Origin of the sequence: Rathayibacter sp. VKM Ac-2856 (assembly GCF_013205055.1) — a bacterium.
Taxonomy (GTDB): Bacteria; Actinomycetota; Actinomycetes; order Actinomycetales; family Microbacteriaceae; genus Rathayibacter.
This window is the reverse complement of the sequence record NZ_JABMLF010000002.1, coordinates 533,025-588,865: the sequence shown is the minus strand read 5'-3', so window position 1 is coordinate 588,865 and position 55,841 is coordinate 533,025. Positions and strand designations below refer to the sequence as shown.

Here is a 55,841-nt window from a genome sequence, read left to right as displayed (position 1 = left end):
GCTGCTCGATGTGGCCCTCGAGTACCGGGCGGCGGGGATGGCGGACGACGCCCTGCGAGTGCTCGCCCTCGCGCTCGCGGTCGACGCCGCGGATCTGGACGCGCCGAGCGGGACGCGGATCGTCCCGCTGGTGCACTACCACGCCGCGCTCCTGCACGAGCAGGAGGGGCGGCCCGACCGGGCGGAGGACGCGCGGTGGGCGGCGCAGCTGGCTCCGCCCGAGGACTGCAGGCCCCTCCGCCTCGCGGACGCCGAGGCGCTCGAGGCCGCCGACACCGACGACACCACCGCGCGCTTCCTCCTCGGCGGCTGGTACGCCGCCCACGACCGGATCGAGGACGCCTTCGCGGCCTTCTGGTCCGCCGCCGCCCACGACCCGCGGGAGGGGGTGCGCGTGAGGGCGCTGCGCGAGCTGGGGATCGCGTCCTGCACCGCGTACGGCGATCCCGAGGCGGCGCTCGCCTACTACGAGCGGGCGCGGGCGCTCGCGCCGCGCGACGCGGGGCTGCTGCGGGAGTGCGACCGCCTCCGCGAGCGCCTCGGCCTCCCGGGACGGCTCGCGCTGCTCGAGGAGAACGAGGCGCTGGTGCTCGAGCGCGACGATCTGACCCTGGAGTACGCCGCCCTCCTCGTCGAGTCCGGTCGGGCCGGCGCGGCCCAGCGCCTGCTGCTGGGGCGCGTGTTCGCGCCCGGCGCGGGTGGAGAGGGGCGCGTGCTCGAGGTCTGGGACGCGACGATGATCGCCCTGGCCGAGGTCTCGACGCCGGCCGACGCCGCCACCTTCCTCTGCGCGGCCCTCGCCCCGCCCGCCTGCCTCGGCGCAGTGCGCTCCACGCTCGCCGACACCGCCGAGCTCCATCTCCGCCGCGGCTGCGCCCGCTCGCGCCTCGGCGACCAGGCCGGCGCCTGCGACGACTGGGAGACCGCGGCGGGGCTGACCGCCGAGCCCCTCGAGGTGACGGCCCCGCGCTTCAGCGGCCAGACGGTCTCCTCGATCCGCGCGCTCCTGGCGCTCGGCCGCGTCGCCGAGGCGGACCGCCTCGCCGCGGCCTTCGCCGTCTGGATCGACGAGGAGTCGCGGATCCCGGCGCACCCGGGCTCCGGCTCGACCCGGCTCTTCCCCCTCGAGCCGCAGCAGGAGAAGGACGAGCTGCTCGCCGGCTTCCGCGCGCAGCTCGCGGCGCTGGCCGCCGAGCGGGAGGAAGCTGCGACGGAGCGGGACCGAGCGGCGAAGGCCGGTTGATAACCTTATCAAAAGGCCAGATTTCGATAACATTATCAACGCCTTCTCGTCGCTGCGGAGCCTCGGGCGCCCTCCTCACCCCGCGTTCGGCAGCAGCACCTCCACGACGCCGTCGGTGATGCGGGTCTCGAAGCGGGGCTGCGGCGAGGTGGCGGGGCCGCGCACGACCTCGCCGGTCTCGAGGGAGAAGGCGCTGGCGTGCCAGGGGCAGGAGACGCAGGCGTCGGCGCCGGTGCCGCGGAGCTCGCCCTCGTCGAGGGGGCCGGAGAGGTGGCTGCAGACGTTCGACAGGACGTCGACGCGCTCGCCGCGGCGGACGGCGAGCAGCGGGGTCTCGGCGACCGTCTTCTTCACGGGGGTGCTCTCGGGCAGCTCGGCGAGCGGGCCGAGCGTCTGCCAGCCGGCGGGGAAGCGGTGCGGGACGTCCTCGGTGTGGTTCGCGCCCGCGGCCTGGCGGTAGCTGAGGTGGCCGCCCAGGTAGCCGCCGCCGGAGACGACGGCGAGACCGAGCATGCCGAGCGCCTTGCCGCTCGCTCGCCGACCGCGGACGCGCTGGATGTAGGACGCGGTGTAGAGGACGGTGCCGACCACGTTGGCGGCCGCGTGCACGAGGCCGACCCGCAGCTGCTGCTCGTGCTGCTCGGACCAGTCGGTGTAGCCGGCGGCGGCGGTCGGCAGCACGCTGAGCACGCCCAGGCCGACGAGGGTGCGGGCGGCGCGCTCGTTGCCGGGCAGCAGGTCGAGGACCGCGGCCGAGACCCACGCGCCGGTGGGCACGAGCACGAGCAGCGGGTGCACCGGATGCCCGATCGGGACGCCGTGCAGGACGTCCCGCACGGGCTGCGGGCGGATGACGGCGTCGACCACCTTCTTGACCCGCCCGACGAGCGGATCCAGGGCGGACACGTTCTCGAGGCGGCTGACGAGTCGGACGAGCTTCACTTCGCGCATGCCCCAGGGCACCGCGCGCCGGGCCCCCGCGACAAGGGGGTTGCGATCCGGGGGTGGGGCGCGGGCGCCCCCCCGCCGGACGTGGAGCCCGCTGCGCGGGCGTATCGAGATCCACCGTCTGCAAGCGTGAGGTCTCGATACGCCGCTTCGCGGCTACTCGACCAGCATGCGGCGGCCGCTCCGCGGGCCGTGCCGCGCGGAGCAGGCCGCAGCCTGCGCGGGCCGCGCCTCCATGCTGATCGAGTAGCCCGCTCCGCGGGCGTATCGAGATCCCCCGTCTGCAGGCGTGAGGTCTCGATACCCCGCCGCGGCTACTCGACCAGCATGCGGCGACCGCTCCGCGGGCGCCGGGCCGCACCCTCCCACGGGCACACCGCTCGCGCGCCGGCATCGCCCGGCCCGAGTGGACTCGGAACGGGGTCCGCCGACGCCCCGGAGCCCCGTTCGCGTCCAGTCGCCGGCGGGCTCGGCCGCGACTGGACGGGCGATGGGGTCTGCGGCGCGGCCGGAGCCCGGTTCGCGTCCGCTCGCGAGGGCGGCCGCAGGCGCGCGTCAGGCGGCGGACGTGAAGAAGGCCTCGATCGCGCGGGTCAGCGCGACCAGGTCGTCGACGTGGGCGAGCTCGCGCGCGGAGTGCATCGAGAGCAGCGGCACGCCGATGTCGACGGTGCTGATCCCGAGGCGGGTCGCGGTGAGCGGACCGATCGTGGAGCCGCACGGCACCGTGTTGTTCGAGACGAACTCCTGGAACTCCACACCGGCCCGCGCGCACACTCCTGCCCACAGCGCCGCACCCCGCGCGTCCGTCGCGTAGCGCTGCGACGCGTTGATCTTGAGCAGCGGCCCCTTGCCGGCGACCGGCTGGTTCACCGGGTCGTGCTTCTCCGGGTAGTTCGGATGCACGGAGTGGCCGGCGTCGGCGGAGAGGCACCAGGACCTGGCCATCGCGCGCGCCCGCTCGTCGACGCCCGCGCCGAGCGCGGCGCCGATCCGGGTCAGCACGTCCTCGAGGAAGGGCCCGCTCGCGCCGGAGCGGCTGGCCGAGCCGAGCTCCTCGTGGTCGAAGGCGGCGAGCATGCTGATGTGCGCGGGCTCACCGCCGCCCGCGGCGTCCTCGGCGCTCGCGAGCAGCGCGACCAGCCCCGCGTGCACCGAGCTGAGGTCGTCCATCCGCCCGGCCGCGAACAGCGCGTCGTCGAGGCCGAAGCGCGCGGGCGGCTGGGTGTCCGCGGTGATGAGGTCGTAGCCGACGATGTCGGCGGCGCCGTCGAGCCCGGCCTTCGCCGAGAGGATCTCGAGCAGGTCGTTGCCCTCCGCATCGCCCAGCCCGTAGACCGGGACGGTGTGCTTCTGCCGGTCAAGCTTCAGCCCGTCGTTCGCGTCGCGGTCGAGGTGGATCGCGAGCTGCGGGATGCGCAGGAACGGCCCCGTCCGCACGAGCACCTCGGCGCCGTCGCGCGTGACGATCCGACCGGCCAGCTCGAGCTCGCGGTCGAGCCACGAGTTCAGCAGCGGCCCGCCGTAGACCTCGACGCCCGCCTGCAGCCAGCCCTTCGACTCCACCGTGGGCCGGGGCTTGAGCTTGAAGCCGGGGGAGTCCGTGTGCGCACCGAGGATGCGGAACGGCGTCACCGCGGTGGCCCCGGCCGGGACGTGCCAGGCGATGACCGCGCCGTCGCGCAGCACGTAGTAGCGCCCGGGCTCCGTGGGCCACGCCGCCGCCTCGTCGACGGAGCCGAACCCCGCCGCGTCGAGCCGCCGGGCGGTCTCGGCCGCGGCGTGGAAGGAGGACGGCGAGGCGGTGAGGAACTCGGCGAAGTCGGCGAGGTGGTCGGCGCGGGAGGTCATCGACTCATTGAAGCACCGTGGAACGGGCGCTGCCGCTCTCCGGCGGAAGGGCCCTCCCCGAGCGGATCACGGGAGCCGCGGCACCGCCGCAGGCCGCGCCCGACGCCGCGGCGCCTCACGGCACGATCGCGTCGATGTACCCGCCGTCCACCCGCACCGCGGCACCGGTCGTCGCCGAGGCGAGCGGCGACGCGAGGTAGACGACCATGTTCGCGATCTCCTCCGGCTCGATCAGGCGCTGGAGCAGCGACTGCGGCCGGTGCAGGCGCATGAACTCGCGCTGCGCCTCCTCCCACGGGAGGGAGTGGTCGACGAGCTCGTAGACGAAGTCCTCGACGCCGCCGGTGTGGGTCGGCCCGGCGAGGACGCTGTTGACCGTGACGCCGGTGCCGGCGGCGGCTTTCGCGAAGCCGCGGGAGACGCCGAGCAGCGCGGTCTTCGAGACGCCGTAGTGGATCATCTCGGCCGGCGTGACGACGGCGGAGTCGCTGCCGATGTAGAGGACGCGGCCCCAGCCCTCCTCCGTCATCCCGGGCAGGTAGGCGCGGGTGAGCCGGACGCCCGTGAGCACGTTGACCTCGAAGTAGCGCCGCCACTCGTCGTCGGTGATGTCGAGCGGCTCGGTGCTGCCGAAGATGCCGAGGTTGTTGACGAGGACGTCCACGCGCGGGACCGACTCGAGCAGCTTCGCCGTCCCGGCCTCGCTCGAGACGTCGGCGGCCACGCCGCGCACGGAGGCGTCGGGCACCGCCGCGCGCACGTCCTTGATCGCCCGCCGGACCGACCGCTCGGACCTCGCGTTGACGACCACCTCGGCGCCGGCGTGCGCCAGCCCGATGGCGATCGCGAGTCCGATGCCCTGCCCCGACCCCGTCACCAGGGCCGTCCGTCCGCTCAGGTCCAGCTCGATCATGCCGCTCCGCTCCGTCCGCCGCCTGCGGACTCCTCGGAGGAGGGTGCCACACGCCTCCGACACCGGCCCCAGGAAGAGCCGTTCTCAGCTCGGGACGACCGGGAGGAGGAAGCCGCCGGGCGTCCCGGACCGCGGCGACTCCGGCTCCTGCGGCAGCGTGTGCGCGGCGGTGCCCACCTCGGTGACGGCGAAGACGTCGTCGGCGACGCTCCCGACGAGGAACACCGTGTAGATCCGCGTGCCGTCCGCCGCGGTGCGGGCGAGGCCGCCGGCCTGCGCCACGGAGCGCTGTCCCGCGCCGTCCGCGAGGGCCGAGCCGCTGGGCTCCTCGACCGCGTCGAGCGGCACCCCGGTCGTCTCGATGCCGTCGGCGCACGGCTCGGCCGGGCCCGAGAACCCCGGATCGATGTCGAACGCGCAGAAGACCGCCCGCCCGTCGTCCGCGACGTGCAGATCCCCCTGCGCCCCGACCAGCTCCGGCCCGGCCGCGCACCCGGCCGTCCCGAGCGCCAGCCCGAGTCCCAGGACCCCCGCGACCATCCCGCGCACCCTCATGCTCCGCAGGCTACCGAGCCCCTCCCGCCGCCGCCACCGCCGCCGCCTGATGCTGGTCGAGCAGCCCCGACGGGGCGTATCGAGACCCACCGTCGCCGACACGGCGGTTCTGCAGACCACCCGTCGGCCCGGGTGGATCTCGATACGCCCGCTGCGCGGGCTACTCGATCAGCATGGACGGCCGCGCGCCGGCGCGAGCAGCACACCGTCGAGGCGTCCTCCAACCGTCGAGGCGTCCAGCTGCACCGGGACGCCTCGACCGTCCGCGGACGCCTCGCCGCCTCGTGCTGGTCGAGTAGCCGCCGCCCTCACCCCGAGTGGTGCCGCCCGATCGGCAGCACGAGCGGCGTCCCCGACACCGGGTCCGCGATCACGCGCGACTCCATCCCGAAGACCGCGCGCACCGTCTCCGCCGTCACCACCTCCGTCGGCGTGCCCGACGCGTACAGCGCGCCGGCCCGCACCGCGAAGAGGTGGTCGGCGTAGCGCGCCGCGAGGTTGAGGTCGTGCAGGACGATCACGATCGTCGTTCCGCGCTCGCGGTTGAGGTCGGTCAGCAGGTCGAGCACCTCGATCTGGTGCGAGACGTCGAGGTAGGTCGTCGGCTCGTCGAGCAGCAGCACGTCCGTCCGCTGCGCCAGCGCCAACGCGATCCACACCCGCTGCCGCTGCCCGCCGGACAGCTCGTCGACCGGCCGGTCCGCGATCTCGAGGGTCCCGGTGGCGCGCAGCGCGTCCTCCACGATCGCGTCGTCGTCCGCGGAGGCGCCCCGCCCGAACCAGCCGCGGTGCGGGTACCGGCCGCGCGCCACCAGATCCGCGACGGCGATCCCCTCGGGCGCGATCGGCGTCTGCGGCAGCAGCCCCACCCGCTGCGCCACCTGGCGCGTGGGGAGGCGGTGGATCGCCTCGCCGTCCAGCAGCACGGCGCCCTCGCGCGGCGTGATCAGCCGCGCCATCGCGCGCAGCAGCGTCGACTTGCCGCAGGCGTTCGCGCCGACGATCACGCTGATCTCCCCGGTCGGCACGCTCAGCGACAGCCCGTCGACGACCACGCGCTCGTCGTAGGCGAGCGTCACGCCGTCGACCGCCAGCGTGGAGTGGCCCGGCGCGGCGGCGGTGGACGGGACGGGAGACGGGGAAGCGGTCACAGCGACCCTCCGGTGCGGTTGCGGCGGGCGAGGAGCCAGAGCAGGAACGGCGCGCCGAGCGCACCGGTCACCACCCCGACGGGGAAGCGGGCGCCGGAGAAGGCGAGCCCGGCGACGTGCTGCGCGATCAGGTCCGCCGCGAGCACGACGACGATCCCGACGAGCGCGGACGGGATCAGCGGCACGCGCGCGTCCGGCACGAGCCGCCGCGCGATCGGCCCGGAGACGAAGGCGACGAACGCGATCGGACCGGTCGCGGCGGTCGCGACGGCCACCAGGCACACCGCCACCGCGAGCAGCCCCAGCCTGCTGCGCCGGATGTCGACGCCGAGCGCGGTCGCCGACTCGTCGCCGAGCTGGAGCATCGACAGCCGCCCGGCCAGCAGCAGCGCGAGCGGCACGAGCACCAGCATCGACAGCGCGAGCGCCGGCACCGCCGACCACGACGCGGAGTTGAGGCTGCCGGTCAGCCAGCGCAGCGACTCCTGCACGTCCTCGAACTGCGCGCGGGTCTGCACGTAGGCGATGACGCTCTGCAGCATCGCGGCGATCCCGATGCCGATCAGGATCAGCCGGGCCCCCATCACGCCGCGGCCGTCCGCGAGCCACGCGATCAGCAGCGCCGTGACGAGGGCCGCCGCGACCGCGATCACCGAGACCGCGCCGCCGGACAGCCCGAAGAACGCGATCGCGACGACCGCCGCCGCGCTCGCGCCCGAGGTGATGCCGATGATGTCGGGGCTGGCGAGCGCGTTCCGCAGCATCGTCTGGAAGATCACGCCGCCCATCCCGAAGCCCAGGCCCACCAGCACCGCGGTCAGGGTGCGCGGCAGGCGCAGGGTGCCGACGGTGAAGGAGGCGCCGGGCACCGTCTCGCCGAGCAGCACCCGCAGCACGTCGAGCGGGGAGTACACGGTGCTGCCGACGGACAGCGACACGACGACGAGCGCGAGGGCGAGCAGCGCGAGCACCGTGCAGCCCAGCGCGGTCCGGCGTGCGCGGCGCCGTCGGCCGGCGGCGATGCCGAGCGCAGCGGTGCCCACGGGAGGACGGATCGCCCTGGCCGCCCGGCCGACGTCGGCGCTCACAGCGCCCGCACCTTCGAGCGGCGCACGATCGCGATCAGCACCGGCGCTCCGATCAGCGCGGTCACGATGCCGACCTCGACGTCGCTCGGGCGCGCGACCACACGGCCGATCACGTCGGCGACGAGCAGCAGCAGCGCGCCGAGCAGCGCGGAGGAGGGGAGGAGCCAGGCGTGCGAGGGCCCGGTGATGCGGCGCGCGACGTGCGGGACGGTGAGCCCGATGAAGCCGATCGGCCCCGCGATCGCGGTCGCCGCTCCGCAGAGCAGCACCGCGGCGAGACCGGCGACGAGACGGGTGCGGCCGACGCGGCGGCCGAGACCCGTGGCGAGGTCATCGCCGAGGGCGAGGGCGTCGAGTCCGCGGGCGCTGCCGATCGCGAGCGCGCCGCCGACGACGAGGAAGGGGAGGACCTGGAGGATGCCCGCGGACTCCGCGCCGCCGACTCCGCCGACCTGCCAGAAGCGGAATCGGTTGAGCGTTGCGTCCTGGGTCAGCAGCACGGCGCTGATCAGCGAGGCGAGCGCCGCGGCGGTGGCGGCGCCGGCCAGTGCCAGCTTGAGCGGGGTCGCGCCCTCGCGGCCGAGCGAGGCGACCGCGTAGACGAACGCGCCGGCCGCCGCCGCGCCGAGGAAGGCGAGCCAGATGAACTGGGGGAGGGTCGTCGCGCCGACCGTCGAGATGCCGAGCACGACGGCGAGGGAGGCGCCCGCGTTGAGCCCGAGGATCCCCGGGTCGGCGAGCGGGTTGCGCGTCATCCCCTGCATCACCGCGCCGGCGAGGCCGAGCGCGGCGCCGACGAGCAGTGCTAGGACCGTGCGCGGGATGCGCCCCTGCACCGCCGCGTCGACGATCGAGTCCGGGTCGGGCGCGGTGAGCGCCGGCCAGATCTCGCCGAGCGGGATCTCGCGGGAGCCGTAGACGAGCGAGAGCACCGACGCGACGACGAGCGCCGCGACCACCGCGATCAGCGCCGGGATCCGCACGCGCGCGGCAGCGCCCCGGAGGCGGGTGTCGCCGTCTCCGGGGCGCCGGTGGGGTGCCGTGTCCTGAGCGGTCACGACACCTTGTCGGCGGCGGTCGCGAGCCCGGTGGTGTACTCGTCGAGCACCCACGGGATGCTCAGCAGGTTCGGCGACGAGGTCGCCATCGCCTCGGAGGAGTCGTCGGTGAGGACGTAGACCGAGCCGCGGGCGACCGCGGGGATCTTCGAGAGCAGCGGGTCGGCCTGGAGCGCCGGGAGGGTGGTCTCGTCGCCGTAGACGATGAGGACGTCGGCGTCGAGCTGGTCGGCGTTCTCGGCGCTGACGGTGCCGCTGAACAGCTCGGAGTCGCCGGTGAGCGAGACGACGCTCGGGGCGAGCTCGAGGCCGAGGTCCTCGACGAACTTCACCCGCGCGTCGTTGCCGGTGTAGTAGGTGAAGGTGCTGGCGTCGGTCGGGTCGTACCAGCCGTAGGTGAAGGTCTTGCCGGCGAGCGAGGGCTTCGCGGCGACCGCGGCGTCGATCTCGTCCTCGACCTCGGCGACCTTCGCCTCGGCCTCGTCGCCCAGTCCGAGCGCCTCGCCGTCGAGCTTCGCGGAGTCCTGCCAGGTGGTCGCCCAGGGCAGGCCGGGGTACGCGACGGTCGGCGCGATCTGGGTGAGGGTGTCGTAGTCCTGCTGCGTGATGCCGGAGTAGGCCGAGAGGATCACGTCGGGCGCGAGGTCCGAGATCGCCTCGAACGGCACGCCGTCGGTCTCGTCGAAGAGGGTCGGGGTCTCGGCGCCGCTCGCGTCGAGCGCCTCCTTCGTCCAGGCGAGGAGGCCGTCGCCGTCCTCGTCGCCGTAGGACGCCTTCGCGAAGCCGACCGGGGTCACACCGAGCGCGAGCGCGACGTCCTGATTGGTCCAGCTGGTCGCGACGACGCGGTCGGCCGACTCGACGGTGGTCTCGCCGAACGCGTGCTCGACGGTGACGGGGAAGCCCGCGCCGGTCGAGGCGGCGTCGGAATCGCTGCCGGTGCCCGCGGCGTCGGCTCCCGCGGAGCAGGCCGTGAGCAGCAGGGCGGAGAGGCCGAGCGCGGCGACGGCGGTGACGCGCAGGGGCGTGCGGCGGGCGGGGCTGCGGCGGAGGGGGCTGCGGGAGGAGAGCACGGCGATCCTTCGGAGGGGGTGACGGGGTTGCGAAGGTTAACCTAACCTAACTTCCTGCCAGGTCGCCAGCGGGGTGAGCGGGATGCGCTCCTCCACGGCCCGGCGGCCCGGTGCGCCGCGCCGTCCTGCGTCCGCCGCGCCTTTGTGCGTCCGCCGCGCCGTACTGCGTCCGCCTCGATCCTCTGCCTGCACCTCCGGCTCGCATTTCCGCCCTCGGCTCGTCAGATCGCCCGATCCCCGCGTGCCGGAGCCGTTTCCGCGTGCCCGACGTCGCCGCGGCGACCTCCGGCTCGTGAATCCGCCTCCGGCTCGCGGGATCGACCTGTTTCCGCGTGCCGAAGCTCGTTTCGCGTACCCGAGGTGGCTGTGCGGGATCCCCGGCTCGTAAATCCGCCTTCGGCTCGTGGGATCGACCTGTTTCCGCGTGCCGAAGCTCGTTTCACGTGCCGGAGGTGGCTGTGCGGGATCTCCGGCTCGTGAATTCGCCTCCGGCCGCTTTCCGCGTGCCGAAGCTCGTTCCGCGTGCCGAAGCCGGCTGTGCGGATCTCCGGCTCGTGAATCCGGCTCCGGCTCGCGGGATCGGCCGCTTTCCGCGTGCCGAAGCTCGTTTCACGTGCCGGAGGTGGCCGTGCGGGATCCCCGGCTCGTGAATCCGGCTCCGGCCGCTTTCCGCGTGCCGAAGCTCGTTCCGCGTGCCGAAGCCGGCTGTGCGGATCTCCGGCTCGTGAATTCGGCTCCGGCTCGCAGATCCGGCTGGTTTCCGCGTTCCGGAGCTCGTTTCGCGTGCCAAGGGTGGCTGTGCGGGATGTTCGGCTCGTGGCTTCGGCTTCGGCTCGTGGGATCGGCTGGATTCCGCGTGCCGGAGGTGGTTCCGCGTGCCGGAGGTCCGCCTGGATCAGCCGGTCGACCCCGAGGAGACCACGCCGTCTCGTGCTGGCGGATCCTCGCCCTCGGCCGCGGTCGTCCCGCCACCCGCGCCCGCGCCCTCCGCCACCCGCGCGCCGCGCGGCCGCAGCTCGCTCACGAGCGTGCCCGCGACGATCAGCGCCGCCCCCACCAGCGCGAGCGCCGGCAGCCGGTCGCCCGCGAGCCGCCCGATCACCCCGCCCCAGACCGGCTCGGCCGAGTAGATGATCGTCGCGCGCGTCGGCGAGACCGAGCGCTGCGCCCAGTTCATCGTCAGCTGGATCAGGCAGCTGCTGGCGCCGAGGGCGAGGGCGGCGACGAGCCAGACCCACGAGAACGCGGGGACCGCCTCGCCGGCGAGCGGCATGCAGGCGAAGGAGAGGACACCGGCGACCAGGAGCTGCACCACCGTCACTCGCCCGAGGTCGACCCGGCCGGCGAACGCGCTGATCAGGATGATCTCGGCGGCGATCGGCAGGGTGCTGATCAGCGTGGCGATCTCGCCCGCGCCCAGCCCCACCCCCGTCTGCGGCCCCGCGATCAGCAGCAGTCCGGCGAACGCGAGCCCGACGCCCACGAGCGTCGGCACGCCGGGCCTGCGCCGCAGGACGACCCACTGCAGCAGCGGCACGATCGGCACGTACAGTGCGGTGAGGAAGGCCGAGGTGCTGCTCGAGACCGTCTGCAGTCCGTAGGTCTGCAGCCCGTAGCCGAGGAAGATCATCGCGCCGATCGCCGCTCCCGCGCCCAGGTCGATCCGCCGCATCCCGCGCAGCGACCGGTGGAAGACCAGCGCGCTGATCACCCCCGCCGCCACGAATCGCACGCCGACGAAGAAGAGCGGACCGCTGTGCTGCATCGCGACGTGCACCGCCAGGAAGGTCCCGCCCCAGAGCGCCGTGATCCCGATCAGCGCCCACTCGGGTCGCGAGAACCGGACGGCCGAGAGGAGTCGAGTGCGCAGCATTCTGCACACTATAGAGTGCAGAATGATGCGCACGCCAGAGCCCTCCGCCGTCCTCGCCCACGTCGGCAGCAACCTCCGCCGCGCCCGCACGGACGCCGGCCTGAGTCAGGCGGCGCTCGCCGAGCTCTCCGGCATCAGCCGGCGCACCATCGTCAATCTCGAGGCGGGCGAGGCGAACATCAGCCTCACCGGCGTCGACCGCCTCGCCGCCGCGCTGGGCTCGAGCTTCACCGCCCTCGTCTCGGCACCCGGATCCGCCCCCACGGCGATCGACGAGGTGGCGTGGCGCGGCGCCGATGCGGCGAGCGTCGCCGTCCTGCTCGCCTCCGTCCCGTCCCGCGCCGAGGCGCAGCTCTGGACCTGGACCCTCGGCCCCGGCGACCGCTACCGCGCGCAGCCCGATCCCGAGGGCTGGCACGAGATCCTCCTGGTCACTTCCGGCGTGCTCCTGCTCGAGCGCGACGGCGAGGCGGACGTCCGGCTCGCCGTCGGGCAGCACGTCGCCTTCTCGACCGCCCGCGCCTACGCCTACGCGAACCCCGCCGACGACGCGCCCGCGGTCTTCACCCGCATCGTCGTCAGCTGATCCGGCCCGGGACGCCGGTCGACCGGGTCCCGCCATCGCACCGCTCTGCGCCACCTCGCCCGTTCTCCGCCGCAGATGAGGTTCTTCCGGCGCGACGTCAGCAGAATGACCACCTCACGGTCTGCGAGCGGTGACCCGACGGCTCGGGTCCTCCGCCACTGGTCGCAGCGAAGGAAAGGGATCACCATGACGCTCCGGAAGACCTTGGCCATCTGCTCGGCGACGATCGCACTCCTCGGTCTGGCGGCCGCGCCGGCGGCGACGGCGGACGAGAGCACCGCCCCCGCGGTCGCGGCAGCCGTCGAGCAGGCCTCCGTCCTGGGGTCCGCCGCACAGGGCGCGCACGGGGCCGCCCCGGGCACCGCTCCCTGGTACACGGCCGTCAGCATCGCGGAGGCGATCGCCCGGAGCAGCGCAGGCGGGTCCTCGACGCCGGTGTCGGAGCGCATCCTCGGGTTCTCGAACTCGGGCGCGCCGGAGCCCGTCACCGTCGAGCTGAGCTATCGGCAGAGCGACGGCGGCTCCCACACGCAGGTGTCGCCCCTCCTGCCGACGAGCGGTGGCCCCTGGACGGCGTCGCTCCCCGGGGACGCGTGGGACGTCGACATCACGGTGCGGAGCGCCTCCGGAGCCGTCCTCGCCGAGCGGAGCTACCCCGGGGAGATGCCCGACGGGAACCCCACGATCTACTGGGAGTACCGGAGCTACTTCAACCTCCCCGGCTACACCTTCGGCTGGTGAGCCGCCGGTAGGGCCTCGGCCGACCGCGCCGCGGGGTGATCACCTCGCGGCGCGGTCCTGCGTCGGCGGCGTCCACGCGCCGTCCGGGTGGAGGGCGCCGGCGATGGTCGCGGCGATCGCCTGCAGCTCCCGCCGCTGCCGGGCGGTGAGCGGATCGAGCACCGCCGCGCGGACGAGGGCCTCGTGCCCCGGTGCGGCCTGCGCCTGCTGGGCCGCCCCCGCCTCGGTCAGCGTCGCGAGCGTCGTGCGGCCGTCCTCCGGATCGGGGCGCCGCTCGACCCAGTCGCGCGCCTCCAGCCGCGCGACCGCGCGCGAGAGCCGCGACAGCGAGCAGTTCGCGAAGCCCGCGAGGGTGCTCATCCGCAGGGTCCGCTCCGGCGCCGCGGCGAGGGCGTAGAGCAGTCCGTACTCGAAGTGGCTGAGCCCGGAGTCGCGCAGCAGCTGCGCGTCCAGCGCCGCGGGGAGCCGCTCGAGCACGGTCGCGAGCGCGCTCCAGGCGGCGAGGTCGTCCCCGCTCAGCGGGGCGTCGGCGGGGTCGGTCACGTCGACAGCGTAGTGCGACTTCACTTGACGAGGAAAGTGATCCCGCTACAGTTTCCCAGGCAAGCAAACGGCTCGCACGAGGAACGAGGGTGGATCACGATGGATCTGGAACTGACGGGCAAGCGCGCTTTCGTGAGCGGATCGACGCAGGGCATCGGCCGGGCGATCGCGCTCGCCCTGCTGCGGGAGGGCGTCGAGGTCGTCGTCCACGGACGCGGTGAGGCGGGCGTCCGAGCCGCGGTCGAGGGCCTCCGGACGCAGGTCCCCGGCGCCGCCGTCTCCGGTCTCGCGGCCGACGTCGCCGATGCGGAGGCGATGGACCGGCTGCTGGCGCGCCTCGGCCGGGTGGACGTCCTGGTCAACAACGTCGGACTGTTCGAGGTCGCACCCTTCACCGCGATCACCGACGAGCAGTGGCTGCGCTACTTCACCGTGAACGTGCTGAGCGGCGTCCGCCTCTCCCGGCACGTCCTCGACGCCATGCTCGAGGCGGGCTGGGGGCGCATCGTCTTCGTCAGCAGCGAGTCCGGCGTGAGCGTCCCCGGCGACATGACGCACTACGGAGTCACGAAGGCGGGCGTGCTCGCGCTCGGCAACGGCCTGGCCAAGCTGACCCGCGGCACCGGGGTCACGGTGAACACGGTCCTCGGCGGGCCGACCTGGTCCGACGGGGTCGCGAGCAGCGTCCAGGGCATCGCCGACGCCCGCGGCGTGCCGGTCGACGCCCTCCGCGCGGCGATCATCGGCGGAAACGCGACCTCGCTCGTCGAGCGCTTCCTCGAGCCGGACGAGATCGCCTCGCTGGTGGCATATCTCGCCAGCCCGCGCGCCTCCGCCACGAACGGCGCGGCCCTGCGCGCGGACGGCGGCGTGCTCACCGGCCTGCTCTAGATCGCGGCCGCTCGAGGGCTCATCCGCCCTGGGACGCGTCCGCTGAGCCGCCCGCCGCGCCCTTCGCAGCACGGCCGCCCTTCGCCGCCCGCCGCCTCGCCGACCTCGGCGGCGCCTCCCGGAGCCGCTGGGCGACCCGGCCGAGGATGCGCGCGAGCTCGTCGGCGTCGGCGTCGGTGAGCGGTGCGAACAGCAGTCCGTGCACGGTCGCGATGTGGCCGGGGAAGACCGCGGCGAGGACCTCGCGGCCGGCCGCGGTGAGGGCGACGACCGTGCTGCGCTCGTCGTCCGGCGAGGGGGAGCGCGTGACGAGCCCGCGCTGCTCGAGCAGCTGCGCCTGGTAGGTGAGACCGCTGCGGCTGTGGACGACGCCGTCGGCGAGGTCGGTCATCCGCTGCCGGCCACCCGGGGCGTCGCCGAGCCGCGCCAGGAGCTGGAACTGCAGATAGCTGAGATCGCCCGCCTCCCGCAGCTGCTCCTCGACCGCGGGCCGCAGCAGGCTGCCCACTTCGGTGAAGGCCAGGTATGCCGTGAGCTGAGTCGCCGTGAGCTCCGAGGCCGCGGTCTCCGTGGCCGCGGTCTGTCCGCCCGCGGGTGCTGGTTCCGTCATGCCGTCGATCCTACTCTTGCTTCGAATTCGAACCAGTGTTACCGTCGCCCAAGTGCTTCGAATTGGAAGCACCGTTGAGAAGGAGACGATCATGCAGGCAGTGCGATTCCACGAGGTCGGCGGACCCGAGGTCCTCGTCCAGGAGGAGGTCCCGGTTCCGGTTCCGGGTGCGGGTCAGGTGCGGCTGCGCGTCTCGGGCTCGGCGTTCAACGCCGCGGATGCGGGGATGCGGGGTGGCTTCCTGCCGATCCCGGTCGAGCTCCCGCACGTCCCCGGCTACGACGTGTCCGGGACGATCGACGCACTCGGCGACGGCGTCGAGGGAGTGGCGGTGGGCGATCCGGTGATCGCGTTCCTCCCGATGGAGAGGGACGGCGGCGCCGCCGAGTACGTGCTCGCGCCGGCCGAGGCCGTGGTCGCTGCGCCGACGAGCATCGCGCTGGCCGATGCGGCCGCGCTGCCCTCGGTGGCGCTCACCGCGTGGCAGGCCCTCTTCGACCAGGGGCGACTCGTCGCCGGTCAGCGGCTGCTCGTCGTCGGCGCCGGCGGGGTGGTCGGGAAGTACGCCGTGCGGCTCGCCGACCGCGCCGGTGTGCACGTGGTCGCCACCGCGAGTCCGCGCAGCATCGCGGCCGTCCGCGCCGCGGGAGCCGACGAGATCGTGGACCACACGGCGACCGACGTCCTCGAGGCGCTCGGTGAGCGGGTCGACGTGCTGCTCAACCTGGCGCCGCTCGAGCCGGAGCACTTCGCCGCGATGGTCGCCGCCGTGCGCGACGGCGGGGTCGTCGTCAGCGCCACGGCCTTCCTCGCGACGCCCGGTGACGAGAGCCGCGGCGTGCGGGCGGAGACGGTGTTCGTGCTCCCGAACCGCGAGCGGCTCGCCGCGCTGGTGGCGCTCGTCGATGCGGGCGAGCTCACCGTCGAGGTCACGCGTCGGGTGCCCCTGGCCGAGCTGCCGGCGATCCACGCGGAGGCGGCCGCGGGGCGGATCGCCGGCAAGGTGGTCGTCGTCGCGTGAGCGCGTGTCGTCGAGCAGTGCGTCGAGTGAGGGAGGCCGGCCGGGGCGCGGCCTCCCTCACCGGTCACGTCGTGGTCGACGCCACCCGGGCTCACGGCGAGGGCGACTGCCTCAGAAGGCGAAGCCGAGGCACACGACGTGGAGGAGGAACCAGGCCATGACGCTCCTTTCTTCGGATCGGAGGGACGCGCGATCGCGTCGTCCCGGACGTCGGGGCCGGCGGTCCGCTAGAGCGAGCCGAAGAAGGCGATGAAGATCGCGACGAGGGCGTTGGGGATCATGGCGTGTCCTTTCGTGGTGTCGGAGAGTGGCTGGTCGCTGGGACCGCCGTTACTGTCGCCGACGGCGGGAGCGGGTTCAACTCCGTGGCGCTCACGGTGCGAGGTGGCGCGATCGGTCTCCTCCGGCGCGGCCCGGGGTGCGACTCCGTGCCATTCGTGCTCATCCGCGACAGTGATGGCGCCCTGCTCGGTCCGCTCCGGCATGCTCGAGCGAACACCCCTCTCGGCGATGCGGACGCGCGCAGGACTCCCTCCTGTGCGCCCGATCCGAGGGGCCCGACGGAGAAGGTTCCCGATGATGCTCCTGCGCACCGCGACGATCGGCGTGATCACCGCGGCCCTCCTCGGCCTCGCGTCCGGGCCGCCGGCCACTGCCGCTGCGGGCGTCCTCGGTGCGACGGCCTCCGCTTCCGAGTCGGAGGGCGGCTCCGTCTCGCACGTCGACGACTCGATCCACGCGCGCCTGGAGGGCGACGACGTGGTGATCGACATGTCCGCCGGCCTCCTGCAGTCGAGGACGCGGATCGTCGTGCTGGTGAACGACCGGTACATCGGCGAGACCTACTCGGGCTCGGCGTACTACGCGAGCCGGAGGTCGATCGGTGACCGCGTGCTCCTCACGATGAAGCCGGCGAGGGCGGGCGACCACCTCGAGGTCTCCGTGATCAGCGGTCGTCCCGGCGACCCGCTCGGCTCGCGGTACGGGCGGTACCCGCTGCTCGAGGAGGACCTGCGTCCGGCCTGACCCGACTCGACCCGGCGGTCGCCGTCGGTGGCCTGCGGTGGTCGACGCCGCGCTGGTCGACGGTTCGCCACTGCGGCGACGACCCCGTGGACCTCGTCCGCGCGCAGCTCCACACATCGGCGCAGTCCGACGACGTGGCGCGAACCGGGCCGCCGGGGCGCGCCTCAGATCAGGCGCGAGCGCGAGAAGAGCGCGTGCAGCAGCGGCAGCACCGAGGCCGCCATCAGCACCGTGCCGAAGACCGTGTCGTCCGCGCGGACCACCGCGCCGGCGATCAGCAGACCGGCGAAGAGCACCGCCGAGACGATCCGCCGCACGGTCCCCTCGAGCCGGTTGAGGCGTCGCTCCACCGTGGGCACGGTGACCGCGAGGGTCCCGTCCTCGAGGGTCGTCGCGAGCTCGTCCAGGCGGCGTGGCAGCCGCACGAGGAGCCCGAGGGTGTCGAGCGCCTGCCGGCCGACGTCCTGCGCGACGTTGCCGCGCTCCTCCCGGATCAGCTGCTGCGCGTACGGCTCGACCGAGTCCCAGAGGTTGAACGCGGGATCGAGCGCGCTGCAGACCCCGGAGGTCAGCGACATGGCCCGGATGATGAGCAGGAAGTTCTCGGGCAGCTGGAACGGCAGCGAGCGCACGACGTCGCCGAACTGGATCGCGAAGTCGCGGAACTCGCGCGGGTCGACCTCGCGCAGCTCGGCGAAGCCCATGCCGCCGAAGCGCGCGAACAGCTGCGTCATCGCCCGCTCGAGCTCACGCGAGTCGGCGGACGGGAGCAGCACGCCGACGTTGCGCGCCGCGTCGACGAGGCCCTTGCCGTCGCGCGACGCCGCGGCGATGAGCATGGCGCGCAGGCCCGCCCGCGTGGACGGGGGCACCTCGCCCATCATCCCGAAGTCGATGAAGGTCAGGCGCCAGGGCAGCTCGCCGTCGGGGGTCGGCGTGACGAAGACGTTGCCCGGGTGCGGATCGGCGTGGAACCAGCCGTTGGTGAAGAGCTGGTCGAACATGACCGCCGCGAAGACCGGGGCCACGTCGCGGGGGTCGATGCCGGCCGCGGCGAGGGCGTCCGCGTCGGTGATCTTGATCGCGGTGACGTCCTGGAGCGTCAGCACCTTGCGGGTCGAGCGCTCCCAGATGACGTCGGGGACGCCGACGCGGGGGTCGCCGGCGAAGTCGGCCGCGAAACGCACCGAATTGGCCGCCTCGCGCAGGTAGTCGATCTCCTCGAGGCTGGTGACGGCGAACTCCTCGACCAGCGCGGGCGCGTCGACGCGGTCGGAGACGAGCCGCACGTGGGTCAGCCAGCCGCCGATGCGGCGCAGCGCCGCGAGGTCGACCTCGACGATCTCGTCGATGCCGGGGCGCTGGACCTTGACGATCGCGTTCTCGTGACCGGAGTCGGCCGCATCGGCCGCCGAGAGGCGCGCGCGGTGCGCCTGGCCGAGCGAGGCGGCGGCGACGGGGGACTCGTCGACGTCCGCGTAGGCGCGCGCGAGCGTCATGCCCAGCTCGGACTCGGCGAGGGCCCGGATGCGCGGGAACGGCACGGGCGGCACCTCGTCCTGGAGTCCCTCCAGCTCGCGCGTGATCTCGGGCGGCAGGACGTCCAGGCGCGACGACATGAACTGCCCCACCTTGATCATCAGTCCGCCGAGATCGACGGCCAGGACGTGGAAGCTGCGCGCGAAGCGCCGCATCCGCTGCGGGCGGGTGCGCAGCGCGATCGCCGTCAGCCCGATGCGGGGCAGCAGCAGATCGAAGAACCAGGTCACCGCGAGGTGCCAGGAGGCGAACCGCAGGATGCGGCGGTAGCGGCGCTGATCGCCGCGGGCTCGGCGGCCCGGGTCCCCAGGACCCGGGCGTACCGGCGCCACCCGGGTCAGTCCTGCGCGAGGATCGCGTACAGGCGGCGGCGCACGTCCTCGAGTTCGGAGACGGCCTGCCGGATCTGAGCCGGGGTGCCCGAGCGGCCCACCTGCGCGGCGGCCTGGGCGAGGGCGACGCCGGCCTTCGGCAGCGCGCCGAAATCGACCTGGTCGGAGTCGGACCACGGAGCGTCGGTGCCGGAGGCGGCGACCTGCGCGCGACCGGAGTCGGTCAGGCTGTAGGTCTTGCGGCCGTTCGACTCGTCGGCGGCGATGAGGCCCTCGTCGGCGAGCAGCTGCAGGGTGGGGTAGACGGAGCCGGGGCTCGGCTTCCAGCTGCCGCCGCTGCGCTCCTCGATCTCGTGGATGATCTGGTATCCGTGCATCGGCTGCTCCGCGAGGAGCGCGAGGACGGCGGCGCGGACGTCGCCGCGGCCGACCCGGGTGCCGACCCGCTTCTCGAAGCCGGCGCGCGCCTGCTCCATCGCCTGCCAGATGCCGTCGACGGGGCTGCCGGCGCCGAACGCGCCGGTCGAGGACTGGTTCTTCATGATGACCTCCGTGTGTCTTCCGAGTGTGCCGTTCCGAACGACCGTGCTGCTCCGAACGATACTCAGCGATATGTGCGGCGACTGTGAGCGACTGCCCGCGGTGAGCGCAGACGCGACGTCGGGGATCGTCGCGCGCCAGGCCGGGCGATCACCGGTGCGAATAGTTGAGAATGTCTCGTCGCGACCAGCCGCGGCCGTCCCTCGACGCGCCGCTCCTTCGCTGCTGGTCGCATCGAGGAAAAGGGAGCACCTATGAGAAACACCCGCACGCTCGCGGCCTGCGTCGCCGCCACCACCCTGTTCGGTCTGCTGTCGGCCACGCCGGCACTGGCCGCGCCGCCCGAGCCGGTCCCCACGACGCAGCCCACTCCGGGATCGGCCTCGCCCGCGCAGTCGACGGGCGTCGACGTGACGCATGCGGGCGGCGAGGCGCTGGTGTCGCTGCCCGACGACGTCTACCGATCCGAGAAGCGGATCGTCGTCATCGTCGAGGGGAGGTTCGTCGCCCAGATCCAGAACCAGCAGACCCGCGGCGTGTCGAGTGTGACGCCCGATGCCGCCGGCGGGCGGACGATCCTCCACATCCCGGAGGTGAAGCCCGGCGAGCGCGTAGCGGTCACCGAGTACCTGGAGTCGATGGACTCCGGATTCGACGACTCCCTCCGCAGGGAGAGGCTGTTCCCCGCGAGACGCAACGCGGTCGCTCCGACGGTCGATCCCACCCCGACGGAACCGCCGGCTCCGGCCGAGCCCGCTCCCACGGTCGCTCCCGCTCCCTCGGCGGTGCCCGCTCCGGCGGAGTCGCCTGCTCCCCCTGCGCCGACGCCGATCGCCGCACCCACTCCGGCCGCGTCACCCGCGCCCGCGGGGGAGCTCGCCCCGTCGAACGGTGTGTCTGCGGCTGCTCCGGTGGTGACCGCGTGGAACGCCGATCACCAGGCGGTCATGCTTCTGCCGAGGGAGCTCGAATCTCCTCAGAAGCGGGTGACGATCTGGGTCAACGGTGTCAAGAGCACGCAGTTCGTGAATGGTCTGAAAGGGGTGCTCAAGGGTTTCACTGAGGGCTTCCGGTTGGGCGAATACCACGGAGTCGATCAGCTGAGGATCGGTGTCACAGCCGAGCCGGGTGATCGGGTGAAGGTGACTGTGGCCGACGTCGACGGCTCGGATGCTGATCGGGATGCGCCGGAGCGGACGCTGTTCGACGACTTGGTGCAGCCCGCGGGTGCTCCGGTGGTGACCGCGTCATACCGGGATGAGAGGGCGATCGTGCTTCTGCCGAAGGAGCTCGAATCTCCTCAGAAGCGGGTGACGATCCGGGTCAACGGTGTCAAGAGCACGCAGTTCGTGAACGGTCTGAACGGTCTGTTCAGTGGTTTCACCGAGGGGTTGCGAGACGGCGGACACAGCGGTGGTCAGCTGCAGCTCAAGGTCTTGGCCGCGCAGGGCGACCGGGTGACGGTATCCGTGGCCGAGGTCGACGCCGCCGGGCAGGCCTCTTCGGAGTGGGTCCTGCTCGATAAGACGGTCTAGCGCCGATTCGACGCCGTCCGACAGGTCGCGCGGCCGGTGCGGCTGAGGACGCAGAAGTTGCGGTAGTCGAGTGCGACTACCGCAACTTCTGCGTTGTGGGCGGGGTCAGCGCGGGATGCGCTGGAGGGCGGTGCGGCGCTCGCGCTCGTGCAGGGCGGCGCGCTCGCGGCGGAGGGCGGCGACCTCCCCATGGGTGGGCGGGAGGCGGCGCTCGCGCGTGCTCCACGCCACCAGGGCGATGCCCGCGCGGAGGGCGAGGCGGTCGAGCAGGCGTGCGGTGCGGGGTCGGGGGAGGCGGGCGACGAGTGTCGCTGCGGTGTTCACGATGGTGTCCTTCGTGCGGGGCCCGGTCGGTGCCGGGCGGTGGCGCGCGGGCGCGCCGGAGAGCGCCTGGTGGCGCGGCGAGGAGCGCGCTCGGAGCGCGCGGGGCGGTCGCCGGAGGGGCGACGCGCGGGACCCGGGGATCGGGTCGGGGACGGGACGACGGTCCGTGCGGCGGTGCCGCGGGACCGGGAGCTTCTTCTGCGCCGTCACCGTCTGAGCGATGACGAGCGGGAGGCTCGACCGGTCAGTCGGAGAGGACGCCGAAGAAGCCGGCGGTGGTGAAGTGCGATGCGTGCGTCATGGTCGGCTCCTTTCGTGGTGGCGTTCGACGACCGTAGCGGGCCGCGGCTGTTCCTGGCAAGAGGCTGTGTGCGCGTGGGTCTCGATACGCCGCCTGCGGCGGCTACTCGACCAGCATGAGGGGGGCGCCTGCGGCGGCTACTCGACCAGCATGAGGGGGGCGCCTGCGGCGGCTACTCGACCAGCATGAGGGGGGGCGCCTGCGGCGGCTGCTCGACCAGCATGCTGGGGGCGCTTGCGGCGGCTGCTCGACCAGCATGAAGGGGCGCCTGCGGCGGCCTGGTCGAAGGCGAGGCGGGCCCGTCCATGCTGATCGAGTAGCCCGCGGAGCGGGCGTATAGAGATCCACCGTTCGATGGACGTGGGTCTCGATACGCCGCCTGCGGCGGCTACTCGACCAGCATGCTCCGCCGGCCCTGTCGAGGGCGGGCCCCTTCATGCTGATCGAGTAGCCCGCGGAGCGGGCGTATCGAGATCCACCGTTCGAGGGACGTGGGTCTCGATACGCCGCCTGCGGCGGCTACTCGACCAGCATGCTGCGGCGGGTGCTCGACCGGCGCAGCGGCGGTCAGGCTCGGGGGCGGGGCTGCAGGCGCTCGAGCTGGGTGACGTGGGCGGGGGTGAGCTCCTCGAGGGAGTGGGCGCCGAGGAGCTTCATGGTGCGGACGATCTGGTCGGAGAGGATCGCGATGGTGCGGTCGACGCCCTGGCGGCCGCCGGCCATCAGGCCGTAGAGGTAGGCGCGGCCGATCAGGGTGAACTTCGCACCCAGGGCGATCGAGGAGACGATGTCGGCGCCGTTCATGATGCCGGTGTCGACCATCACCTCGGTGTCGGTGCCGACCTCGCGGACGACCTCGGGCAGCAGGTGGAAGGGGATCGGCGCGCGGTCGAGCTGGCGGCCGCCGTGGTTCGACAGGACGATGCCGTCGACGCCGAAGTCGGCGAACTTGTGGGCGTCCTCGACGCTCTGCACGCCCTTGATGACGAGCTTGCCGGGCCACATCTCGCGGATGACCTTCAGGTCCTCGAAGCTGATGGTGGGGTCCATGGCGAGGTCGAGCAGGTCGCCGACGGTCCCGCCGGTCGCGCTGAGCGAGGCGAACTCGAGCTTCTGCGTGGTGAGGAAGTCGAACCACCACCACGGCCGCGGCAGCGCGTCGAGGACGGTGCCGACGGTGAGCTGCGGCGGGATCGAGAAGCCGTTGCGCTTGTCCCGCAGCCGCGCCCCGGCGACCGGGGTGTCCACGGTGAAGAAGAGGGTCTCGTAGCCGGCGGCGGCGGCGCGCTCGACCAGGCCGTAGGAGATCTCGCGGTCGCGCATCACGTAGAGCTGGAACCAGTTGCGGCCGTGCGGGTTGGCCTTCTTGACGTTCTCGATCGACGTGGTGCCGAGCGTGGAGAGGGTGAAGGGGATGCCCGCCGCGGCTGCCGCTCCGGCGCCCGCGGTCTCGCCCTCGGTCTGCATCAGGCGGGTGAAGCCGGTCGGCGCGATCCCGAACGGCATCGCCGACGGCGCGCCGAGCACGGTCGCAGTGGTGTCGACGGCGGCGACGTCGCGGAGCACCTGGGGGTGGAACTCCACGTCCTCGAAGGCCTGGCGGGCGCGGGCGATCGAGATCTCGCCCTCCGCGGAGCCGTCGGTGTAGTCGAAGGCGGCCTTCGGCGTGCGGCGCTTCGCGATGGTGCGGAGGTCCTCGATGGTGAGCGCGGCGTCGAGGCGGCGCTTGCGGCCGTCGAGCTCGGGCTTCTTGAAGCTCAGGTACTCGAGCAGCTCGACGGGCTTCGGGAACTGGCGCTGGACCATGCTGGTCAGCCTTTCTCGGGGGAGGAGGAACGGGGTTCGTAGCGCACCGGCGGGAAGGCCCGGCGCACGAGCGAGCGCAGCGACTCGAGCGAGCCGCTGACGAGGCCCTGGGCGCGCGCCTGGACGATGATGTTGCCGATCGCGGTGGCCTCGGTGGGGCCGGCCTCGACCGGGAGCCCGGTGCGGTCGGCGGTCAGCTGGCAGAGCAGCTCGTTCTGCGAGCCGCCGCCGACGATGTGGATCGTGCGGACCCGCTTGCCGCTCAGCCGCACGGCGTCGGCGAGGGTGCTCGCGTAGGCCTCGGCGAGCGACTCCAGGATCGAGCGGACGAACTCGGGCCGGGTGCGCGGCTGCGCGAGACCGCGCTCGACGCACCACTCGACGATCCGGCCGGGCATGTTGCCGGGGGCGAGGAAGCGCTCGTCGGCGGGGTCGAACGTCGTGATCGGACCGCGGATCGCCGCGGCCTGCCGCAGCAGCTCGGGGAGGTCGATCTGCTCGCCGGTGCTGCGCTCCCAGGTGCGGACCGACTCCGAGAGCAGCCACAGCCCGGAGACGTTCTTCAGGAATCTGACCCGCCCGTCGACGCCGCCCTCATTGGTGAAGTTGGCGGCCCGACCCTCCAGCGAGACCACCGGCTTCTCGAGTTCGACGCCGACGAGCGACCAGGTGCCACTGGAGATGTACGCGAACTCCTCGTGCGCGGCCGGCACCGCGACGACGGCCGAGGCCGTGTCGTGCGAGCCGACCGCGACGACGCCCAGGCCGGCCGGCGCGCCGAGATCGGCGGCGACGGCGGGCAGGAGCGTGCCGAGCCGGGAACCCGGCTCGATCAGGGGTGCGAGGATCCCGAGCGGCAGATCGAGGCGCGCGAGGAGGTCGTGGTCCCACGCGCGGGTGGTCGGGTCGAGCAGACCCGTGGTGGAGGCGTTGGTGATCTCGGTCGCCGCGACGCCGGTCAGCCAGTAGCCGATCAGGTCGGGCACGAGCAGCGCCTGGTCGGCGAGGGCGAGGGCGTCGCGCTCGGCGGCGAGCTGGAACAGCGTGTTGAACGGCAGGTGCTGCAGGCCGTTCCGCCGGTAGAGCTCCTCCGCGTCGATGCGCGCGTGCACGTCGGCGACGCCGCGCGCCGTCCGCTCGTCGCGGTAGTGGTACGGCGTGCCGAGCATCCGCCCCCGGCGCAGCAGGGCGTAGTCGACGGCCCAGGAGTCGATGCCGATCGAGACGACCTCGGGCTCGTCGCGGAGGGCGTTCGTCAGCCCGGTCGTGAGCGAGCGGTGCAGCTCCAGGATGTTCCAGTGCAGCGCGGAGTCGCCGCCCTCGTGGACGCGCACCGGCTGGTTCGGGAAGCGCGCGACGTGCCGCATCCGCAGCTCGTCGTGGCCGACGTAGCCGAGGATGACGCGTCCGCTGGTGGCGCCCAGGTCGACGGCGGCGACGGCCTTCATCGGAGGACCCCTCTTGTCGGTGCCTTCGGCAGGATGCGACCCATTGAGGGTCGCCGTCGCGTTCCGCGGTCTTCCGGGCCGAGGGCTGCCGCCTTTCGGGCGATGCTGCGGCGTTCCCGCGATGACGATGTCATCGCAGGAAGGCCGCAGCCACGCCCGCATCCACGGGAACATGCAGCCCCGTGGTGTGGGAGAAGTCGGAGGTGCAGAGGGCGAAGACGGCGTTGGCGACGTTCTCGGGGACGACCTCGCGCTTGAGGATGGTGCGCTTCGCGTAGAACGCGCCCAGGTCCTCCTCGTCGATGCCGTAGGTCTTGGCGCGGTTCGCGCCCCAGCCGGAGGCGAAGATGCCGGAGCCGCGGACGACGCCGTCGGGGTTGATCCCGTTGACCTTGATGCCGTGCTCGCCGAGCTCGGCGGCCAGCAGGCGGACCTGGTGGGCCTGGTCGGCCTTCGTTGCGGAGTAGGCGATGTTGTTGGGGCCGGCGAAGACCGAGTTCTTCGAGGAGATGTAGACGATGTCGCCGCCGAGCTTCTGGTCCACCAGCACCCGGGCCGCCGCCTGCGAGACGAGGAACGAGCCCTTCGCCATCACGTCGTGCTGCAGGTCCCAGTCGGCCTCGGTGGTGTCGAAGAGCGACTTCGAGAGCGAGAGGCCGGCGTTGTTGACGACCAGGTCGAGCCCGCCGAAGGCGAGGACGGTGGCGTCGATCGCGGCCTTCACGGCGGCGGCGTCGGACACGTTCGCCGCGACCCCCACCGCGACGTCGGTCGAGCCGAGCTCGGCGGCCGCGGCCTGCGCCTTGGCCAGGTCGAGGTCGGCGACGACGACGCAGGCGCCCTCGGCGGCGAGGCGGGTGGCGATCGCCTTGCCGATGCCGGAGGCGGCGCCGGTCACGAGGGCGATGCGGGAGGCGAGGGGCTTGGGCTTCGGCATCCGCTGCAGCTTCGCCTCCTCGAGCGACCAGTACTCGATGCGGAACTTCTCGGCCTCGTCGATCGGCGCGTAGGTCGAGATGGCCTCGGCGCCGCGCATCACGTTGATCGCGTTGACGTAGAACTCGCCGGCGACGCGCGCCGTCTGCTTGTTGGCGCCGTAGGAGAACATGCCGACGCCCGGCACGAGCACGATCAGCGGGTCGGCGCCGCGGATCGCGGGGCTCTCCGGCGTCGCGTGTGCGTCGTAGTACGCGCGGTAGTCGGCGCGGTACGCCTCGTGCAGCGCGGGGAGGCGCTCGAGGATCTCCTCGACCGAGGCGGTGGCCGGCAGGTCGACGAGCAGCGGCTTGACCTTGGTGCGGAGGAAGTGGTCGGGGCAGGAGGTGCCGAGGGCGGCCAGGCGCGGGTGCTCGGTGCTCGCGAGGAAGTCGAGGACCTCGGCGGAGTCGGTGAAGTGGCCGACCTGCGGGCGGTCGTGCGAGGCGATCGCGCGCAGGTGCGGGGCGAGCGCGGCGGCCTTGGCGCGTCGCTCCTCCTCCGGAAGCGCGGCGAAGCCCTCGAGGGCGGGACCGAAGGGCTCGGGACGCCCGTGCTCGGCGATGTAGGCGCTCGCGGTCTCGATGATGCGCAGGGAGTTGGCCTCCGCCTCCTCGCTGGTGTCGCCCCAGGCGGTGATGCCGTGGCCGCCGAGGATCGCGCCGATCACGTCGGGGTTGGCCTCCTTGATCGCGGCGATGTCGAGGCCGAGCTGGAAGCCGGGGCGGCGCCACGGGACCCAGGCGACGGTGCCGCCGAAGGCCTCGGCAGTCAGGCGCTCGCCGTCGGCGGCGGTCGCGAAGGCGATGCCGGAGTCGGGGTGCAGGTGGTCGACGTGCGCGGCGTCGACGAGGCCGTGCATCGCGGTGTCGATCGAGGGGGCGGCGCCGCCCTTGCCGTGCAGAGTGAAGTCGAAGGCGGCGACCATCTCGTCCTCGCGGTCGACACCGGGGTAGACGTTCGTCAGTGCGCGGAGGCGGTCGAGGCGCAGGACAGCGAGGCCCGACTCAGTGAGCGTGCCGAGGTCGCCGCCGGAGCCCTTGACCCAGAGCAGCTCGACGGGCTCGCCGGTGACGGGGTCGGTCTCGACGCCCTTCGCGGAGGTGTTGCCGCCCGCGTAGTTCGTGTTGCGCGGGTCGGCCCCGAGGCGGTTCGAGCGGGCGATGAGCTCTGCGGCGGTCGAGGCCATGACTTCTCCGTCTGGTTGAACGAGTGTGTTAACTATCACAGAAGCTAACAGGCCCGGTCGTGACGGTCAATGCGGATCGCGCCGGTCGACGGCGTCAGCGGACGTCGGCGAGGCCGCGGAAGGGGTCGAGTCGCGGGTCGGCCGGGTCGAGCTCGGTCACGAGGACGGCGATCGCGTCCCAGTCCAGCGCGCGGGCGAGGGCCGAGCGCTCGAGCTTGGACGAGTCGACCAGGAGCACCGTCTCGGCGGACGCCTGCACGAGGACGCGCTTCACCTGCGCCTCCTCCAGAGTCACCTCGCTCGTGCCCGCGCGGGTGACGGCCGAGGCGGAGGTGAAGAAGCGGTCGTAGTGCAGCTCGGCCGCGCCGGCGCAGGCGAGCGGACCGACGAAGCTGTCGGTCTCGGCCTGCAGCTCGCCGCCGATCAGGACGACGCGGGCGCGGGTGGCGCGCGCCGAGGCGTGGTTCTCCAGGGAGTTCGTGGCGATCAGGAGCCGTGGCGACTCCGGGGCGGCGCCGAGGAGGGTGCCCGCGGTGGAGGAGGCATCGACGGCGATCGCGCCGGAGTCGGGCAGCAGGGCCACCGCCTTCCGCGCGATCTCGCGCTTGGCGGCGGCTCCGGCGGCCAGGCGCTCGGCGAAGGGGCGCGGGCGGAGGGCGGCGACCGCGCCGCCGCGGACCCGGCTGAGCAGGCCCTCCGCCTCGAGGTCGGCCAGGTCGCGGCGGACGGTCATCGTGGAGACGTCCAGCTCGGCCGCCGCGTCGTCGAGGCGGATCGCCCCGTCGCGCTCGAGCAGCTCGATCAGGCGCGCGCGCCGCTCCGCGGAGTCCACCGTGGCCATGCCGCTCCCGTCCCGCCGGCGCGTGGGCGCCCGCGCGATCGAGAGTAACGGGGAGCGCCCGCGCGGGTCGGCGGTCGCTCCCGGTCGGCGGTCGCTCCTTGTCGGCGGTCAGTCCTTGTCGTCGGTGTCGCGCCGGACCCGCGCCGCGGGGTCGCGACCGGTGACCGGGAACGGACCGGTCACGCCGTCGCGCAGCTGCGCGATGCGGAGGATGCGGCCGCGCTGCAGGAACCAGCCGGCGACGAGCAGCGGCACGATGATCACCAGGGACGCGATGGTGAGGGTGCCGACCGGGAAGTCGATCGCCATCAGCACGAGCACGACGGCCAGGAAGACGAGGGTCAGCCAGGCGGTGACGGGGGCGCCGGGGAGCTTGAACGACGGCTCCTTCGCGAGTCCCTTCTTCGCCCACTGCCGCAGCCGCATCTGGCAGAGGATGATCGTGCCCCACGCCGTGATGATGCCCAGGCTCGCGATGTTGAGCGCGATCTCGAACGCCTGACTCGGCACGAAGTAGTTGAGCGCGACGCCCGCCACCGTGAAGGTCGCGGTGAGCAGGATGCCCGCGTAGGGCACGCCGCCGCGCGACATCCGGGTGGTCCACTTCGGGGCGGAGCCGTTCATGCCCATCGAGTGCAGCGCGCGGCCGGTGGAGTAGAGGCCGGCGTTGAGCGAGGAGAGGGCGGCGGTGAGGACGACGAAGTTCATGATCGAGCCGGCGATCGTGCCGACCTCGGGGCCGCCGATGGAGGAGAAGAAGGTGACGAAGGGGCTCTCGCCCTCCTTGTAGGCGGTGTACGGCAGCAGCAGCGAGAGCAGGACGATCGAGCCGACGTAGAAGATCGCGATGCGGAAGATGACCGAGTTGATCGCGCGGGGGATCACCTTCTCGGTGTCCTGCGTCTCGCCGGAGGCGGTGCCGACCAGCTCGATCGCGGCGTACGCGAAGACGACGCCCTGCATCACGAGGACCGCGGGCAGCAGGCCGTTGGGCAGGATGCCGCCGTTGTCGCTGAGGATCGTGACGCCGGTCTGCACGGTCTCGCCGCCGGCCTGCACCGGGAAGGCGAAGACGAGCCAGATCAGCGCGACGACGAGGAAGGCGACCAGCGCCGTCACCTTGATCAGGGCGAACCAGAACTCGAGCTCGCCGAAGACCTTGACCGCGACCATGTTCGCGGCGAGGACCACGAGCAGCGCGATCAGGGCGAGGAGCCACTGCGGCGCGGCCGTGAAGGCCGACCAGTACTTGAGGTACACGGCGACGGCGGTGGTGTCGACGATGGAGGTCATCGCCCAGTTGAGGAAGTACATCCAGCCGGCCGCGTAGGCGAACTTCTCGCCGTAGAACTCGCGGGCGTAGGAGATGAACGACCCCGACGACGGGCGGTGCAGGACGAGCTCGCCGAGGGCGCGGAGGATGAAGAAGGCGAAGACGCCGGCGACCAGGTAGGCGATCGCGAGGGCCGGGCCCGCCGAGTTGAGGCGGCCGCCGGCGCCGAGGAAGAGGCCGGTGCCGATCGCGCCGCCGATCGCGATCATCTGCAGCTGGCGGGGCTTCAGACCGTGCTGGTAGCCCTCCTGCTCGTGCGAGAAGTCCTTGGCGGGCGCGTGCTCCGCGTCGATGTCGTCCTGCGCTGTCATGGCGTCACGGTACTCCCGCGCGGGGGCGGTCCTGGCCGGCGGGCGCGGCGGCGCGCGGGTGGGTGCGCGATGCGGCCGGAACAGGCTGGTCGAGCAGCCGCGGGACGCGGCGTATCGAGACCTGCGCTCGGTCGGTGGGTGGGTCTCGATACGCCCGCGGTGCGGGCTACTCGACCAGCATGCAGGGGGCCAGCGGTGCGGGCGGGTCGGCATGCATGGAGCCGGAACATGCTGGTCGAGTAGCCGCGGCACGCGGCGTATCGAGACCTGCGCGCGGTCGGTGGGTGGGTCTCGATACGCCCGCTGCGCGGGCTACTCGACCAGCATGCAGGGGGGTGGTCGATCGGCGTGGAGGGGGCTACTCGACCAGCATGCAGGGGGGTGGTCGTTCGGCGTGGAGGGGGCTACTCGGCCGCGCGGGCTCGGGCCTTGAGGGTGGCGATGACGGCGGTCTTGGCGTCGGAGTAGGCGTTCATGTCGTGCCAGGGGCGCTGCATCAGGGCGCGCTTCGTGGACTCGTAGAGGGCGCGGTCGGCGGGGTCGCGGCGGAGGTGGTCGCGGAGGAGGAGGTACTCGTCGATCGCCGGGTCGCCGCGGCCGTAGAGGTGCACGTGCACGTCGCGCTCGGGGGTGCGGACGAGGCGGTGACCGGGCTCGCGCACCCGCAGCAGGTAGCCGGCGGCGAGCAGCGGGGCGACGTGGTCCTCCTCGGCGGTGATGTCGGGGACCGCGACGACGACGTCGACGATCGGCTTCGCGGCGAGTCCGGGCACCGCGGTGGAGCCGATGTGCTCGATCGCGACGTCCAGGCCCGCGAGAGCGTCCGTGATCCGCCGCTCGTGCTCGCGGAAGACGCTCGGCCAGCCGGCGTCGTACTCCCGCAGCCCGACCGTGAGCGGCTCGGCGCCGCCGATGATCTCGACGGCGGTGACGTCCGGTCGGCGGGGGTGCTCGGTGCGGGGCATGACGGCATCCTCGCATCGCCTCGGCGCGTGATCGCGAGGGGCGAACGCCGGGGGCAAGGGCTTGCAGCCGGTCGGCGGGAGGGATTGTCTGGAGGCAGGAGAGAGAGGTGTCACCATGACGCAGACCTTCCCCGCGTGGTTGCGGGACCAGGAGAAGAGGGACGACGAGGTCGGCGAGCTCGCACAGACCTACGCCGGCCGCGGCGACCTGCCGGAGCACGGCGGACGCGCCATCTACGACGGCTACTTCGCGAGCGAGCCCGCCACGGCGCAGGCCTCGCTCGAGCGGGCCTGGATGGAGTTCGAGGCGCACCCCGAGCCGTCCGCCACCTCGGACGAGCCGGAGGGACTTCGATGAGCGACCAGAGCCCGAGCCCCGTCCAGGACCCGGACGACCAGTCCGACAAGCCCTCGCAGGCCGAGGGCGAGGATCCCCGCGACACCCCGGTCGAGGTGCTGCCCGCCGAGGGCAAGCCGTCGAAGGCCGAGGGCTGATCCGGAGGGATCGGATCGAAGGGGCGCTCCCGGTGACGGGGGCGCCCCTTCGTGCGTTCTGCGGGGATCTCGATACGCCCTCTGCGAGGGCTACTCGATCAGCATGAGCGGGCGGGCCTCTTCGATCAGCATGATGTGGGCTGGCCTGCTCGACGAGCATGAGGCGGGCGGGTGAGTACGCAGAAGTTGCGGTACTCGCGGGTGACTACCGCAACTTTTGAGGAGTGGGTGGGTGCGCGGGCGGCCGGGCGGTCAGCGGCCGGCGGCGGCCATCAGCTCCTGGGCCTCGGGGCTCTCGGGGTACTGGGCGAGGACGCGCTCGAGGTCGCGGCGGGCGGGGGCGCGGCGGCCGTCGGCGAGGTGGGTGCTGGCGCGCTCGAACAGGGCCTCGATCCGCAGCTCGACGGGGCGGGCGCTGGTGACGTTGGGGCGGACGACGCGGTCGAAGGCCTCGAGGGCGCTCTCGATCAGGCCGAGCTCGCGGAGGGCGACCCCGCGGCGGATGAGGACCGCGGCGGACGGGGCGTCGACGTTGACGACCGGGGCCGAGAACTGCGCCATGTCGCTCCAGCGGCGGCGCGACGAGTAGAGCGAGGCGAGGGTCGAGGCGGCGAGCGTCGACGGCGGCAGGGTCTCGACGGCGGCGGTCGCTCCGGCCGGATCGTCCGCGGCGGCGAGCTCGGCGAAGAGCAGGCGGAGCGTCGTCGCCGTCAGCGGCACGTCGATGTCGAGCCCGGCGCTCAGCGGCAGGTGGGCCGTCAGTGTGATCCCGTAGCGGCGGAGGAACGGGTCGGCGGCCGGGTCGTAGCGCATCCGCACCAGCCAGCCCGCCAGGCGGAGGGCGCGGTCGTCCTCGCGGCGGGCGAGGGCGTCGCGGACGAGCTCGACGACGGCCGCGATCTTCGAGCCCTCGGGGGAGGCGGCGGTCGCCTCGTGCAGCTCGGCGGCGGGGGCGCCGGCGCGGATGAGCCGGATGAGCGGCGCCTCCCACGGCTGCGCCAGCGGCGAGGGTTTCACGAGGCCCGGGCCGCTCGGCATCGACAGGGCGGCGGAGAGGCGGGAGCGGTCGCGGGAGCGGCTCAGCGCGGGCCCGACGACGGGGTGCAGGCGCGCACCCGCGAGGACCCGTAGATCCCCCGCGGTCCGGAAACCGATCCCCACTGCTGTCCCTCCCCGGCTGGGGGAGGCCCGTCATCCCCCAGGCCCTAGTTTACGGGGTTCTGCGGGCCCCTTCCCCCCGAAAGGGGCCCGCACCGGCGTCGGGGATCGTCGGAGCGCCGACGCCGAGGGGCGGAGGGCTCCGCCCCAGCCTGCTCAGACCGCGGTCAGCCGCGAGCCGTCCGCGGCGCTGCGCTCGACGGCGTCCAGCACCTGCTGCACCTGCAGCGCGTCGGCGAAGGACGGCCGGGGCTGGACGCCCTCCGCGATCGCCGTGACCAGGTCGACGACCTGGTGGCTGAAGACGTGCTCGTAGCCGAGCCCGTGCCCGGTCGGCCACCACGCGGCGGCGTAGGGGTGCACGGGCTCCGTCACCTGGATGGTGCGGAAGCCCTGGGCGTCCTCGGGGTCGCGGCCGTCGTAGTACTCGAGCTCGTTGAGGCGCTCGAAGTCGAAGGCGATCGAGCCGGTCTCGCCGTTGATCTCGATCCGGTTGGCGTTGCGGCGGCCGAGCGCGAGGCGCGTGGACTCGAAGACACCGAGGGCGCCTCCGCTGAGCGTCGCCGTGAACAGCGCGGCGTCGTCGACCGTCACCGGGCCGCGCGGGGCGCCCTCCTCGGCGCGACCGCCGAGCCCCGCCTGCGCGGAGAGGACCGGGCGCTCGGTGACGAAGGTGCGCAGCATCGCCGAGACGCCGTCGATGCTCTGGCCGGTCAGCCACTGGGCGGTGTCGATGCTGTGCGCGCCGATGTCGCCGAGGGCGCCGGAGCCGGCCTTCTCCTTGTCGAGGCGCCAGGTCAGCGGACCCTCGGAGTCGCTCAACCAGTCCTGCAGGTACTGCGCGCGGACGTGGCGGATCTCGCCGAGCCGGCCCTCCTCGATGAAGCGCTTCGCGAGGGCGAGCGCGGGGGTGCGGCGATAGCTGAAGCCGCACATCGCGAGACCGGTCGCGGCGGCGGCCGCGTCCGTCATCGTCTGCGCCTCGGGGACGGAGCGGGCCAGCGGCTTCTCGCAGAGGACGTGCTTGCCCGCCTCGAGCGCGGCGATCGCGATCTCGGCGTGCTGGTCGCCCGGGGTGCAGATGTCGATCAGGTCGATGTCGTCGCGGGCGATCACCGCGCGCCAGTCGATCGACGACTCGGCGGCTCCGAAGTTCTCGGCGGCGGCGTGCGCGCGGCTCTCGTCGCGGCCGACGACCACGGCGAGCTCGGGCTGCAGCGGCAGGTCGAAGAAGCGCGGTGCGGTCCGCCAGGCCTGGGCGTGGGCGCGGCCCATGAAGGCGTGGCCGATCATCGCCACGCGGAGGGGTGCTGTCATCGGGGTCTCCTCGGAGGATCGCGACGGCCGCGACCGGGAGGGGTCGCGGCCGTCGCGGGGTGGAACGGTCGGGTCGGGGTCGGACGGTGACGGGGCCGGACGGAGTCAGGCGCCGACGGGCTCGCCGACCGGCTCGCCGGCGGCCGTCCGCAGCGGGAGCAGCTCGGGGCGCTCCGCCGTGGTCTCGATCTCGACGACCGCCTTCTCGGCGGCCGAGCGCAGGATCGCATCCATGATCTCGAGGACGTGCAGGGCGAGGCGGCCCGAGGCGCGGTGCGGCCGGTCCTCCTCGATCGCCTCGGCGATGTCCGCGAGCCCGACGCCGCGACCGGTGTCGACCACTCCGGCCGAGTCGGGCACGACGCGCCAGTCCTCGTCGCGCACGGCGACCTCGACGGCGTCCGAGAACATGTTCGGATCCGGGACCGAGATGGTGCCCTCCGTGCCGTAGATCTCGAACTTCGGCGCGCGCGAGCGCCAGATCTCGAAGCTGACGGTGACGGTCGAGGTGACTCCGCTCTCGTGCTCGAGCAGCGCGCTGATGTGCGTGTCGATCGAGACGGGGATCGGCGTCCCGGCGCGCGGGCCGGACTCGATGGTGCGCGGGCGGTCGGAGCGGGTCGCGAGTCCGGTGACCCGGACGACGGGGCCGAAGAAGTGCACCAGCGCGGTCAGGTAGTACGGGCCCATGTCGAGCAGCGGGCCGCCGCCGGGCTGGTAGTAGAACTCGGGCGCCGGGTGCCAGCGCTCGTGACCGGGCGCCGCCCAGTGCACCTGTGCGGCGATCGGCGTGCCGATCACTCCCGAGTCGAGCGTCTGCCGCGCGGTCTGCACGCCGGTGCCGAGCACGGTGTCGGGCGCGCTGCCGAAGCGCAGGCCCAGCTCCTCGGCCAGGTCGAGCATGGGCGCCGCCTCGGCCGGGTTCAGTCCCAGCGGCTTCTCCGCGAAGACGTGCTTGCCGGCCTTCAGCGCGCGCGTGCCGATCTCGACGTGCGCGGCGGGGATGGTCAGGTTGAGCACCGCATCGACCTCGGGGTCGGCGATCAGGTCGTCGACCGAGAGCGCGCGGACGCCGTGCTCGTCGGCGACCTCCTGCGCGCGGGCGGTGTTGAGATCCGCGACCGCGACCAGGCGCAGGCCGGGGAAGGTCGGGAGGTTGGCGAGGTACTGCTCGCTGATCTTCCCGACTCCGATGATGCCGACTCTCAGCGGGAGGCCCACAGAAGTCCCCTCTCGATGATGGTGCGGACGTTGGCGTCCTGGAGGATCTCGACGCGGTGGCCCGGCGTCGAGACGAAGATGCGGCCGGCGCCCCAGAGGCGGGTCCAGACGGCGGGGGAGGTGACCGGGCGGTGCCACGGGTCCCACTCGCGGACGGCCTGGGTCGTGGTGGCGAGGACGTCGTTGAGGTCGTCGTGCAGCACCCAGTACTGCTCGGTGGTGAGCTCGAAGTCGGAGAGGCCCTGCGTGATCGGGTGGTCGGCGGCGAGGGCCGTCAGCTCGATCGTGTGCGGGACGTAGTTGTCCGACTGCTCGCCGGTGCGCTCGTCGGGGTGCTTGCCCGGGTGCGAGGCGAACTGGCCGCCGATCAGCTGGAGGTAGTCGGAGTTGTTGCGGTAGGAGTCGGCGATGCCGCCGTGCCAGCCGGCCAGGCCGGTGCCGCGCTCGACGGCGGCGCGCAGGCCCAGGAACTCGGGCCACTCGATCGAGGTCATCGTGTTGGACTGCACGATCAGGTCGACGGTGCGCAGGTAGTCCTCGTCGGCGTAGACGGCGGTGGACTCCTCGACGCGCACGTCGAAGCCGTTCTCGGTGAGGAAGGGGAGGAACAGCTCGGTCGCCTCGACGGGCTGGTGGCCGTCCCAGCCGCCGCGGACGACGAGCGCCCTCTTGGCGGGAGTGGTCGGGGGGAGGTCGGTCATCGGTGTCCTCGGGGTGCTCGGCGGATCGCTCCGCGGTTCGTCGTCGAACGGTACTTGCGCAACTTCTCGGCTGTCGCGGCCCGCGTTCTTCCAGTCTGCACCCGGCGAGGGTCGCGGGCAAGGCGCTGTCGCGGGCTGCGGCCGCCGATCTAGTCCGGCGGGTTTCGCAACTCGATCTGCCCTACAGTGGGGGCATGGACGACACCGGTGCCGCTCCCCGGCCGACGATGGCGCGCATCGCCGAGCGTGCGGCGACGAGCGTGCCGACGGTCTCGAAGGTGCTCAGCGGCGGCACCGACGTGTCGGAGGCGACCCGCCTGCGGGTGATGGAGGCGGCGCACGAGCTCGGCTACCGGCGCCGCCCGCGGCTGCGTCCGCCCGTCGACGACCCGCACGTCGCGCACATCGTCGACGTCGTCGTCGGCCATCTCGGCGGCAGCTGGATCGGACCGGTCCTCGGCGGGATCGAGGAGGAGGCCGCGACGGCCGGCGTCGACCTCGTGCTCACGCGGGCGCGGCCCGACGGGGAGTGGGTCAACCGTCTCCTGCGGCGCTCGTCGCTCGGCGCGATCGTCGTCCTCGTGGACGTGACGGCCGCGCAGCTGCACCTGCTCACCACCGCGGAGCTGCCGGTGGTGATCGTGGATCCGATCATCCGACCGCCCGCGGACGTCGCGAGCATCGGCGCGACCAACTGGGACGGCGGCAGGATGGCGGCCGAGCACCTGCTCGGGCTCGGCCACACCCGCATCGGCGTGATCGCCGGGGCGAAGGGGCAGCTCTACAGCAGCGCGCGGCTGGACGGCTTCAGCACGGCGCTGCGTGACGCCGGGGTGCCGCTGCCGCGCGAGCGCGTGGTCTACGGCGACTGGAGTCGCGACCGCGCCCGGGCCGCCGCCGAGGCGATGCTGGCGGAGGGGGAGCGGCCGACGGCGTTCTTCGCCTTCTCGGACATCATGGCGCTCGGCGTCTACGAGGCCGCGGACCAGGCCGGTCTGCGCATCCCGGACGACCTCAGCGTGATCGGCTTCGACGACGTGCAGGAGTCGGCGTGGGCGACCCCGCCGATGACGACGATCCAGCAGCCCATCGCCGAGATGGGCGCCGCCGCCTTCCGGATGCTGCACCAGGCGCACCGCGCGGCCCGGCCGCTCTCCTCGAGCGCGACCCGCCTCGAGCTCGAAACGCGCCTGATCGAGCGCGCCTCTGTAGCCGCGCCGCGCTGACGCGGCGCTGAGTCGCCCGAGAAGGTGCGTTCTCGGGGTGGGGAACGAGCCTTCTCGGGCGACTCGGGGCGGCGATCCGCGCTCGGCGATCGGGGCGCGTAGAATATGTGCTTGACGACATATTGCGGAGGTGCGCTGGTGACGGAGAGCTCGACCGCGGTTCGCTCCGCTCGCGCCAGCCGTGGCTTCACCCAGCAGCATCTGGCGGAGCTGACGGACGTCGATCAGGCTCGGATCTCGCGCATCGAGAACGGCCGGGACGCGGACTTCAGCACGGTGCAGCGCGTCCTGGCGGGCGCGGGGCATCGGCTCTACGCGCTGCCCCTCCAGCGGGACGACGCCGCGTCCGTTGCCGTCGAGATCCGCGAGCGACTCCGAGCGGAGGATCGGGAACGGGCCCTGCGGGCCCTTCTGCAGCTCAACGACAACCTCGTCGCTGAGCACGGGCTCCTCCGAGGTGTCCTGGGGCTGGCGGAGCCCGAGCCCACGCGGAGCCGAGCATGGGACGCGGCGATCGCAGCGCTCGTCGCCTGGCGCCTGAGCGAGGAGGGGCTGCCGCTCCCGACCTGGGTGGCCCGGCCCGAGCGCTACCTTCCTGTCGCCGTCGTCCTCGAGATCGACCCCGCGGACCCGGCACCGCCCGAGTCGGAGGTGCCCGAGGAGTTCCTCCGACGTGGCGTCCACGTCTGGCGCGACACCTTCGCGAGTGTGTGACCGTGGCCGTCTCGCTCGACCGCGACGACATCATCGCGGGTCTCGCGGAACTCGTCGCTGAGCTCCATCAGCTGCGGGAGACGGCGGGCATCCGGCTCGTCGGCGGGGCTGCCCTCGCCCTCCGCTACTTCGACAGGGGCACGACGCAGGATCTGGACTCCCTGCACGTGAGGCCCGGAAGCGATGACGTCGTTGCGGGGGCGGCTGCGAAGGTGGCCCGCAGACACGGCTGGAACGACGACTGGCTGAACTTCGCTGTGGAGCAGACCGGCTCGGTGCCGACTCTCGGCGAGCGGGTCGTCCGGTGGGAGACGGTGTACGACCGTGCGGGCGTGGCGATCCAGATCGCCTCCGCGGACGCTCTTCTCGCGATGAAGCTTCGCGCGCATCGACCCGGTCGCGATACCAACGACATCCGCCAGCTTCTGAGCCTCTGCGAGATCGGAACCCTGGAGGGCGCCGAAGAGCTGTTCGAGAGCTTCTACCCCGGCGATTCGCTCGCGGACCGGGCTGTCGCGATCCTGACGCGGATCCTCGAGGCGGGGCTGCCGGAGAAGCCGCCCTCGCCGGGGCCGATCCTCCTCTGAGGGCCGGAAGCGCGCCGGGTCGCCTGAGAAGATGCGTTCTCGGGGTGAGGAACGTGCCTTCTCGGGCGACTCGGGGCGGGCGATGTCGCGTGCCGGACGACGGGTCTGCAGGCTCGAGGTTCGGAGGGCGGTGGGTCTCGATACGCCCCTGCGGGGCTGCTCGACCAGCATGTTGTCCCTCCGGGGCTGCTCGACCAGCATGGTCGGGCGCTGGCGCGTTCGCGCGCGCGCGGGGCCGCGGCGGTGAGTCGCCCGAGAAGGTGCGTTCTCGGGGCGGGGAACGAGCCTTCTCGGGCGACTCGACGTGCCGGGGGGCTAGAGGGCGCCCTGGGTGGGGGTGCCGGCGGGGATCGGGGTCAGGCGGGTGACGACGGGGGGTGCGGCGACGAGGCCCTCGATGGCGGCGTTCAGGCGGACGACGGGCTCGCCGGCGGCGTGGGCGTCGAGGGCCGCGGCGCTGGTCCACTTCTCGAGCATGACGATCGTGCCGTCGGGGGAGTCGTGGATCGCGTAGAGCTCGCAGCCCTCCTCCTCGTGCACCTCCGCGATGGCGGGGGTGAGGGCGGCGACGAGGGCGTCGCGCTTGCCCTCGGCGGGGGTGAAGATCGCGGTGACGACGACGGGGTCGGACATGGCAGTGCCTTTCGTGAGGGGTGGGGCGGAGTCAGTGCCGCGCCGGGGCGGCGCAGCTGGAGCGGATGACGAGGTCGGCCTGGACCTCGATGTGCTGGGGGGCGTCGGGGATGCGGCCCTGCATCCGGGCGAGGACCAGGTCGACGCTGTGCCGGGCGAGCATGTCGATCGGCTGCCGGACGACGCTGAGCGGCGGGGTGACGAGCTCGCTCCACGGGTTGTCGTCGAAGACGACGACGGAGAGCGCCTCCGGGATCGCGACGCCGAGCTGGAACAGGCGGTGCACGGCGCTGCGCACCTGCGCGGTGTTGGCGACGACGAGCGCGGTCGGCGGCTCCGGCAGGGCGAGCAGCGCGGCGACGGCCTCGCCGCCGACGTCGCCGCGGAACGGGACCTCGCGGATCAGCGTGCCGTCGACCGGCAGGCCGGCGGCGGTGAGCGCGGAGCGGTAGCCGGCGACGCGCGCCTGGCCGGTCGAGGTGCGCAGCGGCCCGGAGATGATCGCGATCCGGGAGTGGCCGAGCGCGATCAGGTGGTCGGTCGCGCGGGCGGCGGAGGAGGAGTTGCCGATGCTGACGACGTCGACGTCGTCGAGACCGGGGGTGGTGCGGTCGACGAAGACCACGTCGATCCCGGCCCGGCGCAGCCGCGACCACTTCTCGAGGTTCTCGCCGGACGGGGTCGCGATGATGCCGCCGACCGACCGGTCGAGCAGGCTGGTGAGCGACTCGCCCTCGACGTGGGAGTCCTCCTGGGTCGTCACCAGGAGCACCTGGGCGCCGCGGGCGCGCGCCTCCCAGACGACGCTGTCGGCCAGGCGGGCGAAGAACGGGTTCGTCAGATCCGGCAGCACCAGGCCGATGGAGAGGGTCTGGCCGTGGCTGAGCTCGCGGGCGGCGGCGCGCGGGCGGAAGCCGAGCTGCTCGATCGCCTCGACGACGCGGCGCCGGGTGTCGACCGCGACCGGGCCCGTGCCGTCGTTGAGCACGCGCGACACCACGGAGACCGAGACGCCGGCGCTGCGGGCGACGTCGCGGATCGTGGGTGCTTTCTGCACGGTTCCTCCCCAGCTGTCGGGCAATCGTATCGGCGCGCGACCGGGTCGCCGCGCTGGCCGTTGACACACTCTAGAGCGTGATGGTACAAAACTGGTACCGGTTCCACTGGACCCGGCGAGCAGCACTTCCGCACCGAAGACTGCGCACGACGACGACGTCCTCCGCCCCTCGAGGCGGCCCTCTGCGTCCGTGCGCCACCGGACCAGAGAGGCCACCGTGAACCTGTACAAACTCCTCGGCGATCGCGAACGAGAGGGCCGCCCGATCCGCATCGGGCTGATCGGCGCCGGCCGCTACGGCACCATGTACCTCTCCCAGGCGCGCAACATCCCCGGCGTGCACGTGGTCGCCATCGCCGACGTCAACGTCGCCCGGGCCCGCGGCGCCTTCGAGCTGGTCGACTGGCCGGCCGAGGCGATGGCCGCGGACATCCCCGAGGCGCTGGCGAACCGGACGACCGCCATCGTCGACAACGCCGCCGTCCTCTTCGAGCACGACATCGACGTCATCGTCGAGGCGACCGGCAACCCGATCGTCGGCGTGCACCACGCGCTGCGGGCGATCGAGACCGGCAAGCACATCATCATGGTCACCGTCGAGGCCGACGCCCTGGCCGGCCCCGCGCTGGCCAAGCGCGCGGAGAAGGCGGGCGTCGTCTACTCGATGGCCTACGGCGACCAGCCGGCCCTGATCATGGAGCTCGTCGACTGGGCCCGCACCAGCGGCTTCGACGTCGTCTGCGCCGGCAAGGGCGCCAAGTACCTCGAGCACTACCACCAGATGAACCCCGACAACGTCTGGGAGAACTGGGAGTTCAGCAAGGAGCTGACCGATTCCGGACAGCTCAACCCCTACATGCACACCTCGTTCCGCGACGGCACGAAGGCCGCGATCGAGATGGCCGCGGTCGCCAACGCGGCGGGCCTCGTGCCCTCCGACTCCGGGCTGACCTTCACGCCGGGCGACGTCGAGGAGATCGCGACGATCAGCCGGCCGAGCGCGATCGGCGGCGCGCTCGATCATGAGGGCACGGTCGACGTGATGTCGAGCGTCAACCGCGACGGCTCGCTCATCCCGCACAACACGCAGGAGGGTGTCTACGTCGTCGTCAAGGCGACCAACCCCTACGTGTCCACCTGCTTCGACGAGTACCCGTGGCACCCGGACCCGACCAAGCAGTACGCGGCGCTCTACCGGCCGTACCACTACGTCGGCCTCGAGCTGAACGTCTCGATCGCCAACGCGGCACTGCGCGGCATCTCGACCGGGCACCCCGACGGCTTCTACGGCGACGTCGTCGCGACCGCGAAGAAGGACCTCACGGCCGGCGAGTTCCTCGACGGCGAGGGCGGCTTCACCGTCTACGGCAAGCTCGTCTCCGCGAAGCACTCGGTCGCCATCGGGGCGCTCCCCGTGGCCCTCGCCCACCACGTCGAGCTGCGCCACGACATCGCGCAGGGCGCGACGGTCGGCTGGGACGACGTGATCATCGACGAGTCGCTCGCCGAGGCGCTCGAGCTGCGCCGCGAGACCGAGGCGCTGCTCGCCTCCTGAGCCCCGGGCCGGGCGCACCGCCGCCCGGCCCGCTCCGCACCACCCCGGTCGACCCGCACCACCCCGCACCACCCGCCAGCCCCGCACCACCCCGCCAGACCCGCACCACCCGCCCCACCTTCCGATGACGAAAGGCCCCCTCCCATGTCCTTCCCCACTCGCGCCACCGGCGCCGCCCTCGCCGGGCTCGCCTCCCTGACGCTCCTCGTCGGCTGCTCGGCCTCGCCCGACGGCGACGGCGACGGCGATGCGGCCGGCGGCTCCGGCTCCGGCGCCGACATCGTGTCGCTCGTCGACGCCTCCGCGCAGACCCCCGTCGACGAGGTCGTCGCCTCGCTCGGCGACCCGACCGTGCCCGAGGGCGCCAAGCTCTGCTACATCACCCGCACGCTCTCGAACGAGTTCTGGGGCTTCGAGCGCGACGGCTTCGAGAACCGCGCGAAGGAGCTCGGCGTCGACTACCAGACCTTCGACGTGACCGACGAGTCCTCGATCACCGAGCAGCTCGACAAGGCCAAGAGCGCGATGAACCAGGGCTGCTCCGCGATCCTCGCCTCGCCCATCTCGGCGACCGGCCTCGACTCGATCTTCGAGTCCGCCCTCGCCGACGGCATCCCCGCGGTCGTGCTGAACGACGCGAAGAGCGAGGTCCCCGGAGTCGTCTACGTCGGCCCGGACGCGACCACCATCGGCGCCACGGCCGCCGACTACATCGCGGACCTGCTGCCGGACGGCGGCCAGGTGGCGATGATCGAGGGCGACCCCGGCTCCTCCAACGCCATCAACCGCGGCGACGGCTTCACCGCCGCGCTCGCGACGCACGAGAACCTCGAGCTGGTCGCCTCGCAGACCGCCTCGTGGGATCAGACGAAGGCGCAGGAGATCGCGACCACGATGCTCACCGCGAACCCCGACATCAAGGCCTTCTACTCGCAGAACGACGGCATGGCGCTCGGCGTCCAGGCCGCGATCGACGCGAAGGGCCTGACCGGGAAGGTGATCCTCGTCGGCACGGACGGCATCCCGCAGGCCAAGAAGCAGATCCTGGCCGGCGACTACACCGCGACCGTCAGCGAGCTGCCGACGACCGAGGGCGCGACCGGCGTGGACGCCGCGCTCTGGCTGCTGGCCGGCGAGGAGGTCCCCGGCTGGATCGATGTGCCCGCCTTCATCATCGACAGCAGCAACGTGGCGGACTACGAGACCGGGATGCCGTGATCGGCGGCTGACCGGCTCCCCTCCACAGGGTCCCTCCACCAGGCCCTTCCCCATCGGGCCCCTCTTCCACCAGGAAAGAAGACGGAACATGGCCGAGCATCTGCTCGAGGTCCGCGGAATCGCGAAGTCGTTCCCGGGCGTCCGCGCCCTGGACGGCGTGAGCTTCACCCTCGACCGCGGCGAGATCCGCACGCTCGCGGGCGAGAACGGCGCGGGGAAGAGCACCCTGCTCAACATCCTCGGCGGCGCCCTCCGCCCGGACCGCGGCTCGATCACCATCGACGGCGTGCGGCGGATGGAGTACACCTCGCGCCAGGCCCTCGCGGAGGGGGTCCGCATCGCGCACCAGGAGCCGGCCATCGTGCCCCAGCTCACGGTGATGCAGAACCTGCTCCTCGGGCGGACGCGCCGCCAGCGCGCGTCCGCCCAGGACGACATCGACCAGGCGCTCCAGGACGTCCACCGGATGGGCTTCCCGATGGAGGCGCGGACGCCGGTCGCCCGGCTCAGCCCGGCGCAGCGGCACGCGCTCACCATCGCGCGGGCCTTCGCCTTCGGCGCGAAGATCGTCGCCCTCGACGAGCCGACCACGAGCATGCTCGAGCACAACGTCGAGGGCGTCCTCACCCGGGTGCGCGAGATCGCGCACGGCCGGGGCGTGGGCGTGATCTACGTCTCGCACAAGATGCCGGAGGTGATGCGCGTCTCCGACACGGTCGTCGTGCTCCGCGACGGCCGGCCCGCGTACGACGCGCCGATCGGCGAGACGTCCTCGGAGGACATCGTGCGCCGGATGGTGGGGCGCGAGCTGCTCTCCTTCGAGCGGCGGCACCCCGTCGCGGCCGACGCCGAGGTGCACTTCGAGGCCACCGGTGTGACGCACCCGAGCGGGGTCGGACCGGAGTCGATCCGGGTGCGGCGCGGCGAGGTCGTCGGCATCGCCGGCCTGGTCGGCTCGGGCCGCACCGAGTTCCTCCGCGCGCTGATCCGCGCCGACGAGGGCACCGAGGGGACGGTCCGGCTCGCCGGCCGCTCGCTCAGGATCCGCTCGCCGCGGGACAGCCGCGACGCCGGGATCGCCTTCATCCCCGAGGACCGCAAGCACCAGGGCCTCGTCCTGCAGACCCCGGCCTACGCGAACGTCGCCCTCACCTCCGACCGCCAGCTCAACGGCTTCGGCCCCTTCGTCAGCAGGAAGCGGCAGATCGCGACGGCGGAGGAGATGGGCCGGCGGATGTCGCTGCGCCCGGCCGACGTCCGGCTGAACGCCCGCCAGTTCTCCGGCGGCAACCAGCAGAAGATCGTGATCGCGAAGTGGATCTGGCTCGGCGCGAGCGTCTTCCTCTTCGACGAGCCGACCAAGGGCGTCGACGTCGGCGGCAAGGTCGAGATCTACGAGCTCATCGATCAGCTGGCCTCCGAGGGGCACGCCGTGATCGTCGTCTCGAGCGACCTGCCCGAGATCATCTCCCTCAGCGACCGGGTCCTCGTCATGAGGGCGGGCCGCTTCGTCTCCGAGCACGTCGGCGACGACATCACCGAGCACAGCATCGTGGCGAACGCCATGGGCGTCGCGAAAGGAATCTCATGACCTCCCCCGAGACCGGGGGCGTCGCCACGCCGCCCCGCCGCTCCTTCAACCTCCAGGCCTTCGGCATCTACCTCGCCGCGGTCGTCCTCTTCGTCGTCCTCGGCGTCCTGAACCCCAACTTCCTCACGCTCGGCAACCTCCGCGACGTCGCGGTGTCGGCGAGCGTGAACGCGATCATCGGCATCGGGCTGACCTTCGTCATCATCACCGGCGGCATCGACCTCGCCGTCGGCGCGATGGCCAGCTTCGTCGGCATCGTCAGCGCCTCCCTGCTGGTCAACGGCGGCGTCCCCCCGCTGCTCGGACTCGCGGCCGGCATCGTCCTCGGCCTCGTCTGCGGCGGGATCAACGGGCTGCTCGTCACGAAGCTGAACCTGCCGCCCTTCATCGCGACGCTCGGCACGATGAGCGTCTTCCAGGGTGGCGCCTACGTCGCGACGAACGGCAAGCCGGTCTACGACGTGCCGAAGGAGTTCATCCTGCTGCTGAACAGCTACGTCGGCGGCGTGCCCGTCGTCGTGCTGATCGTCGCGGTCGTCGGCGTCGCCGCCTGGCTGCTGCTGCGCAAGACGGTCTTCGGTCAGAACGTGATCGCGGTCGGCGGCAGCGAGGAGACCGCCTGGCTCTCGGGCGTGCGGGTGCACCGGGTGAAGATCGCTGTGTACTGCATCTCGGGCGGCCTGTCGGCGCTGGCCGGGCTGGTCATCGTCGCCCGGATCAACGCGGCTCAGCCGGACGCGGGCAGCCCGTACCAGCTGACCGCCATCGCGGCCGCGGTGATCGGCGGCGCGAACCTGATGGGCGGCGAGGGCCGCATCGCGGGCACCCTCGTCGGCGCGCTGATCCTCGGTGCGCTCACCAACGGCCTGGTGCTGCTGAACGTGCCGAGCTTCTACGAGCAGATCGTGACCGGACTCGTCGTCCTCATCGCGGTCACGCTCGACCAGGGCAGCAAGGGCTGGCCGATGCTCTCGCGGGGGAAGAGGAAGCAGCGCGAGGACGTCGCCGCGCCGCCCACGGAGTCGACGCCCTCGGTGCGCGCGTGACGGCGCCGCGGAGCGCGACGGCGCCGCTGACGACGCTCGACGGAGCCCGCGTCCTCGTGACGGGCGGCTGCGGACTGATCGGGCGGCCCACGGTCGCGGCGCTGCAGGCGGAGGGGGCGGTCGTCACCGTCCTCGACCGGGTCGCGTCGACGGCCGGGGTGCGCTCGATCGTCGGGGACGTCCTCGATCCGGCGGTGCTGGCGGAGGCGCTCGCCGGGCAGGACGCGGTGGTGCACCTCGGCGGATACGCCGGGCTGGGCATGGCCGACGCGGTCGAGACCTACCGGGTGAACGCGGTGGGCAGCTTCGCGGTGCTCGCCGCGGCCGCCGCGGCCGGTGTCCGGAAGGCGGTCTACGCCTCCAGCATCAACGCCAACGGCTACCCGCTCGGCGCCGAGCAGGTGCTGCCGCCGGTGTACCCGTACTCGGAGGACGCGGAGCCGCGGATCTCGGACGAATACTCGCTCTCCAAGCTCGCGACCGAGGACGCCGCGCGGATGGCGCACGCGACCTGGGGGCTGAGCGTCACCGGGCTGCGCTTCCCGCTGGTGCGCGACATCGGGGTGGACGGCGGCCGCGTGTTCGGCGCGCACCTCCGCGCCGCGATGGTCGCCGATCCGCGACGCCAGGCGGCGGAGGGCTGGAGCTACCTCGACGCGGCCGACTCCGCGCGGGCGGTGCTCGCGGCGCTGCTGCACGAGACGCCGCCGGCGCCGGGGATCCTGGTCGCGGCTCCGCTCACCTATCTGCGCGGGAGCACCGCGGACGCGCTCGATGCGGTCGCGCCGGACGTGCCGCGCGGACGGCTCGAGGGGCGCGCGGTCGGGCTCGATCTGACCCGCTCGCGCGAGCTGCTCGGCTTCGAGGCGCGGGTGCTGCTGGACGACGTGGCGCCGCACGAGCTCGTGGAGGTCGCGGCGGGGGAGAGCGGGGCCGGCGCGTGAGCCTCTCGCTGCTCGGCCTCGGCCCGATGGGCGCCCCGATGGCGCGGAACCTGCTCGCGGGCGGGGAGCTGACGGTGTGGAACCGGACGGCGTCGCGGTCCGCTGCGTTCGCCGAGCTCGGCGCCGTCGTCGCGCCGACCCCCGCGGCCGCGGCCGCCGAGATCGTGCTGACCGTGCTGCCGGACCTCGTGCAGGTGGAGTCGCTGCTCGAGGGCGGCGACGGCCTGCTCGAGGGCTGGCGCGCGGCCGGGACCGTCGATCCGGTGCTGGTCGTGCACGGCACCGTCTCGCCGATCGCGGTCGCGGACCTCGCTCGCCGGCTCGCCGACGAGCACGGCGTGCAGGTGGTCGACGCCCCGCTCAGCGGCGGCACGGTCGGCGCCCGCGACGCGACGCTCAGCATCATGGTCGGCGGGGCGGAGGAGGCGGTCGCCCGCGTCCTCCCCGTGCTCGCGCGGCTCGGCCGCACGGTCCGCCACCTCGGGTCGAGCGGCGCCGGCGCCACGGCCAAGCTCTGCAACCAGATCGTCGTCGCCGGCACCGTTGCCGTGGTGTCGGAGGCGCTGCTGCTCGCGCGCCGCGCCGGCCTCGATCCGGCGACCGTCGTCGAGCTGCTGCAGGGCGGACTGGCGCGCACCGCCGTCCTGGAGCAGAAGAGCGGCAAGTGGCTCGACGAGGACTTCGCCGAGGGCGGCAGCGCGCGCAACCAGCTGAAGGACCTGCGCTTCGTCGCCGAGTCGGCCGCGGCGGAGGGCGTCGGCCTGCCGACGACGGCCGCGGTGACCGCCCTGTTCGAGAGGATGATCGCCGAGGGCGACGGCGATCTCGACCACACGGGCGTGTACCGCACGCTCGCCGGCCGCCCGGAGGAGCCGCATGCCTGACCTCGTCGTCATCGACGCGCACCACCACCTGACCGACCTCCGCCGGTCGTACCCGTGGCTGGAGGGGCCGGCCGAGCCGTTCCGCTACCACGGCGACGACCGGCCGCTCCGGCGCTCCTACAGCGTCGACGACTACCGCGCCGACGCCCGCGACGTGACGCTGCTCGCTTCCGTTCACGTCGAGAACGGCGCCGCCGACGCGCTCGCCGAGACGGCGTGGATCGACGCCCTCGCCCGGGAGAGCACGGTGCCGACGGTCCACGTCGCGCACGTGTCGCTGCTGGATCCGGAGGCGCCGCGGCTGCTGGAGGAGCACGCCGCCTTCGCGGTCACCCGCGGCGTCCGCGACATCCTCAACTGGCACCCGGACCCCGTGTACAGCCATCGCGAGCGGGGCGACGTGATGGGCGATCCGGTCTGGCGAGCGGGCTTCGCCCGGCTGGAGGGGCTGGGGCTCTCGTTCGATCTGCAGGTCTTCCCGTCGCAGCTGGCCGAGGCGGCGGCGCTCGCCGCCGACTTCCCCGGGACGGCGTTCGTGCTCGATCACCTGGGCATGCCGATCGGGCGCGATCCGGAGTCGGTCGCCGAGTGGCGCGCGGGCCTCACGGCGGTCGCCGCCCGGGAGAACACGGTCGTGAAGATCTCGGCGCTCGGCACCAACGACCACTCCTGGACCCGCGCGTCGATCGCGCCGTTCGTGCTCGAGACGCTCGAGATCTTCGGGCCGGAGCGCGCGATGATCGGCAGCAACTTCCCGGTGGACGGGCTCTACAGCTCCTTCACCGAGCTGTACTCCGCGTTCGACGCGCTGACGGCGCAGCTCTCGCCGAGCGAGCGGCTCGCGGTCTTCGCGGGGACGGCCGACCGCTTCTACCGGATGGGCGTGGAGCTGCCGCCGCCGGTGGAGTGACGCGGCCGGGTCCGCGCGGGCGGGGTGGATCTCGATACGCGCCCTGCGGGCGCTACTCGATCAGCATGCTTCTGGCTGGGGGCAGGCGTGCATGCTGGTCGAGCAGCCGCGGAGCGGCGTATCGAGACCCGGCGTCTGCACGGAGTGGAGTGATGCGGCCGGGTCCGCGGGCGCGTCGCGTCGCGGTCGCCTCTCGACCCGTCGGCGGGCGCGGGCCTACAGTGGCTGCGACGGCGGTCCGAGACGCCCCCGGACGCAGCCGTCCCCGAGCAGAGGGAAGCCATGTCCTCGACCGCCGACCCCGGATCGGTCCCCGCCTCCGGCACTCCGGAGCCGGGCGCCGCGAGCCTGCGCACCTTCGGCTGGATCCTCGCGAACACCGCCGTCGCGAACGTCACGACGAGCTACCTCTGGTTCGCGCTGACCTTCTGGGTCTACCTCGAGACGCGGTCGGTGCTCGCGACCGGCGTCGTCGGCGGCGCGTACATGCTGCTCGTCGCGGTCTTCGCGATGGCCTTCGGCACGATCGTGGACCGCCACCGCAAGCACCGGGTGATGGTGGTCGCGGGCGCGGTGACGCTGGTGGCCTTCGGCGCCGCGGGCGCGCTGTACCTGGTGCTGCCGGAGTCGACGCTGCTGGACTTCGGCGGGCCCTGGTTCTGGGTCTTCTCCGGGACGATCCTCGTCGGCGCGGTCGTCGAGAACATGCGGAACATCGCGCTCTCGACCACCGTGACGCTGCTGGTGCCGGTGGAGCGCCACGCGAACGCGAACGGCCTGGTCGGCACCGTGCAGGGGCTCGCCTTCGTGGTGACGAGCGTGTTCAGCGGGCTGTCGATCGGGCTGCTCGGCATGGGCTGGACGATGCTGATCGCGATCGTCCTGTCCGCCGCGGCGCTCCTGCACCTGCTCGCCCTGCGCATCGACGAGGCGCGGCCCGAGTCCGCGGGGACGCGGGCGCCGCTGATCGACCTGCGCGGCAGCGTCACCGCGGTGCGGGCGGCGACGGGGCTGTTCGCGCTGATCGTCTTCTCGACCTTCAACAACCTGATCGGCGGCGTGTATCTGGCGCTGATGGATCCGTACGGGCTCGAGCTGTTCCCGGTGGAGCTGTGGGGGGTCGTCCTCGGGGTGACCGCGACGGGCTTCATCATCGGCGGGCTGCTGGTGGCGAAGCTCGGACTCGGGCGGAACCCGATCCGGACGATGCTGCTGCTGGTGATGGCGATGGGGCTGATCGGGGCGGTGTTCACGCTCCGCGACTGGTGGTGGCTGTACGCCGGGGGGATCTGGGTCTACATGACGCTGATCCCGGCGGTCGAGGCGGCGGAGCAGACGGTGGTGCAGAAGGTCGTGCCGTTCGAGACGCAGGGGCGCGTCTTCGGCTTCGCGGCGGCGCTGGAGTCGGCGGCGGCGCCGGTCACGGCGTTCCTCATCGCGCCGATCGCCGAGTTCGCGCTGATCCCGTACATGGAGTCGCCGGCCGGGCGGTCGGCCTACGGCTGGCTGCTCGGCGACGGCGTCGGGCGCGGGATCGCCCTCGTCTTCCTGATCGGCGGGGCCGTGATGATCGTCGCGGCCGGCGCGGCGATGCTCACGCGCTCGTACCGCACGATCTCGGCGCAGTACCTGCGTGCGGAGGCGCCGGCGGAGGCCGGAGCGGCGCACAACGTCAGCTGAGAAGGGGGTCCCTCCTCCGACAGGGGAGGGCGGGTGCTCTCAGCTGACGTTGTGCGGCGAGTGTCCCCGCAGAACATCAGCCGGGAGTCGATCTCATCGCCGATCGCGGTCGAGAGGCGCTCTCGGCTGATGTTGTGCCGCCGGTGGCGGTGGGTGCGGCGGCCCTGCCGGACGAGCAGCGGCGCAGCCGTGTATCGAGACCGGTACCTGCCGGCAGCCGGCAGCGAGAGCCGGCCTAACCGTTGCCGGGCTGCGCCTTCCGAGCACCTCGGCTCACGAGAGGTGGCACCTCGAGGGTCGGGACGGCTCGTTTCATGAAGCGGTCGAAGTCGGGGACGGTAAAGGCGGCGTACCCGTGCTGCGGTGTGAAGAGGAGCCCCATCTCGATCAGCTCAGCGCGGGTGGGTCCCAGCTGCTGCGACGACCTCTCGAGGAGTGCGGCGACATCGCCCGCCTTCTGCGGTTCCGGCCCCAGCTCCGCCATGGCGCGCATGTAGGCGGTCTGCAGAGGCGTGGCCCGATCGAGCCGGACGCGGAAGAAGGAGCTGTCGAGCTTGGCCTCGTAGGCGTCCCGCGCGAGTTGGACGTCCTCCGCGTGGATTCGGCCGTTCTCTGCGACCGTCCAGACCTGGTAGCCCAGCTCCTGCAGGAAGTACGGGTAGCCGCTCGTGATCGCGACGGCGAGCTCGACCGCGTCGTCGTCCCAGACGGCCCCCTCAGCGGCGGCCGGCTCGCGGAGAGCCGCAGCGGCGTCGTCGTGGTCGAGCGAGTCGATGCGAGGGAACTTGAAGAGCCGTTCCGCGTACGACTTGGCGTCTCCGACGAGCTCGGCGATCTGCGGCAGGCCGGCGCCGACGAAGGTGACGGGCAGGCTGCGCTGCACCGTCTTGTGGATCGCTTGGATGAGCGCTTCGAGCTGCGATGAATCGAGGAACTGCACCTCGTCGATCAGCAGTACGATGCCCTCGCCCTGTTCTCCCGCTGCTTCCCCGACCGCGACGAGGACGTCGGTGAGGTCGAGGCCGAGATCGCTGTGATCGGCGAGTCCTTCCGCGGGCGGCACGTCCCAGCCGATGGACCATGCGCCGTCACCTCCGACCGAGATCGCGAACGCACTCAGGACGGACGCGGCATGCCGACCTCGCTCGGTCCATCGAGCGCGTGGCGAGAGCCGCAGAAGAGCCGCCTTCAGCTGAGAGGCGATGACCTGGCGGAAGCGACCCTCGCCGTGCTTCACGGCCTCGAACTCGATGACCTCCCACTTCTCCTGCAGGGCGATCGAGCGGAAGCTGTTGAGGAGGACCGTCTTGCCCACCCCTCGCAGCCCCGTGATGATCATCGACTGATCGGTCCGGCCGCGTCGCAGGCGGCGGAGGAGGGTGCGGAACGCCTCGGTCTGCTCGTCGCGGCCGATCAGGATCTCGGGCCTCGCACCCGCATTCGGGGTGAACGGATTGTCGACGGCGTCCATGGCGCGATTTTAGGAGAGTTAGAGCGTTTTATCCAGATCTCCTAAAACACTCTAACTTTCCTAACACGGCGGTGCTGACTGGGGAACGGGTCCCCGGGTGGCGGTGCGGCGCCCCTGCTGGTCGAGTAGCGGCGGAGCCGCGTATTGAGACCCGGCGTGTGCAGGCGGGTGGATCTCGATGCGCCCGCGGGGCGGGCTGCTCGATCAGCATGAGCGGGGCGCGCCCAGCGGGCGGGCCTCGGCGGTCAGGGGGTGGGGGCCGACGTCGAGTCGCGGACGATGAGGGTGGAGGCGAGGCGGACGGTCGGGGTGTCGACCGGGTCGCCGGCGGCGAGCTTGAGGAGGAGGCGGGTGGCCTCCGAGGCCATGGCGGCGAGGGGCTGGCGGACGGTGGTCAGCTGTGGGCTGACCCAGCGGCAGAGGTCGACGTCGTCGAAGCCGACGACGGAGAGGTCCTCGGGGACGCGGAGGCCGCGGTCGCGGGCCGCCAGGTAGACGCCGTACGCCTGCTCGTCGGAGCCGCTGATGATCGCGGTGGGGCGCTCGGGCAGGTCGAGCAGCTCGCCGCCGAAGCGCTCGCCGCCGCTGATCAGCGAGTCGCCGTGGCGGACGAGGTCCTTCAGCGGCTCCACGCCGGCGCGGCCGAGCGCGCTGGTGTAGCCGTCGAGGCGGTCCTGGTGGCACTCCAGCTCCATCGGCCCCGTGACGAAGCCGATCCGCCGGTGCCCGAGCGCGAGCAGGTGCTCGGTCGCCTCGCGGCCGCCGACCCAGTCGGTCGCGGACACGGTCGCGAACGACTCCGTGTCGCTGCCCTGCGGGTCGATCGCGACGACCGGGACCTTGAGCGTCGCGAGCCGCGCCCGCGCCTCGGCGGTGAGGTCCGACACCACGAGCACGATGCCGTCCGAGCCGCGGGAGGCGATGCGGTCGATCCAGTCGGGCGCACCGGTCGCGCCGTCGTGGGTGACGTTGAGCACCAGGTCGACGCCGGCGCGGGAGGCCTCCGCCTGGGCGCCGCGGAGCAGCTCCGTCGCCCACTGCGTCTCGAGGCTGGAGACGACGAAGTCGATCAGCGTCGCGGATCGCTTGGCCTTGCGTCGCGCATAGCCGTGGTCCTCGATCAGGCGCTCGATCTCGTGCCGCTTCGGGGCCGAGATGCCGGGCTTGCCGTTCAGGACGCGGGAGACCGTCGGGATCGAGACACCGGCCGCCTCCGCTATTTGCGCGAGAGTTGCGCCGGATTCGGTCATGCGCCTCCGCCTTCCTGCTCAGCTCCCGAGGTCTTGACCTCTCGGTCTTCGCCACTTTACACTGCAACTCGTGCGCAACTTGCGCAGTAAGTTGCAAGCAAGTTTTGCGAGTCGCCCGAGGAGGCGGCGTCGCACCCTCGATCCACAGACACCCCGCGACGACGCGGGGCGAAGGAGTAGCGCGATGTCGAAGAAGACGTTCGGTTGGCCGAGGAGGGCCGCGCTCGTCGCGGCCGGTGTGCTGGCGGTGTCGCTCACCGCCTGCAGCGGCGGCGGGGGAGGCGCCTCGAGCGACCCCGGCTCCGCCACCGAGGGCTCGATCACCTGGTGGGGCTGGACCCCGGACAAGCCGCTCGCGGACAAGCTGATCGCCTCGTTCAACGAGGAGTACCCGGACATCGAGGTGGAGTTCGTCTCGAAGCCGATCGACAGCTACGACTCCGTGCTCGGCCCGGCCATCACCTCGGCCGACGGCCCGGACGTGTTCAACGTCGCACCCGGCTCGGCCAACGGCGGTGTCGAGACGTTCCAGGCGGGCGCCATCGACCTCGCCCCCGCCGTCGAGGAGGAGCTCGGCGCGGACTGGCAGGACAAGCTCGCCGCCTCGGGCGTCGAGGGCCTCGCCGTCGACGACAAGGTGGTCGGCCTCTCCGCCGGCGCCGTCTACTCCGGCAGCATCTGGGTCAACCAGGACATGCTCGACGAGGTCGGCGTGACCGCGCCCACCACCTACGACGAGTGGGTGCAGGTCTGCCAGGCCCTCGAGGCCGCCGGCAAGGGCTGCTTCGTCCAGGGCGCTGGCCAGTGGGCGTTCGACATGGACACCTTCGAGGCGATCATGCAGAACATCGAGCCCGGCGCCTACGCGAAGGCCTCCGTCGGCGAGATGGACTACACCGACCCCGCCTTCGAGCAGGGCATGGAGATCTGGAAGGGCCTGTTCGACGACGGGATCATGCAGGAGGGCGCGATCGGCCTGCAGCAGTACCCGGACGCCAACAACGCCTTCATGTCCGAGAAGTACGCGATGGTCATGATGGGCAGCTGGTACACCCAGTACACCGTGCGCGACGCGATGGTCACGGCGATGGAGGCGGCCGGCGTCTCGAACCCCGAGCCGTTCACCATGGTCCCGATCCAGTTCCCGGACGTCGCGGGCACCGGCAACGTCGGCGAGATGTTCGGTGACGCGGACTACGGCCTCGCCGTGAGCACCAAGTCCGACGCGCAGGCCGCGGCCACCACGTTCGCCGTCTGGCTGACCACCTCCGAGGCCGGGCAGACCGCCGTCGCGAACACGCTGAACGACATCCCGTCGCTGGCGGGGGTGCAGCCCGACTGGGACAGCATCGACCTCGTCGCCCCGGACGCGCATCTGGACGCCCTCAAGGAGTACACGGCGACGGCGAGCGCCGCGACCGACCCGCGCTTCGCGACGGTCAGCGCCGATCTCAACACCGCCTTCCGGGACGCGCTGATCGGCGTCGCCTCCGGGGACATGGACATCGACCAGGCCCTCCAGGGTCTGCAGTCCGTCTCGGACGACCAGAAGTAGGACCGAACCCCTGTGGCGGGCGGCCGAGCAGGCCGCCCGCCACGGGCATCAGGCAACGGAGCTGACATGACAACGGCCATCGCGAGATCCGGAGCGGGAGCGCCCGATCGCGCCCCTCGCGGCGTCGAGCCCTCCCCGAAGCGCCCGCGCAAGCGGATGCTCCTCGGCCCCGGGATGATCTGGATCCTCCCGGCGATCGTCCTCGTCCTGGGGATGATCTACTTCGCCATCGGCTACACGGCGTACGTCTCGACGCTCGACTGGAACGGGTTCATCCTGAGCCCGTCGGAGTCGGTGGGCGCGGACAACTTCGTGCAGATGTTCCAGGACCGCGTGTTCTGGGGCGCGATCGGGCACACCGCGGTCTTCTTCGTGGTGACCTTCGCCGTGCAGACGGCGGTCGGCTTCACCTTCGCGGCGATCATGCACTCGCGGATCCGCCTCGCGCCGCTCTACAAAGTGCTGATCTTCGTGCCGACCGTGCTCGCGCCGGCGTCGATGGCGCCGGTCTTCCGCTCGATCTTCGACGTCGACGGCCAGTTCAACCAGGTGCTGCGCGGCGTCGGCCTGGGCGGTCTCGCCCACCCGTGGCTGGCGGACCCGGCGACGGCGATGCCGGTCGTGATGGCCGTCACGATCTGGCAGTGGACCGGGCTCACCTTCATCCTCTTCTACGCCGCGATGGCGCAGATCGAGCCCGAGGTGCTCGAGGCCGCCCGGATCGACGGGGCGAGCAACCTCCGCTCGCTCGTCTCGATCGTCTGGCCGATGTGCAAGGGCACGACGATCGCGCTGGCGACGCTCGGGATCATCGGGGCGCTGAAGACCTTCGACGTCCCGTACCTCGTGACCAAGGCCGGGCCGAACCACGCGACCGAGTTCCTCGGCACGTACATCTACCAGACCATGGTCGCGGAGAAGCACTTCGGCTACGCGGCCGCGATCTCGATCGCCCTCCTCGTCCTCGCGGTCGGCGGCGGCGTCCTGATGAACCTGCGGCGCCGCGCCGACGAGAGCTGAGGCCCGACGTGTTCGAACTCCGATCGCTCCGCTCCCGCCTGGGCGTGCAGCTGCTGGCGACCGTCATCGTCGTCCCCTACGTCTTCGCGCTCGTCGCGATGGTGCAGGGCTCCCTGGCCGGCGCCGGCTGGGGCAACTACGGCAAGGTCTTCGCGACCGGCGTCGTCCCCACCTACTTCCGGAACACGATCATCGTCGCGGTCTCGACCGTCGCGATCGTCTACGCCTGCACGATGCTGGCGGCCTTCGGCTTCGCCAAGCTGCGCATCCGCGGCAAGGAGGTGTGGTTCTGGCTGCTGATCGCGGCCCTGACCATGCCGGAGGCGGTGCTGCTGACGCCGCTGTTCGTCACGGCGTCGACGCTCGACGTCTACAACCAGCTGATCGCGGTGATCCTGCCGCTGGCCGCGCTGCAGGTGCCGTTCACGGTCCTGCTGGCCCGGAGCTTCTTCGCCGGGATCCCGAGCGAGCTGATGGACGCCGGCCGCGTCGACGGGGCGAGCATCGCGAAGGTCTTCTGGTACATCGTCCTGCCGCTGACCCGCCCGATCGCCGGCGCGATCGTGGTGCTGACGCTGATCAACAGCTGGAACGCCTTCCTGCTGCCGCTGCTGATGCTGAACGACCCGGACAAGCAGGTGGTGACCCTGCTGCCCTCCTTCTTCACCAGCCAGTACACGAACGACCAGACGGGAGTGCTGGCAGCCTCGGTGATCACGGCGGTCCCGGTGATCGTCGCGTACCTCCTGCTGCAGCGCTCCTTCGAGCGCGGCCTGGCCGCCGGAGCGCTCAAGTGAGCGCGCGGCTGGACGGGGCGCTCGCCGTCGTCACCGCCGGCACCGCCGGGATCGGACGGGCGATCGTGCTGCGCCTGGTCGCCGAGGGGGCCGACGTGATCGCCACCGGCACGAGCGAGGAGCGCGCGGCGTCACTGCGGGCGGAGGCCGGCGGCGCCGTGCGGACCGTGATCGGCGACGGCTCGCGGATCGAGCACCTCG

53 protein-coding genes (2 of these 53 cut by a window edge) are annotated in these 55,841 nt (G+C 72.6%); 24 read left to right on the top strand and 29 right to left on the bottom strand.

Features of this window, described 5'->3' with window-relative positions:
* Nucleotides 1-1,243, top strand: partial view of a tetratricopeptide repeat protein gene (locus HQQ82_RS09680; protein ID WP_173232799.1) — the 3' portion only. The gene continues 524 nt to the left of window position 1, outside the view; only the last 1,243 of its 1,767 coding nucleotides appear in the window; its start codon lies off the left edge, out of view; it ends in the stop codon at nt 1,241-1,243.
* A gap of 75 nt (nt 1,244-1,318) precedes the next feature.
* Here HQQ82_RS09680 and HQQ82_RS09675 read toward each other — a convergent pair whose 3' ends face one another.
* From HQQ82_RS09675 to HQQ82_RS09635, 9 genes are all read right to left on the bottom strand, one after another.
* Nucleotides 1,319-2,194 (bottom strand): Rieske 2Fe-2S domain-containing protein, encoded by an 876-nt coding sequence (locus tag HQQ82_RS09675; RefSeq protein ID WP_173232798.1) that lies wholly within the window; start codon nt 2,192-2,194, stop codon nt 1,319-1,321.
* A gap of 552 nt (nt 2,195-2,746) precedes the next feature.
* Complete coding sequence (locus tag HQQ82_RS09670) at nt 2,747-4,042, bottom strand: M18 family aminopeptidase (RefSeq protein ID WP_173232797.1); 1,296 nt, start codon at nt 4,040-4,042, stop codon at nt 2,747-2,749.
* 115 nt (nt 4,043-4,157) lie between these two features.
* A complete protein-coding gene (locus tag HQQ82_RS09665; protein ID WP_173233002.1) occupies nt 4,158-4,952 on the bottom strand; it encodes an SDR family oxidoreductase in 795 nt (264 codons plus the stop codon).
* 87 nt (nt 4,953-5,039) lie between these two features.
* Nucleotides 5,040-5,510 (bottom strand): hypothetical protein, encoded by a 471-nt coding sequence (locus HQQ82_RS09660; protein WP_173232796.1) that lies wholly within the window; start codon nt 5,508-5,510, stop codon nt 5,040-5,042.
* Between the two features lie 308 nt (nt 5,511-5,818).
* A complete protein-coding gene (locus tag HQQ82_RS09655) occupies nt 5,819-6,604 on the bottom strand; it encodes an ABC transporter ATP-binding protein (protein WP_216848503.1) in 786 nt (261 codons plus the stop codon).
* A gap of 53 nt (nt 6,605-6,657) precedes the next feature.
* Nucleotides 6,658-7,749, bottom strand: coding sequence for a FecCD family ABC transporter permease (locus tag HQQ82_RS09650; RefSeq protein ID WP_367947898.1), 1,092 nt, complete (start codon nt 7,747-7,749; stop codon nt 6,658-6,660).
* Complete coding sequence (locus HQQ82_RS09645; protein WP_367947897.1) at nt 7,746-8,807, bottom strand: FecCD family ABC transporter permease; 1,062 nt, start codon at nt 8,805-8,807, stop codon at nt 7,746-7,748. Before HQQ82_RS09645 ends, HQQ82_RS09650 begins: the two co-directional genes overlap by 4 nt.
* Nucleotides 8,804-9,880, bottom strand: a complete 1,077-nt coding sequence (locus HQQ82_RS09640; RefSeq protein WP_173232794.1) for an iron-siderophore ABC transporter substrate-binding protein — start codon at nt 9,878-9,880, stop codon at nt 8,804-8,806. The genes HQQ82_RS09645 and HQQ82_RS09640 overlap by 4 nt, the downstream gene beginning before the upstream one ends.
* An 895-nt stretch (nt 9,881-10,775) precedes the next feature.
* Nucleotides 10,776-11,753, bottom strand: coding sequence for a DMT family transporter (locus HQQ82_RS09635; protein ID WP_173232793.1), 978 nt, complete (start codon nt 11,751-11,753; stop codon nt 10,776-10,778).
* A 25-nt stretch (nt 11,754-11,778) separates the two neighbouring features.
* On the opposite strand from HQQ82_RS09635, the gene HQQ82_RS09630 reads away from it, so the two are divergent.
* Together HQQ82_RS09630 and HQQ82_RS09625 are read left to right on the top strand one after the other, a co-directional pair.
* The gene (locus tag HQQ82_RS09630; RefSeq protein WP_173232792.1) at nt 11,779-12,339 is read left to right on the top strand and encodes a helix-turn-helix transcriptional regulator; all 561 of its coding nucleotides are present in this window, start codon (nt 11,779-11,781) and stop codon (nt 12,337-12,339) included.
* Nucleotides 12,340-12,525: 186 nt separating this feature from the next.
* Nucleotides 12,526-13,080, top strand: coding sequence for a hypothetical protein (locus HQQ82_RS09625; RefSeq protein WP_173232791.1), 555 nt, complete (start codon nt 12,526-12,528; stop codon nt 13,078-13,080).
* Nucleotides 13,081-13,119: 39 nt separating this feature from the next.
* Here HQQ82_RS09625 and HQQ82_RS09620 read toward each other — a convergent pair whose 3' ends face one another.
* A complete protein-coding gene (locus tag HQQ82_RS09620) occupies nt 13,120-13,623 on the bottom strand; it encodes a MarR family transcriptional regulator (RefSeq protein ID WP_173232790.1) in 504 nt (167 codons plus the stop codon).
* A gap of 99 nt (nt 13,624-13,722) precedes the next feature.
* Between HQQ82_RS09620 and HQQ82_RS09615 the strand changes: the two genes are divergently transcribed.
* Nucleotides 13,723-14,514: an SDR family NAD(P)-dependent oxidoreductase gene (locus HQQ82_RS09615; RefSeq protein ID WP_173232789.1), complete on the top strand. Its 792-nt coding sequence runs from the start codon at nt 13,723-13,725 to the stop codon at nt 14,512-14,514.
* Between the two features lie 19 nt (nt 14,515-14,533).
* Here the strand turns inward: HQQ82_RS09615 and HQQ82_RS09610 are convergent, their stop codons facing one another.
* Nucleotides 14,534-15,124 (bottom strand): MarR family winged helix-turn-helix transcriptional regulator, encoded by a 591-nt coding sequence (locus HQQ82_RS09610; RefSeq protein ID WP_173232788.1) that lies wholly within the window; start codon nt 15,122-15,124, stop codon nt 14,534-14,536.
* Nucleotides 15,125-15,215: 91 nt separating this feature from the next.
* On the opposite strand from HQQ82_RS09610, the gene HQQ82_RS09605 reads away from it, so the two are divergent.
* Complete coding sequence (locus HQQ82_RS09605; protein WP_173232787.1) at nt 15,216-16,145, top strand: NADP-dependent oxidoreductase; 930 nt, start codon at nt 15,216-15,218, stop codon at nt 16,143-16,145.
* 227 nt (nt 16,146-16,372) lie between these two features.
* Here HQQ82_RS09605 and HQQ82_RS09600 read toward each other — a convergent pair whose 3' ends face one another.
* The gene (locus HQQ82_RS09600; RefSeq protein WP_173232786.1) at nt 16,373-16,630 is read right to left on the bottom strand and encodes a hypothetical protein; all 258 of its coding nucleotides are present in this window, start codon (nt 16,628-16,630) and stop codon (nt 16,373-16,375) included.
* Nucleotides 16,631-16,724: 94 nt separating this feature from the next.
* Between HQQ82_RS09600 and HQQ82_RS09595 the strand changes: the two genes are divergently transcribed.
* Nucleotides 16,725-17,171, top strand: coding sequence for a hypothetical protein (locus tag HQQ82_RS09595; protein WP_173232785.1), 447 nt, complete (start codon nt 16,725-16,727; stop codon nt 17,169-17,171).
* 164 nt (nt 17,172-17,335) lie between these two features.
* Here the strand turns inward: HQQ82_RS09595 and HQQ82_RS09590 are convergent, their stop codons facing one another.
* Together HQQ82_RS09590 and HQQ82_RS09585 are read right to left on the bottom strand one after the other, a co-directional pair.
* The gene (locus tag HQQ82_RS09590; protein ID WP_173232784.1) at nt 17,336-19,042 is read right to left on the bottom strand and encodes an AarF/UbiB family protein; all 1,707 of its coding nucleotides are present in this window, start codon (nt 19,040-19,042) and stop codon (nt 17,336-17,338) included.
* Between the two features lie 5 nt (nt 19,043-19,047).
* Nucleotides 19,048-19,584 carry a PadR family transcriptional regulator gene (locus HQQ82_RS09585; protein ID WP_173232783.1) on the bottom strand — a complete coding sequence of 179 codons (537 nt, stop codon included), beginning with the start codon at nt 19,582-19,584 and terminating at the stop codon, nt 19,048-19,050.
* A gap of 252 nt (nt 19,585-19,836) precedes the next feature.
* On the opposite strand from HQQ82_RS09585, the gene HQQ82_RS09580 reads away from it, so the two are divergent.
* The gene (locus HQQ82_RS09580) at nt 19,837-21,117 is read left to right on the top strand and encodes a hypothetical protein (protein ID WP_173232782.1); all 1,281 of its coding nucleotides are present in this window, start codon (nt 19,837-19,839) and stop codon (nt 21,115-21,117) included.
* Between the two features lie 105 nt (nt 21,118-21,222).
* On the opposite strand, the gene HQQ82_RS09575 is transcribed toward HQQ82_RS09580, so the two are convergent.
* The 7 genes from HQQ82_RS09575 to HQQ82_RS09545 all read right to left on the bottom strand — a co-directional run bounded on the left by HQQ82_RS09575 (nt 21,223) and on the right by HQQ82_RS09545 (nt 30,610).
* Entirely contained in the window at nt 21,223-21,441 is a 219-nt protein-coding gene (locus tag HQQ82_RS09575) for a hypothetical protein (RefSeq protein WP_173232781.1), read from the bottom strand.
* Nucleotides 21,442-22,309: 868 nt separating this feature from the next.
* Nucleotides 22,310-23,548 (bottom strand): alpha-hydroxy acid oxidase, encoded by a 1,239-nt coding sequence (locus tag HQQ82_RS09570; RefSeq protein ID WP_159421928.1) that lies wholly within the window; start codon nt 23,546-23,548, stop codon nt 22,310-22,312.
* 5 nt (nt 23,549-23,553) lie between these two features.
* Nucleotides 23,554-24,996, bottom strand: coding sequence for a rhamnulokinase family protein (locus tag HQQ82_RS09565; protein WP_173232780.1), 1,443 nt, complete (start codon nt 24,994-24,996; stop codon nt 23,554-23,556).
* Between the two features lie 130 nt (nt 24,997-25,126).
* Entirely contained in the window at nt 25,127-27,160 is a 2,034-nt protein-coding gene (locus HQQ82_RS09560; RefSeq protein ID WP_173232779.1) for a bifunctional aldolase/short-chain dehydrogenase, read from the bottom strand.
* A 94-nt stretch (nt 27,161-27,254) separates the two neighbouring features.
* Nucleotides 27,255-28,001, bottom strand: a complete 747-nt coding sequence (locus tag HQQ82_RS09555; protein ID WP_173232778.1) for a DeoR/GlpR family DNA-binding transcription regulator — start codon at nt 27,999-28,001, stop codon at nt 27,255-27,257.
* Nucleotides 28,002-28,109: 108 nt separating this feature from the next.
* Nucleotides 28,110-29,645 (bottom strand): amino acid permease, encoded by a 1,536-nt coding sequence (locus HQQ82_RS09550; RefSeq protein ID WP_173232777.1) that lies wholly within the window; start codon nt 29,643-29,645, stop codon nt 28,110-28,112.
* Nucleotides 29,646-30,049: 404 nt separating this feature from the next.
* Entirely contained in the window at nt 30,050-30,610 is a 561-nt protein-coding gene (locus tag HQQ82_RS09545) for a GrpB family protein (RefSeq protein WP_173232776.1), read from the bottom strand.
* A gap of 115 nt (nt 30,611-30,725) precedes the next feature.
* On the opposite strand from HQQ82_RS09545, the gene HQQ82_RS09540 reads away from it, so the two are divergent.
* Together HQQ82_RS09540 and HQQ82_RS09535 are read left to right on the top strand one after the other, a co-directional pair.
* Nucleotides 30,726-30,968, top strand: a complete 243-nt coding sequence (locus HQQ82_RS09540; RefSeq protein ID WP_173232775.1) for a hypothetical protein — start codon at nt 30,726-30,728, stop codon at nt 30,966-30,968.
* On the top strand, nt 30,965-31,105 hold the full coding sequence (locus HQQ82_RS09535) for a hypothetical protein (protein WP_173232774.1): 141 nt from the start codon (nt 30,965-30,967) through the stop codon (nt 31,103-31,105). The genes HQQ82_RS09540 and HQQ82_RS09535 overlap by 4 nt, the downstream gene beginning before the upstream one ends.
* A 252-nt stretch (nt 31,106-31,357) precedes the next feature.
* Here the strand turns inward: HQQ82_RS09535 and HQQ82_RS20590 are convergent, their stop codons facing one another.
* From HQQ82_RS20590 to HQQ82_RS09515, 4 genes are all read right to left on the bottom strand, one after another.
* Nucleotides 31,358-32,266: a tetratricopeptide repeat protein gene (locus HQQ82_RS20590; protein WP_173232773.1), complete on the bottom strand. Its 909-nt coding sequence runs from the start codon at nt 32,264-32,266 to the stop codon at nt 31,358-31,360.
* Between the two features lie 153 nt (nt 32,267-32,419).
* Complete coding sequence (locus HQQ82_RS09525; protein ID WP_173232772.1) at nt 32,420-33,580, bottom strand: Gfo/Idh/MocA family protein; 1,161 nt, start codon at nt 33,578-33,580, stop codon at nt 32,420-32,422.
* A 105-nt stretch (nt 33,581-33,685) separates the two neighbouring features.
* On the bottom strand, nt 33,686-34,801 hold the full coding sequence (locus HQQ82_RS09520) for a Gfo/Idh/MocA family protein (RefSeq protein WP_173232771.1): 1,116 nt from the start codon (nt 34,799-34,801) through the stop codon (nt 33,686-33,688).
* The gene (locus HQQ82_RS09515) at nt 34,786-35,502 is read right to left on the bottom strand and encodes a ThuA domain-containing protein (RefSeq protein WP_173232770.1); all 717 of its coding nucleotides are present in this window, start codon (nt 35,500-35,502) and stop codon (nt 34,786-34,788) included. The genes HQQ82_RS09520 and HQQ82_RS09515 overlap by 16 nt, the downstream gene beginning before the upstream one ends.
* 194 nt (nt 35,503-35,696) lie before the next feature.
* Between HQQ82_RS09515 and HQQ82_RS09510 the strand changes: the two genes are divergently transcribed.
* The 3 genes from HQQ82_RS09510 (at nt 35,697) to HQQ82_RS09500 (ending at nt 38,029) form a co-directional block, all read left to right on the top strand.
* A complete protein-coding gene (locus HQQ82_RS09510; protein WP_173232769.1) occupies nt 35,697-36,728 on the top strand; it encodes a LacI family DNA-binding transcriptional regulator in 1,032 nt (343 codons plus the stop codon).
* A 111-nt stretch (nt 36,729-36,839) separates the two neighbouring features.
* A complete protein-coding gene (locus tag HQQ82_RS09505; protein WP_173232768.1) occupies nt 36,840-37,442 on the top strand; it encodes a helix-turn-helix domain-containing protein in 603 nt (200 codons plus the stop codon).
* A 2-nt stretch (nt 37,443-37,444) separates the two neighbouring features.
* Complete coding sequence (locus HQQ82_RS09500; protein ID WP_173232767.1) at nt 37,445-38,029, top strand: DUF6036 family nucleotidyltransferase; 585 nt, start codon at nt 37,445-37,447, stop codon at nt 38,027-38,029.
* Between the two features lie 315 nt (nt 38,030-38,344).
* On the opposite strand, the gene HQQ82_RS09495 is transcribed toward HQQ82_RS09500, so the two are convergent.
* Nucleotides 38,345-38,662 carry a putative quinol monooxygenase gene (locus HQQ82_RS09495; protein ID WP_173232766.1) on the bottom strand — a complete coding sequence of 106 codons (318 nt, stop codon included), beginning with the start codon at nt 38,660-38,662 and terminating at the stop codon, nt 38,345-38,347.
* Nucleotides 38,663-38,693: 31 nt separating this feature from the next.
* Nucleotides 38,694-39,719: a LacI family DNA-binding transcriptional regulator gene (locus HQQ82_RS09490; protein ID WP_173232765.1), complete on the bottom strand. Its 1,026-nt coding sequence runs from the start codon at nt 39,717-39,719 to the stop codon at nt 38,694-38,696.
* 217 nt (nt 39,720-39,936) lie between these two features.
* Here HQQ82_RS09490 and HQQ82_RS09485 point away from each other — a divergent pair, with 217 nt between their 5' ends.
* The 8 genes from HQQ82_RS09485 to HQQ82_RS09450 all read left to right on the top strand — a co-directional run bounded on the left by HQQ82_RS09485 (nt 39,937) and on the right by HQQ82_RS09450 (nt 49,547).
* Entirely contained in the window at nt 39,937-41,274 is a 1,338-nt protein-coding gene (locus HQQ82_RS09485) for a Gfo/Idh/MocA family oxidoreductase (RefSeq protein WP_173232764.1), read from the top strand.
* Nucleotides 41,275-41,418: 144 nt separating this feature from the next.
* Nucleotides 41,419-42,492, top strand: coding sequence for a substrate-binding domain-containing protein (locus HQQ82_RS09480; protein ID WP_173232763.1), 1,074 nt, complete (start codon nt 41,419-41,421; stop codon nt 42,490-42,492).
* An 88-nt stretch (nt 42,493-42,580) separates the two neighbouring features.
* Nucleotides 42,581-44,083, top strand: coding sequence for a sugar ABC transporter ATP-binding protein (locus tag HQQ82_RS09475; RefSeq protein WP_173232762.1), 1,503 nt, complete (start codon nt 42,581-42,583; stop codon nt 44,081-44,083).
* Entirely contained in the window at nt 44,080-45,129 is a 1,050-nt protein-coding gene (locus tag HQQ82_RS09470) for an ABC transporter permease (RefSeq protein WP_173232761.1), read from the top strand. Before HQQ82_RS09475 ends, HQQ82_RS09470 begins: the two co-directional genes overlap by 4 nt.
* A complete protein-coding gene (locus HQQ82_RS09465) occupies nt 45,126-46,073 on the top strand; it encodes an NAD(P)-dependent oxidoreductase (RefSeq protein WP_173232760.1) in 948 nt (315 codons plus the stop codon). The genes HQQ82_RS09470 and HQQ82_RS09465 overlap by 4 nt, the downstream gene beginning before the upstream one ends.
* A complete protein-coding gene (locus tag HQQ82_RS09460) occupies nt 46,070-46,957 on the top strand; it encodes an NAD(P)-dependent oxidoreductase (RefSeq protein ID WP_367947896.1) in 888 nt (295 codons plus the stop codon). Before HQQ82_RS09465 ends, HQQ82_RS09460 begins: the two co-directional genes overlap by 4 nt.
* On the top strand, nt 46,950-47,867 hold the full coding sequence (locus HQQ82_RS09455) for an amidohydrolase (protein ID WP_173232759.1): 918 nt from the start codon (nt 46,950-46,952) through the stop codon (nt 47,865-47,867). Before HQQ82_RS09460 ends, HQQ82_RS09455 begins: the two co-directional genes overlap by 8 nt.
* A gap of 282 nt (nt 47,868-48,149) precedes the next feature.
* Nucleotides 48,150-49,547, top strand: a complete 1,398-nt coding sequence (locus HQQ82_RS09450; protein ID WP_301952434.1) for an MFS transporter — start codon at nt 48,150-48,152, stop codon at nt 49,545-49,547.
* Between the two features lie 235 nt (nt 49,548-49,782).
* Here the strand turns inward: HQQ82_RS09450 and HQQ82_RS09445 are convergent, their stop codons facing one another.
* Both HQQ82_RS09445 and HQQ82_RS09440 read right to left on the bottom strand, forming a co-directional pair.
* Nucleotides 49,783-51,018 (bottom strand): AAA family ATPase, encoded by a 1,236-nt coding sequence (locus tag HQQ82_RS09445; protein WP_173232758.1) that lies wholly within the window; start codon nt 51,016-51,018, stop codon nt 49,783-49,785.
* A 245-nt stretch (nt 51,019-51,263) separates the two neighbouring features.
* Nucleotides 51,264-52,268 carry a LacI family DNA-binding transcriptional regulator gene (locus HQQ82_RS09440; RefSeq protein WP_173232757.1) on the bottom strand — a complete coding sequence of 335 codons (1,005 nt, stop codon included), beginning with the start codon at nt 52,266-52,268 and terminating at the stop codon, nt 51,264-51,266.
* Nucleotides 52,269-52,452: 184 nt separating this feature from the next.
* On the opposite strand from HQQ82_RS09440, the gene HQQ82_RS09435 reads away from it, so the two are divergent.
* The 4 genes from HQQ82_RS09435 to HQQ82_RS09420 form a co-directional block, all read left to right on the top strand.
* Nucleotides 52,453-53,823, top strand: coding sequence for an ABC transporter substrate-binding protein (locus HQQ82_RS09435; RefSeq protein ID WP_173232756.1), 1,371 nt, complete (start codon nt 52,453-52,455; stop codon nt 53,821-53,823).
* Between the two features lie 66 nt (nt 53,824-53,889).
* The gene (locus HQQ82_RS09430) at nt 53,890-54,843 is read left to right on the top strand and encodes a carbohydrate ABC transporter permease (protein ID WP_216848432.1); all 954 of its coding nucleotides are present in this window, start codon (nt 53,890-53,892) and stop codon (nt 54,841-54,843) included.
* 8 nt (nt 54,844-54,851) lie between these two features.
* Complete coding sequence (locus tag HQQ82_RS09425) at nt 54,852-55,640, top strand: carbohydrate ABC transporter permease (RefSeq protein WP_173232755.1); 789 nt, start codon at nt 54,852-54,854, stop codon at nt 55,638-55,640.
* Nucleotides 55,637-55,841, top strand: partial view of an SDR family oxidoreductase gene (locus tag HQQ82_RS09420; RefSeq protein WP_173232754.1) — the beginning only. Its footprint extends 542 nt past the window's final position; the window shows 205 of its 747 coding nt (coding positions 1-205); it begins with the start codon at nt 55,637-55,639; its stop codon lies beyond the right edge, outside the window. The genes HQQ82_RS09425 and HQQ82_RS09420 overlap by 4 nt, the downstream gene beginning before the upstream one ends.

Bases quoted from the DNA above. Each gene is read 5' to 3' on its own strand.
- HQQ82_RS09675 (WP_173232798.1), bottom strand. From the start codon at position 2,194: ATGCGCGAAGTGAAGCTCGTCCGACTCGTCAGCCGCCTCGAGAACGTG.
- HQQ82_RS09670 (WP_173232797.1), bottom strand. From the start codon at position 4,042: ATGACCTCCCGCGCCGACCACCTCGCCGACTTCGCCGAGTTCCTCACC.
- HQQ82_RS09660 (WP_173232796.1), bottom strand. From the start codon at position 5,510: ATGAGGGTGCGCGGGATGGTCGCGGGGGTCCTGGGACTCGGGCTGGCG.
- HQQ82_RS09635 (WP_173232793.1), bottom strand. From the start codon at position 11,753: ATGCTGCGCACTCGACTCCTCTCGGCCGTCCGGTTCTCGCGACCCGAG.
- HQQ82_RS09630 (WP_173232792.1), top strand. From the start codon at position 11,779: ATGCGCACGCCAGAGCCCTCCGCCGTCCTCGCCCACGTCGGCAGCAAC.
- HQQ82_RS09625 (WP_173232791.1), top strand. From the start codon at position 12,526: ATGACGCTCCGGAAGACCTTGGCCATCTGCTCGGCGACGATCGCACTC.
- HQQ82_RS09615 (WP_173232789.1), top strand. From the start codon at position 13,723: ATGGATCTGGAACTGACGGGCAAGCGCGCTTTCGTGAGCGGATCGACG.
- HQQ82_RS09610 (WP_173232788.1), bottom strand. From the start codon at position 15,124: ATGACGGAACCAGCACCCGCGGGCGGACAGACCGCGGCCACGGAGACC.
- HQQ82_RS09605 (WP_173232787.1), top strand. From the start codon at position 15,216: ATGCAGGCAGTGCGATTCCACGAGGTCGGCGGACCCGAGGTCCTCGTC.
- HQQ82_RS09600 (WP_173232786.1), bottom strand. From the start codon at position 16,630: ATGCCGGAGCGGACCGAGCAGGGCGCCATCACTGTCGCGGATGAGCAC.
- HQQ82_RS09595 (WP_173232785.1), top strand. From the start codon at position 16,725: ATGCTCCTGCGCACCGCGACGATCGGCGTGATCACCGCGGCCCTCCTC.
- HQQ82_RS09585 (WP_173232783.1), bottom strand. From the start codon at position 19,584: ATGAAGAACCAGTCCTCGACCGGCGCGTTCGGCGCCGGCAGCCCCGTC.
- HQQ82_RS09580 (WP_173232782.1), top strand. From the start codon at position 19,837: ATGAGAAACACCCGCACGCTCGCGGCCTGCGTCGCCGCCACCACCCTG.
- HQQ82_RS09570 (WP_159421928.1), bottom strand. From the start codon at position 23,548: ATGGTCCAGCGCCAGTTCCCGAAGCCCGTCGAGCTGCTCGAGTACCTG.
- HQQ82_RS09565 (WP_173232780.1), bottom strand. From the start codon at position 24,996: ATGAAGGCCGTCGCCGCCGTCGACCTGGGCGCCACCAGCGGACGCGTC.
- HQQ82_RS09560 (WP_173232779.1), bottom strand. From the start codon at position 27,160: ATGGCCTCGACCGCCGCAGAGCTCATCGCCCGCTCGAACCGCCTCGGG.
- HQQ82_RS09555 (WP_173232778.1), bottom strand. From the start codon at position 28,001: ATGGCCACGGTGGACTCCGCGGAGCGGCGCGCGCGCCTGATCGAGCTG.
- HQQ82_RS09550 (WP_173232777.1), bottom strand. From the start codon at position 29,645: ATGACAGCGCAGGACGACATCGACGCGGAGCACGCGCCCGCCAAGGAC.
- HQQ82_RS09545 (WP_173232776.1), bottom strand. From the start codon at position 30,610: ATGCCCCGCACCGAGCACCCCCGCCGACCGGACGTCACCGCCGTCGAG.
- HQQ82_RS09540 (WP_173232775.1), top strand. From the start codon at position 30,726: ATGACGCAGACCTTCCCCGCGTGGTTGCGGGACCAGGAGAAGAGGGAC.
- HQQ82_RS09535 (WP_173232774.1), top strand. From the start codon at position 30,965: ATGAGCGACCAGAGCCCGAGCCCCGTCCAGGACCCGGACGACCAGTCC.
- HQQ82_RS09525 (WP_173232772.1), bottom strand. From the start codon at position 33,580: ATGACAGCACCCCTCCGCGTGGCGATGATCGGCCACGCCTTCATGGGC.
- HQQ82_RS09515 (WP_173232770.1), bottom strand. From the start codon at position 35,502: ATGACCGACCTCCCCCCGACCACTCCCGCCAAGAGGGCGCTCGTCGTC.
- HQQ82_RS09510 (WP_173232769.1), top strand. From the start codon at position 35,697: ATGGACGACACCGGTGCCGCTCCCCGGCCGACGATGGCGCGCATCGCC.
- HQQ82_RS09495 (WP_173232766.1), bottom strand. From the start codon at position 38,662: ATGTCCGACCCCGTCGTCGTCACCGCGATCTTCACCCCCGCCGAGGGC.
- HQQ82_RS09480 (WP_173232763.1), top strand. From the start codon at position 41,419: ATGTCCTTCCCCACTCGCGCCACCGGCGCCGCCCTCGCCGGGCTCGCC.
- HQQ82_RS09475 (WP_173232762.1), top strand. From the start codon at position 42,581: ATGGCCGAGCATCTGCTCGAGGTCCGCGGAATCGCGAAGTCGTTCCCG.
- HQQ82_RS09470 (WP_173232761.1), top strand. From the start codon at position 44,080: ATGACCTCCCCCGAGACCGGGGGCGTCGCCACGCCGCCCCGCCGCTCC.
- HQQ82_RS09455 (WP_173232759.1), top strand. From the start codon at position 46,950: ATGCCTGACCTCGTCGTCATCGACGCGCACCACCACCTGACCGACCTC.
- HQQ82_RS09450 (WP_301952434.1), top strand. From the start codon at position 48,150: ATGTCCTCGACCGCCGACCCCGGATCGGTCCCCGCCTCCGGCACTCCG.
- HQQ82_RS09445 (WP_173232758.1), bottom strand. From the start codon at position 51,018: ATGGACGCCGTCGACAATCCGTTCACCCCGAATGCGGGTGCGAGGCCC.
- HQQ82_RS09440 (WP_173232757.1), bottom strand. From the start codon at position 52,268: ATGACCGAATCCGGCGCAACTCTCGCGCAAATAGCGGAGGCGGCCGGT.
- HQQ82_RS09435 (WP_173232756.1), top strand. From the start codon at position 52,453: ATGTCGAAGAAGACGTTCGGTTGGCCGAGGAGGGCCGCGCTCGTCGCG.
- HQQ82_RS09430 (WP_216848432.1), top strand. From the start codon at position 53,890: ATGACAACGGCCATCGCGAGATCCGGAGCGGGAGCGCCCGATCGCGCC.